Source organism: Corallococcus carmarthensis (assembly GCF_003611695.1).
In the GTDB taxonomy this organism is placed as follows: Bacteria; Myxococcota; Myxococcia; order Myxococcales; family Myxococcaceae; genus Corallococcus; species Corallococcus carmarthensis.
Map to the genome: position 1 here is coordinate 1 of NZ_RAWE01000034.1, position 56,343 is coordinate 56,343.

A 56,343-nucleotide genomic window follows, 5' to 3' on the forward strand; every position below is an offset into this window, starting at 1 on the left:
CTCGGCGGCTGGATGGTGAACTCGACGCGGCGGTTGAGGGCCATGCCTTCCTCCGTGGCGTTGTCGGCCACGGGCATGCTGCGCCCGAAGCCCTGCGAGCACACGCGCTCCGCGGCGACGCCGGTCTCGATGAGGAAGCGCTTCACGCTGGCGGCGCGGCGCTTGGACAGCTCCAGGTTGTACTGGTCGCTGGCGCGCGAGTCGGTGTGACCCTCGATGAGGATGCGGTCCATCTTCGGGTTCTCCTCCATCACCCGCGCGACCTCCTCCAGCACGGGATAGGACTCGGAGAGGATGACGTCCTGGTCGGTGGCGAAGTTCACCTGCTCCAGGATGACGATCTTGTTGCCCGACGTGCGCGCGAGCGGACAGCCGTCGCGGCCGCGCTTGCCCTGCGGGACGTCCGGGCACTTGTCGATGCGGTCCACCACTCCGTCGGAGTCCGCGTCGGTGTCCGGGCAGCCGCTGTTCTCCACCGGGCCCTCGAGGTTGGGGCAGCGGTCGCGCTCGCCGATGACGCCGTCGTTGTCGGGATCCACGGGCGGCGGAGGCGGCGGGGGCGGCTCCTTGAAGCGCTCGATGGCCTCCCATTCGCGAGTCTTGGCGGGCACCCAGATGATGGACGTGAAGAAGCTCAGGTTCGGCGACGCCAGCGAGCAGCCGCAGCCCAGGCCGCCGCCGAAGGTGAAGGTGACGCCCAGCGAGCTGTACCAGCGCAGGCCGATGAGCAGCTCCGCGGGAATCTGCCGCTCCTGGCCGGGAGCCTTCTTGAGGCCGAAGGCGCCGTTCACCATGCCGAGCGCGGTGATGCCGCTGCCGCGCAACAGGGGCACCTCCGTGCCCAGGCCGAACGGGGCCATGTCCCCCAGTTGCGTGCCGCTGAAGATGACGTCCGGCCGCTTCCAGAAGCCGCCGTTGAAGGCGAGGAGGATGCCGGACTCGAAGCGGTAGTCGAGCACCAGGCCTGGCGCCCAGGTGAGCTCGCCGTCACCCGCGAAGGCCTCCTGCACGCCGGTGGGGAAGCTGACGTTGAGCGTGAGCGCGGCGCCCCAGCCGTGGCCTTCCGCGGGGCGGCGCAGGCCTGGGATGGCCACCTTGCCCACGAGGCGCAGGTCGCCCAGGGCGAAGCTCTCCACGGGCCCTTCGGTGCCGATGACCTCCAGGTTCTGGCCGCCCTGCAGGAGCACGAGCGGCATGTCCACGCCGACCTCGGCCCAGTCGAAGAGGCCGACGGTGGCCATGACATCCAGCTGGAGCCGGTTGCCGACGAGGCTGATGGAGCCCAGGTCTCCGTCCTTGGGGACGAGGGAGAGCGGGTTGATGGAGTAGCTGAAGTAGGGCCCGGCGGAGACGGACAGGTGGGACAGGGGCCGGGACTGGGTGACCATCACCAGGTCCTGCGGCGCGCCGGACGGGCGGAAGACCTGGATGTTGAAGCGCGGATCCGGCGCGGCGTGGGCGGCGGTGGACAGCGCGAGGGCCAGCAGCAGCGGGAGGAGCGGCGTGCGGGAGGGCTTCATCGGACGCGGCGGGCGGAGCGCAGGAAGAGGAAGCCCAGGGCGAGGGTGACCAGCATGGCGGTGCTGCCGGTGGGGGTGTCCTCGGCGGTGGTGCCGCAGCAGAAGGCGCCGCCCTGGGGTTCGGTGCCGGGCTTGCGGCGGCCGCGTTCGCACTGCTGGGTTTCGGCGGAGCAGAACTCGACGCCCAGGCAGTCGCCGCTGTCGGCGCAGGTTTCGAGGCAGGTGCTGGTGGTGAGGTCGCAGGTGCCGCCGCAGGGGCAGTGGGCATCGGCGAAGCACTCGACGCACGCGGAGCCGTCGCACACGAGGCCCTCCGAGCACGTCACGGCGCAGGCGCCGGTGTTGGAGCAGGTGCGGGTGGCGGGGTCGCAGGTGCCGCTGCCGCAGTCGGAGTCGTTGACGCAGCCCACGCACACGCTGTTCTGCACGGTGCCATCGGAGAGGCAGAACGGCGTGTCCTCGCCGCAGGCGTCGCAGCGCGGGCCGCAGCGCTTGTCGGTGGTGCAGGAACTGCACTCACCGCTGAGGCAGAACTGGCCATCGCCGCATTCCAGGTCGTTGCGGCACTGAACGCAGACCTCGCCGTCGAGACAGTAGGGTCGTTCGCCGGGGCACTTGGAGCAGCCGGGGCCGCAGCGGTCGGACGTGTTGCACTCCGGGACGGCGTCGACGCAGGTGCCGTTCAGGGGGTCGCAGCGCTGGCCGTTGGAGCACTGGCTGTCGGTGGTGCACTCGACGCAGGAGGGAGGGGCCCCGGGGGTGGGCGCGGCGCACTGGGTGCCATTGGGGCAGCAGTTGCAGGAGTTGCCGGCGCAGGCGTCGTTGGTGTTGCAGGGCGTGCAGACGTGGTTGGAGCACGACTCGCCGCGGTCGCATTGGGTGTCTTCGTTGCACTCGACGCAGGAGTTCGCGGTGAGGTCGCAGACCTGGCTGTCGGGGCACTCCGCGTCGGAGGTGCACTGGACGCAGGTGAAGTTCGGCTCGTCGCAGACCTGTCCGGATCCGCAGTCGGAGTCGCGGACACAGCCCGTGCAAACGTTGGTGGCGGTGTCACAGCGGCCCGTGGCGCAGTCGCTGTTCTGGGTGCACGCGACGCAGGTGAACTGACCGTTGACCTGCGCGCAGATGGGCGCGGTCGGTCCGCATGGCGAGCACGTGTCGCCGCAAAGGAGGTTCGTGTCACAGGGCGCGCAGAGCGCAGCGGAGTTGCAGTAGTAGGACGGACCGCAACTGCCGTTGCCGGGCTGGTTCGCGAACTGGCGGTTGCACTGGACGCACTGGTCCAGGTTGTCCGGGAAGGACGGCCGGCCGGTTTCGGTCTGGAAGAACTGGGCGGGTTGAACCAGCGTGAACCCAGAAGAGTTGAGCGGGATGACCGGAGATTGGCCTGCTGGGCGGTCGAAGTCTGTGAATGCTCCGTCCAGAACCGAGAACTCCAGTGCGGAGTGTTCCACGATCTGCACGTAGAGCAGCTCCAGCGGATAGAGCCCGGACTGGTTGAACGTGACGGAGTTGGTGGTGCGCCGTGTCGGCGCCCCGATTTCCGGTGGGCGGATGATGACGTCGTAGCGCTTGCTGGCCTTGTCGAACAGAACGAAGCTGATGGCGTCGTCGGCGTAGAAGCCGAAGTGCAGGGCGCGCCCGACCATGGCCGGGGTGACATTCAGGTAACCGCGGAAGCGCGAGACGAAGCGCGTGCTTGAATCGTTGTAGTGGAAGGGGCAACCACCCTGGGAGCAGCCCGAGACCACGTTGATGAAATCTCCATAACTCAGGATTCGACCATCGTTCAGGTTGTTCGACAGGTCGAACGCGGAGCGCAGTACGGAGGTCATGCGGGTCCCGCTGTTCTCCTCCATGTATGCGTTCAGGCTTTCCGTGTAGAGCGACTGGCTCTGCGGAAACTCGTTCGCGGTGCGCGTCCACACGCTGGACGCCATGCAGAGCCCCGTGCCGATATCGTTGACCGGAGAGGGCACTGCCGGTGCCCCCGTCACCACCACGGCCGGCAGCTTCTGCGCCACGGCGGGCGCGCTCGCGAGGCACACAGCGAGCAGGGACAGCGCGGCATAGGCGCGGAGGGGGAGGGGAGCGGTGCGCAAGGCGCCGCGCAGCCTCCCAGATTTGGTTGACGTTCTCAACCTTCCGACCACGTCCCGAGTCCCCATGCACGAATGCGACCTCCAGGGTCCTCCACCCCTCGGAGCCGCAATCAATCCGGACAGCGTGCAAAACAGGAAACCGTCACCGTGCCGGAAGCGTCACACGCGACGGCAGGCAACATCCCCATCCTGCGAACGGATGAACGCCGCGGCCAGCTCGTTGCCCAGGGCCGCGCACAGCACCTCGTACGTCCGCCGCCGCGCCCCGCCGAAGAAGCCCGGCTGCCGGGTCAGCGTCTCCGGGTGACGCACGAAGACGTTGTACCCGAGGATGCATCCGTCCGCGCGCAGCACGGTGATGCCGTCGGTGGCCATCATGCCGCGCAGGAGCTGCGCGGTGGCCCGCACCGCCGACGCCGCACTGCCGTCCTGGGTCGTGTGGTGCCGGTCCAGCAGCGCCACCACGTCCATGGGCCGGGGCAACAGGATGCCGTCCACGAACAGCGCCGAACCCGCGCGCTCTCGCGGCAGCACCGCCACCAGCGTGCCGTGCGAGGACTGCATCACCTCGAACAGCACCCGCCGGAAGAAGCCGCGTGCGTACTCGCGGCTGGAGGGCAGGACCTGTTCGGTCACCGCGCTCGCCAGCGCATCCAGCACCACCGAGGGCGGCTCCAGGTCGATGCGCGCACCGGACAGGTATACGTGCCGGCACAACCCGCCGCTTCCGCGCAGCTCGATGATGTTGTCCGCGAGCTGCAACACCCCCACCACGTGCACGCCGCGATCCGGTGCGTGCCGCAGGCGCTCCAGCGGCGTCTCCGCCAGGGGGAACGGGTCGGTCCGGAAGATGCCGTAGGTGAGGCCCGCCGGCTCGCGCAGCAGGTAGAGCGCCCACCAGCGCCCCTGTCCCAGTGGCGCGCACTGCTTGAGCGCCCGCTGGATGGTGGCGCGGGTGCGCGGCCCCGAACCGAGCGGAATCGGGTCGTGCCCGCCCAGCAGCTCCATCATCGCGCCCAGGTCATCGCCCAGGAACGCGGTGGGGAACAGCAGCGCGCCCTCCTCGCGGTAGCGCGACAGCGTCACCAGCAACTCGCTGAGCGCGTCCGCCGTCTGCGGACACGTCATGTCCGCCTCGTCGAGGAACGCACTGACGGACTCGGTCAGCAGGTGACGGAACGAAAGGATGAGAGGTGAACCCGCCTCCGGGCCCGGACCGGTCATGGCGGATCCAGCATGACGCATCAATGGCGACGAGGCACGAAGTCTTGCCTCCATCCCGAAGGAGGCGGCCTGTCGGGAACCGGCCGCCTACTCCGCCGCTCGCCGCGCCGCCTCCAGGGTGGCCGCGGTGCGCAGCCAGCCCTCCGCCTGGGCGTCCAGGTGGGACAGGAGGTCCGCGAAGAAGCGCGTCTCCATCGCCTGCGCCAGCGTGGCCCCGTGCGCGTCCGCCCACTTGCGCGTCACCGTCGCGCGCACCTGGGCACCCAGGAGGTCCACGAAGCGCTCCAGGAGCGGCGTGGACAGGAGCGTCCCCGCCCACACCACCGCGTCATGGCCCAGGCCGCCGGTGGCCACCGTCACCACCGCCGCCGCCCCGGACGGCACCGAGTACACCAGCGTGGTGAGCGTCTGGAGCATCTCCTCGCGCATGCCGCCCTGCAGCTCGCTGCCCACCAGCTGACGGCAGAAGTCATACAGCGTCGCCCGGTCCGCCGCGTGCGCGTGCAGCGCGTCCAGGTCCAGCGGTGCATCCAGCCGGCCCAGCATCGCGGGCCCCAGGGCCTGCATCAGCTTCTCCCGCGTCTCCGCGTCCCCGCGCCAGGCGGCCACCTCCGGCGCGAAGGCATCCACCAGCCTGCGAAGCCCGTCCTTCAGCGATTCATCCACCGCCTGCGTGGGCAGGGCTTCATGGGGCTGGGGTCCGGTGAATGACTCGCGCACCTTGCGGCTCACGAACGTGAGCGCCGTGGCGAGCCCCCGGAACGGCAGGCGCACGAACCGGTGGAAGGTGCTGCGCGCATCCAGTTCGTCGCGGAACGCATCCACCAGCACGTCCGCGGGCACGGCCTTGAGCGCCGCCTGCGCGCCAATGCCTTGCAGGTCATGCCTCAGCCGCTGTCTCAGCCGCTCCGGCTCGCGAGCCGCACGGGTCGCAGCCCGCGCCACCGCGTCCAGCTCCGAGCGCGCATCCGACAGCGATGCCTCCAGCGCCCGTGCCTTCAACTCGCGCGCATGTTCCGCCTTTCCCAGCAGCGCGGCGAGCGGCGGCCGTCCATCCAGCGCCTCCGTGGCCAGCGGCTTCAGCCCCGCCTCCACGTCCGGCTGGTGCGGCGCCAGGTAGCGCGCGAGCGGCGGGTGGCCCACGTCCTGGGCCAGCTTGTCCAGGTGACCGCGCGCCACCTCCTCGCGCGTGGCCTCGTTGTAGATGAGCAGGTACGGCTTGCCGTGGCCCACCGCCGCACGCAGGAAGTCCACCAGCGCCGCGTTCTGGTACGTCTGGCGGCTCACCACGAACACCAGCACGTCCACCGTGACGAGCAGCGCTTCGGCCCGCTCGCGGTTGTCGCGGTACACGCTGTCGAAGTCCGGCGTGTCCATCACCAGCAGCCCGCGCGGCACCGCGTCCGACAGCACCAGGTACAGCCGGCCCGGCGGTCCCGGTTCGTCCACGGGCGCCACCGTGCCGTCGGCCACCGGGACGATGTCGTAGCGCTGGGTGAGCACGTCCTTCAGCGCGCCGGTCCACGTCTCCGGGTTCGCCGCGGCCAGGCACTGCTTGGTGAGTCCTCCCTCGGGGCGCGCGGGGGACAGGGACGCCTTCGCCAGCGCGTTGAAGAGCGTGGACTTGCCGACGTTGTTGGGCCCGGCGATGGCCACGAGGAGCAGCGGGGCGTCGTCGGCGCCGGAGGCCAGGCGGGGCAGCAGGTCGCGGCGCAGGCGTTCGGCCAGGCGGCGGGCCATGTCGGCGTCAGCGCCATCGGGGAAGCGCTCGGAGGCGGGCAGGGCGTCCAGGGCGGACGCGAGGGCGGTGCGCAGGGCGCGAGGGTCCTTCATGGGCATAGGGGCCACACGCAAGACATCACGCACGGCGCAGGGTGCCCAGACAAGTGTGCGCGCACTGTCCACCGGGGACACCCCTGGAGAGGCGCGCTAGGGTGCGCCGCATGCGCTCCCTCCTCGCCTGTCTGCTCCTGTCGGGGTCCATCGCCTGCACGGCCACGCACACCAACGCGCCCGCGCCCGCCGAGGCCCATTCCGAAGGCCCGCTGCCCTTCATCCCGGATGACTACGCCCGCGCGCTCGCGGACGCGAAGGCGAAGGGCGTGCCCCTGTTCGTCGACACCTGGGCGCCTTGGTGTCACACCTGCCGCTCCATGCGCGCGTACGTCTTCACGGACAAGGCGCTGGCGAAGCACGCGGACCGCTTCGTGTGGCTGGAGCTCAACACCGACCTGACCCAGAACGCGACGTTCCAGGAGAAGTACCCGGTGGAGTTCTGGCCCACCTTCTTCATCATCGACCCGCGCGAGGAGAAGGCCTTGCTGCGCTTCGCCGGCAGCGCGACGGTGCCGCAGCTGGAGCGCCTCTTTGAAGACGGCGAGCGTGCCTACCAGGGCGGTGCCACCGGCGCGGACGCGCTGCTCGCCCGCGGCGATGCCCTCTACGGGGAGCGCAAGCCCGCGGAGGCCGCCGAGGCCCTGTCGCTCGCGCTCGCCGAAGCCCCCGCCGGCTGGTCCCGCCGGGGCCGCGCGCTGGAGTCGCTGCTGATGGCGCAGTACGGAGCGAAGCAGTACGTGCCCTGCGCGCAGAAGGCGGTGGCGGAGCTGCCCAGGGTGCCGCGCTCGCTCAACCTGGCCAACGGCGTCCTCAACGGCCTCACCTGTGCGCTGGCCATTCCCGAAGGCACCCCCGAGGCCGCGGACCTGCGCCACACGTTGGAGGCGAAGGCGCGCGAGGTGCTCGCTCCGCCCGCCATCGACATGGAGGCGGATGACCGCTCCGGCCTGTACGAGGTGCTGGTGGAGGCGCGCAAGCAGGACAAGGACACGGCGGGCGCGAAGCAGGTGGCCCAGGAGTGGCTGACGTTCCTGGAGGGCGAGGCCGCGAAGGCGCCCAACCCCGAGGCTCGCACGGTGTTCGACTCGCACCGCATGCTCGCGGCGATGACGCTGGAGCAGCCGCAGCGGGCCATCCCCGCGCTGGAGCAGAGCGAGAAGGACCTGCCGCAGGACTACAACCCGCCCGCGCGGCTCGCGACGCTGTACCGGCTGTCGGGCCGGCTCGACGACGCGCTCGCCGCGAACGACCGGGCGCTGGCGCGGGTGCAGGGCGCGCGGCGGTTGTCCGTCCTCTCCGGCCGCGCGGACATCCAGGTCGCGCGCAAGGACACGGCGGGCGCGGTGAAGACGCTGGAGGAGGCGCTGACCTTCGCGAAGACGCTGCCCGCCGCGCAGGTGTCTCCGCGTCAGGTGGAGGCGCTGGAAAAGAAGCTCGCAGGGCTCAAGACCCCGGCCGCCGTTCCGGGTGCGGCGCCGTAACACAGGCCTCCGTGTCGTCCACCCTCGCGTGCGCCCCTCATGAGGCACACGCGAGGAGATGCCGCTATCGAACAGCCTCCACCTTCGCGCGTGCTGGAGAGAAGGCGCGGCACCGCGTGTGTCATCGCTGCGCGCGAGCAGGAGCGCTCACCCTGCGGAAGCGGCGCGCGAACCCATCACGGAACCAACGGCACCGCGCGACGCGCATCCAGGTCGAACAGCTCGAAGTCCTCCGCGCGGCCTTCGCGCATGGCGCCGTCGGTGAAGACCATCACGCCTTCACCCGGGCCCGTCGTGGGTGGCGGACCGTGCGCGTAGTCCACTCGCGTCCCGTCCGTCACCAGATGTCGCAGCACCCCGTCGCGCGCGGGACCCGGTGACACCAATTCACGCACCCGCTTGTCTCGCGTGTGGCCCACCACCTGGCTCAGACTCAGCGGCAGCCGCCGGGGATCGAACCTGCGCCGGGGTGTCCCCCGCACGCGCTCCGCATCCTCGGCCGCGAGGCTGGGCCGCTGGTAGAAGATGCCCAGTCCCTCGCCATCCTTCGCATTGCCCGGATGGTGCAGCCCCGGCAGCACGAGCGGCCCGCCCTTCCAAGCGTCCACCGCCCGGTCCATCACACCGTTGAGCGCCTCCGCCACCGCGCGCGCATCCGCCCACCGCTCAGGCTCGAGCCCCACGAGCTGAAGGTCCTCACGAGTCACGCCCGCGTGCAGCACCAGCAGCGAATCCCCGGCCGCATGCGCCACGCGGAACCTCCGTGCACGCAGCAGGTGCTCCACCCACGTGCGCTGCTCATCGGTCCACGTGCTGAAGTCGCGCGCCGCCAGCTCCGCGGTCGGCAACCCGGGCCAGCGCTGGAGGAAGGCCCGCTCCGCCGCCGCGTCGGTGGCATCTGCCGCGTAGACCCGGTCCGCATCCACCTGCGCGGCGCGGAAGGTCGCATCGGTGAAGTCCGCCAGCTCCCCCACGCGTCCCAGGTCGTGGTTGCCCAGGAGCATCACCGCTTGATCCGCCGGATGGGACGCGAGCCACGCCACCAGCCGGAGCGCACTCCGGGCCACGCGCTCCCGGTCGGCCGCCGGGCCCCAGTCGAAGTAGTCACCCACGGACACCAGGCACACGTCCGGCCGCAGCCCTCCGTCCCCGTCCAGCAGCCCGTGCAGCGAGAGGATGGACAACACCCGGTCGAAGTCCGCCTGCGGGTCTCCCATCGCCACGTGCAGCGTGCGGCGCTGGCCATCCGCCGCGATCGCATGCGGCCCCTTCGCCACCGCCGCGTCGGCGCGAGCCAACGCCTTCCTCAAGAGCGCCTCGTCCATCCTTCCATCCTAGTCATGCCCGGGCGGTGCCCACCGGCGCATCAGGACTGGAAGAAGCGCGAGATGAGCGCGGACCGGCTCTCCACCTGCGCCTTGTTCAGCAGGTGCGTGACGTGCACCTCCACCGTGCGCTCCGCGCAGCCCAGGTGCAGGGCGATGGCCTTGTTCGTCTCTCCCTGCACCACGTGCTCCAGCACCTGCGCCTCGCGAGCGGTGAGCCCCCAGCGCTGGGTCAGCACCGGCAGGCGCGACGTCGGCTCCATCGGCGGTCCGGGGTCCAGCACCAGGTAGTGGTCCGGCAGCCCCTGCGTGCGCAGCGGACCGGAGGAGAACAGCGGCCCCGTGCCCGGCGGGCTCCGCAGACACTCACGCACCTGCGCCGCCAACGACTGGGAGTCCTGGTCCCACCGCGCCTGTCCCGCCTTGTTCGCGTGCATCACCCGGCCGCTGAAGGTGACGACCCACGCGGGCCGCCCCAGCACCTCCAGCGCCGCACCCAGGGCCGGACCCAACAGACCCGCCTCGCGCAGCCGCCGGTCCATGGCCATCCGCCGCTGGATGGCGGGCGTCAGCGCCTGGAGCAGCCGCTGCTCCCGCTCCGTGAAGGGCTCGGCCCGGAAGGCGCCCACCCAACCCAGCATCATGTCGCCTTCGCACACCAGCACCCGCATCTGTGCCAGGTGCTCCAATCCCAGTTGCCGGTACAGATTGGAGACGGACCCGGCCAGCTGTGTCCGCGCGTGCTCCCACTCCACTTCGGTCAATCCCAGCCGTTCCCAAAGCGGCCCCTCGCCTTCGCCGGTGATGGGCAGGGCCCGCAGGGGCTCCGTCATGCCCAGTGGCGAGAAGCGCATCGCCCGGTTGCGCTGGGCCAGCGGCGGCCGCGCGGGATCGAAATAGCCGAAGCGGCTCCCCGCCGGCGGCAGGGAGGCGTCGAAGGCCTCCGCCAGGACCGAGGACGGCTGGGGGAAACCCACGCCGTGCACGAAGGCCGTGTGATAGCGGTCCGGGCCTACATCCACGCCGTAGGCTGCCGCCCGCTCCGCGCGCAGGGCACCGCGGAGCGTGGTGAGGACCGTCGGCAGGGCCTCGGAGCCGGGCTCCAACCCCTCCAGCAGGCCCTCCATCTCCTGCAACAGGCGTTGGTCCTCGGAAATCAAATCAATCACGATTTGCTTACTATATCCGCTGGGGCCAATTGGAAGACTTGTGAGGTCGGGAGTGGAATCAGTGCTTCTTCCGCCTGTCCAGGTGGGAAGTGATTCCCAGCCCCCCGAGTCGTTTAGGACTCGCGTGATTTCCTCAATAGAAATGACTTTCGGCTGACGGCACCATGGCTTTCCGTGCCCTTCCGGGGGGGTGGGCCGACCCAGGAGTCGAAGAATCCGTGTGTGCGCGCGCCGGGCGTTCCCCCAGGAATGTCCGGCGCGCTGCCCCTTTTCTGACTCCTCCCGCCCGCCTGTCCACCACCCCACGCGCCCGGTGCCATCCAACACCCGAACGTGACGGAGCGCGGCGATGATGACCGCTCCCATCGACCGCGCCCGGAGGCCCTGACATGCCGCGTGACTACGCCTGGTACGCCCGGGCCCTGGAGGGGCGGCGGTTGCCGCTGGCCTTCGCGGACGTGGACCTCCTGGACGAGAACGCGGCGGCGTTGCTGCGGCGCGCCGGGGGCATGCCGGTGCGGATAGCCACCAAGTCGGTGCGGTGCGTCGCATTGCTGCGGCGCGTGCTCGACAAGCATCCCGGCTTCCAGGGCCTCATGTGCTTCAGCGCCGACGAGGCCGTGCGCCTGCGCGAGCGCGGCTTTACCGACCTGCTCATGGGCTACCCCGTCGTGGATGCCGAGGCACTGGCGGAGCTGTGCCGGCCACCAGCGCCCGTGACGCTGATGGTGGACTCGGCCGAGCACGTGGCGCTCGCCGCCCGGGCGGCCCGGCGGCAGGGGACACGTGCGCCACTGTGCCTGGACGTGGACCTGTCCGTGGACCTGCCGGGCCTGCGCTTCGGTGTGCACCGCTCGCCGGTGCGCTCGCCGGAGGACGCGCTGGCGGTGGCCCGGAGCATCGCGGCGGACGGGGATGCCGTCTTCCTCGCGGGCGTCATGGGCTACGAGGCGCAGCTCGCGGGCGTGCCCGACGCCGCTCCGCACGCGGGGCCCAAGAACGTGGTCATCCGCGCGCTCAAGCGGGGCTCGGTGGGCCGGGTGCACGCGCGCAGGCAGGCGGTGGTGGCCGCGCTGAAGGACGCGGGCTTCGCACCGCGCTTCGTGAACGGAGGAGGCACCGGCAGCCTGGAGTCCACGCGCGAGGACTCGAGCGTCACCGAGCTCACCGCGGGCAGTGGCCTGTACTCGCCCGCGCTCTTCGACGGCTATCGCGGCTTCCACCACCAGCCCGCCGTGGCGTTCGCCATCCCCGTCACGCGGCGTCCAGGGCCGGGCCTCTTCACGTTGCAGGGCGGAGGCTATGTGGCCTCCGGCTCGGCGGGCGTGGACAAGCTGCCCGTGCCCTACCTGCCCGAGGGCGCGAAGCTGCTCCCGCTGGAAGGCGCGGGCGAGGTGCAGACGCCCATCGCATACACGGGCCCGGTGCCGCTGCCCCTGGGCGCACCGGTGTTCTTCCGGCACGCGAAGGCGGGCGAGGTGTGCGAGCACTTCCGCACGCTGCTGCTCATCTCCGATGGCCGCGTCGTGGAGGAAGTTCCGACCTACCGGGGTGATTGGGGGTGACGGCATGACGACCGATGCGGCGAAGGTGAAGACGTGGCGCAACTGGTCCGGCGCGGTGGTGGCCCATCCGTCCGGCTTCCTCCAACCGGATTCCGTGGACGCGCTGAAGGCCGCGCTCCGCGACGCCAGTGCCCAGGCGCGGACCGTGCGCGTGGTGGGCAGCGGCCACTCGTTCCCGCCGCTGTGCGCGACGGACGAGACGATGGTGTCGCTCGAAGCGCTGCGGGGCCTGGAGTCCGTGGACGAGCGCACGCGCGAGGCCGTGGTGTGGGCGGGCACGAGCCTGCGCGAGCTGGGGACGCTGCTCGCGTCGCACGGGCTCGCGATGGAGAACCTGGGCGACATCAACAAGCAGTCGCTGGGCGGCGCGCTGGGCACGGGCACGCACGGGACGGGCGTGGGGCTGGGCATCCTCTCCACGCAGGCAGCGGCGATGACGCTCGTCACGGCGGGCGGGGACGAGGTGTCGTGCTCGGAGGACGCGTCTCCAGAACTGCTCCAGGCCGCGCGTGTGTCATTGGGCGCGCTGGGCGTGGTGACGCGGGTGCGGCTGCGGCTCCTGCCCGCGTACCGGCTGCGGCTGACGCGGCGGAACCTGGGGCTGGAGGAATGCCTCGCGGGGTTGGATGAGGCGAGGGCGCGCCACCGGCACTACGAGTTCTTCTGGTTCCCGCACTCCGACCGGGTGATGACGAAGGCGATGGACCTCACGGACGAGACCCCGCACGGGGTGGGCGTGGGGCGCTGGCTCAACGAGATGGTGATGGAGAACGCGGTCTTCGGCGCGGTGAGCCGCGCGTGCCGGATGCGGCCCGCGTGGTGCGCGCCAGTGAGCCGGCTGTCCGCGAAGCTGGCGTCGGAGGGAGTGCTGGCGGGACAGAGCCACACGCTGTTCGCCACGCCGCGCCTCGTGCGCTTCCAGGAGATGGAATACGCCGTGCCGGTGGAGCGGGGGCCGGACTGCCTGCGTGAGCTGTCTGAATACATCACGCGCGAGCAATTGCCCGTGCACTTCCCGGTGGAGTACCGCTTCGTGCGCGGCGACGACGTGTTCCTCAGCCCGGCGCACGGCGGGGACCGCGCCTTCATCGCGGTGCATCAATACCGGGGCATGCCGCTGGAGCCCTACTTCTCGGGCGCGGAGGCCATCTTCCGCAACCACGGCGGCCGGCCGCACTGGGGCAAGCTGCATACGCAGACGGCGGCGACGCTGAAACACCTGTATCCCCGCTGGGACGACTTCCAGCGCGTGCGCGAGCAACTGGACCCGGAGGGACGTTTCCTCAATCCCTATCTGAAACGTCTCTTCCTGGAGGAGCGGGTCAGCCACCCTCGGAGTGAACCCGGCAGCGCACGGCTCGCGTAGCCAAGGCCGCGGTGGAGGCGGGGGGCGCGAAGTCCGCGACGCACCCCGGGGCTGTATTTTCGCGCCGTGTCGCGTCAGACGATCCACCAACCTCTCGATAATGCACAATCCAGGGCCCGGCATGCGGTTGGCTAGGGCACTGGCTGGCGCCAGGCCCGGTGGCGCCCTTTCGAGGGGGATGGATGCGGACGAAGTCTTCGTGGAAGCGCGTGGTGACGGCGTCGATGTTGGTGCTCGCCGTGGGTTGTCGCACGCCCTCCGCGGGTCTGCGGGCCGCGGATGCCTCGGACTCGGGCAACTCTTCGGAGTCGGGCGCCTCCAGCCAGGGCGACTCCAGCCAGTCCGACTCGGGCAACTCCAGCCAGGGAGACTCCAGCCAGGGCGATTCCAGCAAGTCGGACTCGGGCAACTCCAGCGGTGGGGACTCGAGCCAGTCGGGCTCCAACGGCTCCAGCGACGAGGGCTCCAGCGAGTCGGGCTCGGGTGAATCCAGCGACTCGGACTCGGGCAACTCCAGCCAGGGGGATTCGAGCAAGTCGGACTCGGGCAACTCCTCCGGCTCCAGTGACCACAGCTCGGAAGAGGGCTCCAGCCACTCCGGTTCCAGCGAACACAGCTCCGAGTCCAGCGAGCACAGCAACGCGGGCACCAGCGAGTCGAACCAGGTGGATCAGGGCGACGACTCGCGCACGCGCAGCGAGAGCAGCAATGGCCGGGAGAATCAGCTCCTGTCGACGGCCACGGTGGCGCTGACGGTGATGGGCCTGGGCATCGTCATCTGGCAGTCGTACGAGCGGTCAGCGCGGCGCAAGGGCAAGCGGCCCTCGCCGAAGGAGGTGGGGCACGTGGCCCAGGTGTACCTGCGGGCCCGTACGCACCAGCTGCGAGAGGACCTGGCGCTGGGCGCGGGCCCGACGGTGGACGACCTGGCGCAGGCGGCGCGCATCCGCCGCGAGAACCTGGATGTCTTCGGCAAGCTTTTGCGGACGCACCGCAAGGAGCTGTTGATGATGGCGGAGGCGAAGACGCTGACGCCCGAGCGGGCCCGCGCATGGCTGGAGCGCGTGGGAGCGCTGGCGCGCACCGAGCCGCGGCTCGAAGAGGACCGGCAGGCCTTCCTCCTGGAGCAGGAAGGAGCGACCCAAGCGGCCGAGGCCCTCCAGTGAGGCCTCGAATAGCGCGGATGGGATGGCTCACGGTGCTGCTGTGGGCCGTGAGTGCGCAGGGACAGGACACCTCGTCCGAAGAACCCCTGGGCCACCTCGCGGTGCCTGCGTTCTTGAACGAGGCGTCCATGGAAACCGTCCTGGCCTCGCGGGTCGCGGCACTGGAGGCCACGGCGGGCATCGTCCTGCGCGGCGCCGCGGCGCGGGATGCCGCACTGGTCTCGGACGTGGAAGCGGGGCTCGCCGCCCTGCCTCCCGCGATGCGCCGTTCGCCCGGAGGCCGGTTGGAGTTCGTGCTCCACGCGGAGCCCGCGCCCCTGGGGCTGGGTGACGGCACGCAGGCCCGTCCCGACTGGTCGGAGCAGCGCGAGCAGTTCCACCTCTACCGCTACGCCCCCTCCGAGGAACGCCGCGCCACGCTGCGCCTGTCACGGCTCACCGACACGGAGGCCGAACACCTGTGGCGCCGCCGCGCCGTGGTGCATGCCGTGATGCAGCGCTGGGACGACGCGCGCGGCTGGAGCAAGCGTCCCCAGTGGCGCAGGCTGGACGGATGGCTGCTCCCCTTCGAGCGCCCCCTCACGTGGAAGGAGTCCGCGAGCATCACCTACGCGGGCGCCTTCAGCCGCGCCCGGGGCCAGGTCAGCGCGTCACTGGACCTCGTCACGTTCGCGGAGGAGCTGTTCGTCCCCGTGGAGTCCCTGCGCCCGGACGCCTTGCCCGAGGATGATCAGGTGCGCTGTCAGGAGCTGTCCAAGACGCGCGCCGTATCGGAGTTCCTCACGGAAGCGCGCCTGGGCACCTTGCCCGCGAAGGGTGACTGCCCGGCCTTCGACGCCTGGGCGGAAGCCGACGCGCTCTCCCACCTGGAGGTCCTGCTCGTCGCGGCCACGGGCCGGCAGCCTCAGTCCCTCTTCGGGCACCTCCTCCTGCGCCCGGTCTGGCGCGAAGGCGCCACGGTGCAGGGCCCCGGCTTCGAGCGGGTCGTGCAACTGGTGGCCCTCACCGGCATGGAGGAGAAGGGCCTGAACTATTTGATGAAGGGAATGACGGGCGGCTACAGCACCGTCTTCCTCACGGGCACCCTGGGTGACGTCACCCATGAATCGCTGGAACTGGAGCAGCGCACCATCCGCCGCTTCCGGCTGAACCTCACGCCCGGCGAATCCCAGCGCATGCTGGAGCGCATCTGGGAACTCGAGCGCCGCGGCTACCTGGGCTACTACTTCTTCACCGACAACTGCGCCGCCGCGCTCCTCTTCCTCCTCAATGGCTCGCTGGAGAACGGCCGTCACGTGAGCGCTCCCGGCATGCTGTGGGTCCTGCCCACCGCCACGCTGGACACCCTGGCGAAGACGAACGTCGTGGACGCGAACGGGCGCACGGTGCCGCTCCTGGAGCACCTCCCGGACGCCTTTGAATCCACGGGAGACCGCGCCCGCCGCGCGCTCGTCGAACAGGAGCGGCTGCTCACGAAGCTGGCCTCACTGCTTCCGCCCAACGCTCTCGCGCCCCTGCACCACGTGCACGGCCGCCTCCAGTCTCCCGAACCCGACGTGCGCCGGAAGGCCTACGGACACCTGCCGCACGCCGTGACGACGGCACTCGCTGCCGCGCCGCCCACCGCGCGCGCTGAAGCCCGCGATGCCCTGCACGCCTACGTGGCGCACGCGGTGCGCGTGGAGCGCGCGGCCGTGGATCAATCCGAAGCGGAGAAGCTCGCCATCGAACGCGAGCGCCTCATCTCCCTTGACCTGAAGGGAGAGGGCGGCGCCGCCCAGGGCGTCAATGAGAGGCAGCGCCTCTTCGAGCAGGAGGACGCCATGCAGCGGAAGCTCGCGGTGCTCGACCGCACGGCCCTGCTCCAGCAGGCCCTGGACACCGCCACCAAGCGCCTGCCCACGCCGGACGAACTCAAGACCCTGGTCCGCGCCGAGCACACCGAAGCCGCCTTCGCCGCCGCCACCGAAGCGCAGGGCGCGCTCAACGACGGACCGCTCGCGGACGTGGATCCGCGCGCCTTCCTCTCGCGAGACCACCAACAGAAGATGGAAGCGGAGGCCACCTGGGCCCGGGGCGCGCTGCGCGAATCCGGTGCGGCCCGCACGGTGGTGAGCGGCGGTGTGGACTTCCCGGAAGTGGGCGCCGCGCGGCCCGTGGTGAGCCTGCGCACCTCCGCGATGAACGAGGCCCTGGGCGACGCGCGCCTGCACGGCTTCCAGTCCAGCAGCGAGCTGCGCGTGTTGGACGGAGAGCTGTCGGTCGAGCCTCGCTGGGGCGTGCCGCGCATCCTCGGTTCGCGCCTGACGCTGGTGGGCTACCGCACGCTGATGCCCGAACTGCCCCAGCAGCAACGGACGTTCTCCGACTCGCTGGGCTGGGGCGCCGAGGCGAAGATGTCCACGGACATCGACCGCCCGTTGCCCTACCGCGCGACGGTGGAGGCGGAGGCGCTGGGCGTGGTGGCGGCCTCGGAGCGCTTCGACACCTTCCTGGCGGTGGGGTTGGGCGCCCAGGCCACGATGGCCTGGAACCAAGGGGAGACGGTCCCCACGGTGGGGCCCCGTCTGTCATTGGCCCATCGGCTGGGCCTGCCCGGTCCGGGCAACAGCGCGCTGCGATTGGAGGCCACGTACGTGCCGGCGTGGCGCACGGGCATCACGCCGGGCTTCACGCACGAGGCGGACGCGACGCTCCAGGTGGAGTGGTACCTGGGGCGCATCGCCCGCTGGAGCGTGCTGCTCACTCCCCGCGCACAGGTCCACTGGGAGGGGACACTTGCGTCGTGGGCAGGTCCTGGGAGAAGTCTCGCGAGCCTTCCGGAAGGACTGGCGCGACATCGCCTTGCGCTAGGAGTGGAGCTCCGCTGACGCGCGGCGAGAGGACGATGGGCAGCTCACCGCTGAACATCGGGCGGCTGGCCGCTCCGCAGAGGGCTCCGATGAACAGGCCGATGACGTGCAGCATCGTCCAGTTCGTCCAGCCCAGGCCGTAGAAGACGCGCACGGAGCCCACGCTGAAGACGTTGAAGGCCACGTAGAACGCGACGGGCACCACCACCGAGGCGACGAGCGCGGCGGCCATCGCCCGGCGGGGACGTCCCGCGTGGAAGCCGCCGAACGCGCCGGCCAGCAAGCCGTTGAACAACGGGATGAAGAACGTGACGGCGCTGATGAGCACCATCGTCAACACGCTCACGTCGAACCGGTTGTGCTTCCAGACGACGCTGCTCTCCTCCACGCGCATGTCGGGCGGGTTCTCCGCGTAGTCGACCCGCTTGCTCTCCAGCGGGGAGCGGCGGCTCGGACGCGCGGCGCGTTTGGATTTCTCCGGATAGGTCTCATCCATGGCGCATTGGCCTCCGTGCGGGCGGGGGAAGGACGGTGCCCGGACCCTTTGGAGATGGTGCTGGAAGCGGGCGGGTGGAAGGGCTGACGGCTCCACCGGTCCTCGAGGAGGAGGGCGCACGCCCTGCCTGCCCGCCGGGAATTTCCGCGACCCGGTGTGGGAGCGGATGCCGTACGCGGGGGCCGTAACGCATCGGAGACTTGGCGTCCGGTCGTTGGCGGCTATGCTGCCGCGCCTCCGCCGTACCGCTTCCCAGCCTGGATGGATTCCATGAGCCTTCGCCGCAACCTGCTGACCGTCGCCGTCCTCTCTTCCGCGCTGCTGTCCGGCTGCGCGCTGCGCCCGCGCTACAACGACGTCGTGCAGGCGAACGGCGCCTCCGCGCTCCAGGAGAACCAGCTCGTGGTGCTGCGCGTGACGGACGCCGCGACGGGCAAGCCGGTGAAGGGCGCCAAGGTGTTGGGCGGCGAGTACCGCAACCACCTGAACGCCGTCAGCGACGAGAACGGCGAGGTCTCCCTCAAGCTCGACCCGGGGCTGGTGAAGGAGAACCCGCTGGTGGAGGTCGTGCTGCCCAAGGGAGTGAGCGGCTACAAGCTCCAGGTGTTGCCCTCCGGTGAGGCCCCCGCGCCCGAAGGCGCCCCCATCACCACCCCGGCCCAGCCGTCCCAGGAGCCGTCCACCACGCCCGCGACGCCCGCGACGCCCGCGACGCCCGGTGCTCCGTCGGAGACCGCGGTACCGGCGAACCCCAGCACGGCCAGGTAGTTCCGGCCGTCAGGTGAACCAGCGGATCAGGCGCCTGCCCTGCAAGCGCCTGAACGCCCCCAGCCGCCGCTGGAAGTCCCCGCCGATGGTGACGAAGCGCACGCCACAGCGTCCCCGCGTGCGCTCCCCGGCGGAGCGGCGGGCCCACATGACCTGGGCCTGGAAGGGGACCTCCTCGTCCCCCAGCAGCAACGCGCCCTCCAGGAGATCGCCCGCCTTCATCGGCTGGAGCATCTCCGCGCAGAAGCCGCCCTCCGACACATCTCGCGTGTAGAGCGGCAGCATGCCGCGCAGACGGACGGCCAGGCGATGCTCGAAGCGAGGCATGGCTCGGGGGAGGTGCATGGTCGGGATTCTGACGGATTCCGTCCAAGCAGTAAAATTGCACCAATGGAAAGCGGGCGGGCGGGCAGACCCGGCGTGCAAATCCCGGGAAACGTTGAGAAATCTCCTGGGAGGAGGGAGCGGCCCATGTCGAAGGCATTCACCAAGGAAGACGGAGGCGGCGACGAGGGGCTCACCCCCGCGCGCCCACGGTCGGCGTCGGCGGAGCAGCGCTACATCACCCCGGAGGGCTACCGCGCGCTCCAGGAGGAGCTGCTGGAGGTGCAGGGGCCTGCACCCCGGGACTGGCCGGAGCTGGAAGCGGGCGTGCGCAAGCGCGAGCGGGAACGCCGGGCGCGTGAGCTCACCGCCATCCTGGAGGACGTGCGCGTGGTGGAGCCGGATCCGTTGCAGGCGGGCCGCGTCTTCTTCGGTGCGTGGGTGGTGCTGGAGGACGAGGACGGCGCGCGCATGCGCTATCGCATCGTCGGCCCGGATGAGGCGGACGTGAAGGCAGGGCGGCTGAGCGTGGAGTCCCCGCTGGCGCGCGCGCTCCTGGGCAAGGAGGCCGGCGAGTCCGTGCTGGTGGAGCGGCCCCGCGGCCCGGTGGAGTACGAAATCCTCGCGGTGGAGTACGCGGAGTCCGAAGGCGCGACGGCCGCGCCCTAATGCTTCTTCAGCGCTTCGTGGCGATGACGGTGACGAGCCGGCCGAAGGGCTCCGGCATGTCGCCCTCGCGCACCTCCACGTCGAACCCCGCCGCCTCCAGCAGGACGCGGGCGCGGGGCACGAGGAACGTCAGGTAGTACATGACGAACGGCGGCTTCCAGAGCGCGTTGCGCACGCGCATGGCGGCGTTGAAGCCCTTCGCCACCCAGTAGCCGGGGTTCAGCGCGGACGGCGGCCGGGCGGTGACGAAGACGAAACGGCCTCGCGGCTTCAGCGCCCGCGCGATGCCCGCGACGAGACGCGGCTCGTCCTCCTCCAGGATGTGCCCGAAGGCGCCGAAGCTGGTGACCAGGTCGAACGCCGCGTCGAAGGGCAGCGCCAACGCGTCCCCCCTCACGAAGTCGAGCGCCGCGATGCCCGGCGCATCCGCGAGCCTTTTCCGCGCTTCATCCAGCATGCCCTGGCTCAGGTCGAACCCGGCGACGCGCTCGCGGCACAGCGGGCGCAGCACGCGCATCGCGGCGCCGGTGCCGCAGCACACGTCCAGCGCGCTTCCCACGCTGCCGGGCGATCCCACGTGCGCGAGCGCGGCCTTGAGCACCGGATCCGGCGTGCGGAACGGCGTGTGGTCGAACTTGGGGGCGAGCAGGTCGTAGCCGTGCTCGACGGAGGTGAGGGCCTGCCGTGCAAGCTCGCGGAAGGTGGGGCCGTCGCGGTGGAACATGGGAAGAGGTGTACCCACATCCCCCCGGCCCCGCCACGGGGGTTCGAGGAGACCCGACCGGATTTGAATGTTCCGGCGGGGGCCCCGTCAGTCAGGACAAGCAACTCGGACGGAGGATGGAAGACATGGCTTTCAAGCTCGGACTCGCGACCCTGACCTTCGGTGCACTGCTGCTCGGTTCCTCCACGTCGTTCGCGGCGGACTGGCGCGGCCCGACTCAGGCGGATGCGCGCTGGGGCGGCCAGGAGCAGCACCGCGGTGGCTGGGAAGCGCCGCGGGACCAGGCGTTCCGCTACGTCGATGACGACGCGAAGACGCGCCGCTTCATGGGCTGCCGCGGCCCGAACTGCAACTACGGCCCCATGCCGCGCCCGGTGGACTCGCGCGGCCGCTACGAGCTGCAGACGGTGGAGCGCTGGGTGCCGGAGCGCTACGAGCAGGTCTGGGTCCCCGAGCAGTGCGTGTCCCGTGGCCGCCGCGGCCGCCACGTGCGCTGCACGCCGGGCTACTACGACCAGCGCTATGTGCCGGGCGGCTACCAGGCGGTGACGGAGTGGGTCTGGGTGCCGCACGCCGGGCGCCGCTGGCAGACGGTGGTCTACTACCCGTAGCGAGGATTCGGAGGATTCGAGGGACGGACGACGCAAGGGGAAGCAGGGGACGCGGGGCGGTGCCTGGAGAGGGGTCTCCAGGTGCCGCCCCGCGGTGTTTGGTGGGTGAAGGCGCCGGGTGCCTTTCGGGGGCGGGCCTGTTAGGCAGGGCCCGCATATGGGGACCGCATTCATCACGGGCGCGGGCGTGCGCATTGGAAGCGCGGTGGCTCGCGCGCTCGGCCGCGCCGGCTACGACCTGGCGCTTCACGCGAACCGCTCCATGGAACCGCTGGAGGCGCTGGCGGACGAACTGCGCGCGCTGGGCCGGAACGTCACGCTGTACAGCGGCGACCTCTCCGACACGGAGGCCGTGGACGCGCTGGGCGCTCGGGTCCAGAAGGCGCACCCCGCGCTGGACGTGGTCGTCCACAACGCGGGGCTCTACGAACGCGTGGACTTCGCCTCCGTGACGCGCGAGCAGTACCGCCGCATGCTCGCCGTGAACGTGGACGCGCCCTTCTTCCTCACGCAGGCCCTGTTGCCGTCGCTGCGCGCGGGCAGGGACCCGCTGGTGGTGCACCTCACCGACATCGGTGGGGAGCGGGCGGTGAGCCACTACGCGCACTACTCGGTGAGCAAGGCGGGGCTCGTGATGCTGACGCGAGCGTTGGCGGTGGAGCTGGCGCCGCACGTGCGAGTCAACGCCATCTCCCCGGGCGTGGTGGCCTTCCCGGAGCACTACGACGAAGCCGCGCGCCAGGACGTGCTCCAGCGCGTGCCCATGGGCCGCGAGGGCAGCGTGGAGGACGTGGCGCGCACGGTGGTGTTCCTCGCGCGCGAGGCGCCGTATCTCACCGGACAGGTCATCGCCCTGGACGGCGGAAGGAGCGCGCAGCTGTGAGCCATGAACCGGTGTGGATCCACCCCCTGGTGACCGACGCGCAGGGCCGCCCGCTGGACGTGATGGAGCTGCGCGGGCTCACGGTGGATGTCATCGTGGGCCTCTACAACCGCGAGCGTGTGACGCCTCAGCCGCTGCGCCTGGACGTGGCGCTCTTCCTGGACGCGCGGCAGGCGGCGGTGGGCGGGAGGCTGGCGAACACGGTGCATTACGGACGGCTGGCTGGAGAGCTGCGCTTCCTCCTGGATGCGTGCCGCTTCGAGCTGTTGGAGTCCGCGGCGGAGGCGGTGTGCCGCTACCTGCTGGCGCCGCCCACGGATGCCGCGCCGCACGCGCATCTGCACGCGGCCACGGTGCGGGTCACCAAGCCGGAGGCGCTGACAGGGTGGGCCATCCCGTCGCTCCAGGTGCATCGGACTTCGGAGGAGATGGTGTACCGGACGGAGGCGAAGCCCTTCGGCCACGTGGACGTCATCCACGAGGGCGCCACCTACGGCGTGTACCGGCTGCGGGTGGATCCGGGCGGAAGCATTCCGCCGCGTGTGGACGGGCACACGGAGGGCATGGAGCTGGTGATGGGCGCGGGGTTGCTGATGCAGGGGCAGCCGGTGGGGCGGGGGATGGCGTTCCACGGACCGGGCGTCTTCGGGCACGGCTACGGCAACCCAACGGCGACCGAGCAGACGGTACTGGGCGTGTACCGGCCGCGCCTGGTGCTGTCTGAAGGGAGCGCCCCCGGGGCCAGCGCGCCGGTGGGGCCGGGCACGCTGTACTACCTGCCCGAGTAGACCCCGGGCGGCCAAGCGACGAGGGCGGAGGGTGTGCTAGCTCTAGGGGCGCCTCGCTCTTGAAGGACGCAACGGATGACCCTGGACCGGCGGATTCAGCTTTTCTTGGTGCTCGCGGGGCTGTTCATCACCTCGCTGGTGGTGGGCGACATCATCGGGGTGAAGCTGTTCGAGGTTCACCTGGGGCCCATCCCGGCGGTGATGTCGGTGGGGATGTTGCCGTTCCCGGTGACGTTCCTGCTGACGGACATCCTCAACGAGTTCTACGGCAAGAAGGTCGCGCGGTTCGTGACGTGGGTGGGCTTCTTCATGGCCATCTTCACGTTCGTGATCATCGCGCTGGCGGGCCAGATTCCGTGGGCGCCGATGACGGAGGCGAAGGGCTACAGCGGGACGGTGGCGTCGTCGTTCAACAACGTGTTTGGCGGCTCGCAGCGCATCCTGATGGCGTCGATGGTGGCGTACCTGGTGGCCCAGTTCCTGGACATCGCGGTCTTCAACCTGCTCAAGCGCGCGACGAACAACCGGATGTTGTGGCTGCGGGCCACGGGCTCCACGGTGGTGTCGCAGCTCATCGACACGGTGGTGGTGCAGTTCATCGCCTGGACGGGCGTGCTGCCGCGGGAGGTCATCTTCCGGATCATCTTCACCTCGTACGCGGTGAAGTTGCTGGTGGCCATTGGCCTGACGCCGCTCGTCTACCTGGGGCACGCGCTGGTGGAGCGCAAGCTGGGCATCGCCCCGGTGGTGCTGGGAGAGAACGGTGAGCCGGTGAACCTCGAGTCCACCAAGACCGAGCCCCCATCCGCCGCCGTGGCCTGAGCGCGAGATCGCCTGAATGAAAAGAGGGGCAGGGCTCGAAGCAGAGCCCGGCCCCCCATGGCGTCAGCCGTTTCCTACGGAACTGCGCACTGGTTGTAGTTGCTCACGCAGGTGCCAGTGTTCAGGCAGCAGATCTGCGTCGCGGTGCAATACGTGGTGTTGGACATCTCGCCCGTGGCAGGGTCCATCTTCCCGCAGGCACGGCCACCCGGCGGCGTGGGCCGGCACGCCGAGTTGATGCAGCTCTGACCGGACGGACAGCCGCTGTTGTCCTGGCAGTACAGCAGGTCCTGCTCGACGGAAGCCATGTCCGGCGCGGCGCTCTCCTCCACGCCGCCACAGCCCGCGAGCGCGCCGAAGCCCAGCGCCGCGAACATCACCAGTCCACGCAGCTTGTTCATGCTCATCCCGATTGTCCTTGTAAGGGGGGACATCGAGTCTAGGAGTCCGGGCATCGCACGGACAATGCGACCCCGGCGCACACCGTGTCTCAGCGCGCGTTCGCGGCCGGGTGCTTGAGCACCTGCATCGTGCCGCGCGTGACGCCGAACTGTTCGTGCACCGCCGCGCGCTTCACCGCCTCCGCGGGCGACAGCCGGCCCGTGAGCAGCTCCTGATACGCGGTCAGCACGCGCGTGGCCTCCTCGCGCGTCTCGCGCACGAACTCCACGCGGAACCTGCGCACTCCGCGCTCCAGCAGCCGGGGCACCAGCGACGCCGCGCTCTGCGCCTGCGCGTTGAACACCGTGTTGCGGCACCCCACGTCCACGATGACCGGGTGCTCCAATCCCAACCGGTCCTTCAGCGCGATGGCGTGCTTCTCACACGGCCGCCCGCAGGCCTTGTAGTCGCGCCCATTGGACAGCGTGTGTGAATACACGCAGTGCTCCGTATGGAACGTCGCGATGTGGTGATGCAGCGCCACCGCGAACCGGTGCGCCGGCGCCTGCTCCAGCAGCGCGAAGAGCTGGTCCGAATCCAGGTCGTGAGACACCGTCAGCATGTCCAGCCCCAACCCCAGCAGGTGCGCCGCCGTCAGCGAGTTCGTCACGTTGAGCGAGAAGTCCCCGTGCAGCACCGGCCGCGAAGCCCCCGCCGGCTGCTCCAGGAAGTGCATCATCGCGCCCCAGTGGCGCACCAGCACCGCGTCCGGCCGCAGCCGGTCCAGGCGCGTGTCGTAGCCCTCCTCGCCCGGCTTCTGCACGCGCACCGTGGCGATGGTGACGCGCAGCCCCGCCGCGCGCGCCCGCTCCACCGCCTTCTGGAGCCCCACCATCTCCATCCAATCCAGCTCCACCTCGCCCAGCCCCGCCGCGATGACGGCCTCCAACTGCGCTTCATCGCGGCACAGCGGCAGCAGCCGGGGCGCCTCCTCCGCCGGCCGCGAAGCCGCCCGCGCCAGCAATCCCTGACGCACGCCGGCCTCCACCGCCTCCGTGCTCACGGTCCGCGCGGGGCCGCGCTCCACGTCCGCCGTCAGCTCCGCCACCAGCTGCCGCCGCAGCGCCTTCAGCTCCGACACCGGCAGGTGCAGCCCCGGCGCCAGCCCGGACGCGTCCAGCTCCGCCAGGTGGAATGACGTGCCGCCCAGCGCGGCCAGCTTGTCCTTGAGCAGCGCCGCGTCCACGCCCGCGCCTCGCGACGGCGCGAGCAGCGTCGTGCCCACGGCCTCACGCGTGAACCGCCCGGTGCTCATCCGCACGCGCAGCGGCGAGCCCTCCACGCCGGACACCCACAGCGACAGCGGGATGCGGCCCTCGGGCTCACCCTCCGCGAGCAGCTCCCCCGTGCGCCGCGCGAGCGCTGGGTCGCTGTTCAGCCACACGCGCTGCCCCGGCGCCACGCGCCCCAGGTCCGGCCCGGGATGCCCGAAGCCCAGCACCCACGCGTCGCCCTCGCGTTCCACGCGGAAGATGGGGCCGCCCGGCTCGTGCTTGTCCTCCGGTGCGCCCGCGTCGAACACCACGCCCATGCCCGGACGCGGATCCACGTCCGCGGGATCCGGCTCGCCCGTCAGTGGCGCGGACACGTTGCCCGCAGGGGCCTCCGGGCGCTCGTCGCCCAGGCCCAGCGCGCCCGTCCACGGCCGGTCGTCCGGCACCACGAGCACGTCCTTGCCGGACACCGCATGCACCCGGCCCAGGTACAGCCCGCGGTGCTTCGGGAACCGTCCCTCCACCAGCGTCTGGTGGTCGGAGCCCGCCAGGAACCCGTGCGAGAAGCCCCGGCTGTACGACAGCGACATCTCCGCCAGGTCCTTCGCCAGCCGCGCTCCGTCGGGCTTCCCCGCCATCACCCCGTCCAGCCAGCGGCGGTAGCCCTGCACCGTGCTGGAGACGTACTGCGGCCCCTTGAGCCGGCCTTCAATCTTCAGGCTGTGCACGCCGATGTCCGCCAGCTCCGGCACCGCGCGCACGCCCGCCAGGTCCTTGGGGCTGAGCAGGTACTTCACCTCACCCAGGTCGAGCGTCTCGCCGTCCACCACCAGGTCGTACGGCAACCGGCAGGACTGCGCGCACTGACCCCGGTTGGCGGACCGGCCGCCCCAGGCCTCGCTCGTGAGGCACTGGCCGCTCCACGACATGCAGAGCGCGCCGTGGATGAAGACCTCCAGCTCGATGTCCGTCTGCGACGCCAGCCGGCGGATCTCCGCCACCGACAGCTCGCGCGGCACCACCATGCGCGTGAAGCCCAGGCCCGTGGCGAACCGCGCGCCCTCCGCGCTGGACAGCGTCATCTGCGTGGATGCGTGCAGCTCCAACTGGGGACACACCGCCCGCGCCAGCAGCGCCACCGCCGGGTCCTGCACGATGAGCGCGTCCACCCCTGCCCTGGCCACGCCGCGCAGCAGGTGCTCCACCACGGGCAGCTCCGGCTCGAACACCAGCGTGTTCAGCGTCACGTAGGCGCGCGCGCCCGCCCGGTGGATGAGCCCCACGGTCTCCGGCAGCCGTTCGAGCGAGAAGTTCTCCGCGCGAGCCCGCGCGTTGAAGCCTTCGTCGAGCCCGAAGTAGACGGCGTCTGCGCCACTGGCGAGGGCGGCACGCAACGACTCCAGGTCACCAGCAGGGGCGAGGATTTCGGGGCGTCGGACAGACATGCCTCCTTACCTAGCACGGCCTCCCCGGCCACTTCCGCCTTGATGCCTGTCCACCCGCCGGGAGGGCATCCGGCCCACCTGCCACCCAGCCCCGCCCGAGCCGATTCCAGGCCCGGTGTTTGGCGTGACAAGGATTCCAGTGACAAAGGTTTATCTGCTGAATGTTTGTCTTTGATTCGGCCGGTGGTATCACTTGAGGCAGGTGCGCAGGGCAGGCACCCGCCGGGGGCGGGTGGGGGATGCCATTCAGACCGCGCGCCTTCTTCCGAAAGGACTTCCCGATGCAGCGCGAGCAGGTGCCGGGGGCGGGATCCGCCTCGGGGCGGCTGGAAGCGGTGGATGCCATGCGGGGCACGGTGATGCTGCTCGTGTTCCTGTCGCACTTCGCGGATGCGTATCTCTATCCGTTGGGCGGCGAGGCCGCGCACCTGCGCGAGCGGATGAACCTGCTGACGATGATGGCCACGCCCGGCTTCATGGTCATCAGCGGCCTGATGCTGGGACTGCTGCATGCGCGCAGCCGCGACTTCGGTCCGCTGCGCACGCGGCTCCAGCGCCGGGGTCTGTTCCTGCTCACCGCGGGCCACCTGCTCATCGTGCCCACCTGCCGCTTCTGGGCGAACGAGCCGCTGTACCTGCTGCGCATCCTGCCGGTGACGGACACCCTCGGGCTGGCGCTGCTCCTGGGGCCGTGGGTTGTGACGCGGCTGAACGGACGCGCCCGCGCGGCGCTGGGCCTGGGGCTGTTCGCGCTGAGCTGGACGGTGAGCCTGTTCTGGTGGCCGGAGTCGGCCGTGGCGCGCACGCTCAAGGAGGCCTTCTTCGGCCAGCGCGAGCTGTCCGTGCTGCTCTCCAGCTTCCCGGTCGTGCCGTGGCTGGGCGTGTACCTGGTGGGCAGCATGTTCGGTGAATGGCTGGGCACGTGGGGCCGCGCGGACGTGAAGGGCGTGGGTCGGCGCTTCGAGTTCGTGGGCCTGGGCATCGCCACCTTCGGCGGTGGACTGATGGTCATCCACATCGCGGTGCACCACCTGTGGCACGGTGCGGGCCTCAACACGCTGATGGCGCTCACGTCGCAGGCGCAGAAGTACCCGCCGGGGCCCGCCTACGTCGCGCTCTATGGCGGCACGGTGCTCGCGCTGATGGGGCTCTTGATGCGCGCCGAGCAGGCCGGATACCTGTCGCGCTACCTGAAGGCGGCGAGCGTCATCGGCCGGCACTCGCTGCTCGCGTTCGTGCTCCAGTTCTACGTGTACTACGTGGGCCTCTACCTCCTGCGCCTGCACTACACGTCGCTGTGGCCGCTGCTGTTCGTGCTCACCGCCGTGCTCCAGTGGTGCGCCCTCTACGCGTGGGACCTTCGCGGCCGTGCCCGGGAGGCCAGCGCGCGCCTGCCCGCGGGCGTGCCCGTTTCCGGCGCTCGCTGAGGTAAGCGAGCAGGGGAGCGAGCGCCCTCGCGCCGGGTGGCGGACCACGGTCGGCGTCCCCACCCTTCGACGCAGGAGGTCGTGATGCTCGAGGTCGTCATCTACATGAAGCGCACCTGCCCCTATTCGAGGCAGGCCATGGACCTTCTCAACGAGAAGGGCTGCGAGTTCCAGAAGGTGGATATCGCCGCGGACGAAAGGCGGCGCGAGGAGATGCAACAGCGCTGCGGCCGTCACACGGTGCCGCAGATCTTCATCGCGGGCCGCCACATCGGCGGTTGCGATGACCTGTACGCATTGGATGAACGCGGGGAGTTGGATGCGCTCCTTGGCCGCAAGGCCCAGGACTCCACCGCTCCCTGACGCCGTCATCCGCCGTCGCGCTCGGGCCGTGTTCCTCATGCCGGGGGACACGGCCTGGGTGTCTCCAGGGCATCCGCGTCGTCCCTCCGGGCAGTGGCCGTGACCGGCCCCGCGGCGGAACTTGTCGCGCCCTGGGATGGGGCCTCCCGGTGGGAGCCTTGAAGCCCGTCCTGCGAGCGGCGCCCACCCTCCGGCACATGCGCGGGCCGCTGTCGCCAGGCCCAACCGCGCGGATTCACATTCCTGCCTGACCGCCCGGCGACCAGGCGGCGGCGATGTCCACGGCTGACGGGGAATGCCCGGCCCGCGTGGTCCCGTTGCCCGCCGACCCCGCGAGCGCACCCCCGCGCCGTGAACCCTCACAAGGAGTCCACATGCGCTTCCGCCTGACACTGACGACCATCGTCTGCGCCACCGGGATGCTCGCGGGCATCGTCGGCTGTACCGGCAAGGTCGAACCCGCGCCCGCGACAGCCACGCCTCCAGGCACGTCCAGTCCACCCATCGTCACGCCGCCCGGGCGGCCCCAGACGCCGGCCGACGCGGGGACGAGCACGGGTGCCGACGGAGGTGTCGCCACGGATGGCGGCGGCACCCCCACGGATCCGGTGGATCCACCGCCCACGGAGCCGCAGGAGCCCGAACCGCCGCCTCCCGCCGAATCGCAGTACACGCGCGTGCTCTGGGTGTCCCCCAGCGGCAACGACTCCGCGGCGGGCACGGAAGGCCTGCCCCTGCGCACGGTGGCGCGAGCCCTGTCATTGGTGAAGCCCGGTGAGGCGGTGTTCCTCCTGTCCGGCACATGGCGCGAACACGTGCAGCTGACGGAGCGGCAGGGCACGGCGGCCAAACCGCTGACGCTGAGGGCCGCGCCGGGCGCCACGGCCATCCTCAAGGGCGGCTCCATTGGTGAGACGGCGCTGGTGGACGTGAGCGGCGCGTACTGGAACATCCAGGGGCTCACGGTGGACGTGGGCGGCGAGTCCACCTTCGCGGTGATGTGGCGCGGCGCGGGCGCGCACCACGGCGTGCTCAAGGACAGCATCCTGAAGAACGGCACGGAGGGCGCGGGCGCCTACGTGACGGACAAGGCGCACGACGTCCTCATCGAGAACAACGACATCTCCCACTTCGACCAGGGTGACGTGGACAGCCACGGCGTCGCGGTGCAGACCTCCGCGAGCAACGTGGTGGTGCGCGGCAATGACATCCATCACAACTCCGGCGACGGCGTGCAGTGTCTGGGGCCGGAGGGCGGCGCCACCAACCCGGGCACGCCGTTCGACAACCTGCTCGTGGAGAACAACCAGCTCCACGACAACCGGGAGAACGGCGCGGACATCAAGACGTGCACCCGCGTCACGCTGCGCGGCAACACCGTCTACAACCACCGCGCCGTGTCCACCTCCGCGGGCGAGGGCATCCTCGTCCACATGTCCCCGTCCGACGTCACGCTGGAGGACAACGTCTTCTACGCCAACGCGCGCGCCATCCAGATTGGTGGCAACCGCGAGGGCGCGCCCCCCACGCGCGTCATCCTGCGCCGCAACGTCATCCATGACGGCCTGGGTGCGGCGGATGGGGAAGAAGGCACCGGCATCCGCATCGACGCGTCCGTGGACGTGAAGGTGCAGCACAACACCGTGTGGAACCTGAGCGGCGCGTGCCTCATCTTCGGCGCGGGCTCCAACGGCTCGAGCCAGGGCCTGGACGTGCGCAACAACATCTTCGCCGGCTGTGGCATCGCCGCGCGCGGTGGCTCGGGCCGGAGCGGCGCGGTGGTGGACGGCAACCTGTACTACCGGAGCGGCGGCGCGGTGGCCTTCAACCTGGATGGCGCCGCCGTGAGCCTGGCGGACTGGCGCTCGGAGGCAGGCCTGGACAAGCGCTCCCAGGAGCGCGCCCCCGCCTTCGTCGACACGGGCGCGGACGACTACCAGCTGGCGGCGCAGTCCCCCGCGCGCGAGGCGGGCCTGTCGCTGGGGCTGCCCTTCTGCGGCTCGGCGCCGGACCAGGGGGCCTTCGAGTCAGGCTGCCCCTGACCCCCCGGGTTGTGTAGACTCCGGGGCCCCTCGCTCCGGAGTCCTGCGCCCCGTGTCGGCCCCGTCGGAACCCGCCTTCGGCATCGTCCTGGTCCCCCCGGGGTCGGTGGCCCGCGAACCCTTGAACGCCGCCGCCGAGCGCGCGGGTCTGCGCGTGGTGGACAACCCGGACGACGCCTCGCTGGCGCTGGTGGACCTCACCGCGCCCGGCTGCGGCCCCGCGGTGGTGGAGCTGCTCACGTCCCTCAACGGGCCGCACCTCACGCTCATCGCGGTGGTGTCCCCGGAGCCGCGCGGCTTCGCAGCCGTGGACACGCTGCGCCCCGCGGACATCGTCACCCACCAGGGGCTGCCGCACGAGCTCACCTGGCGCCTGCAGCGCGCCGCGGAACGCCACCGCGAGCGCGAGGAGCAGGCCCGCAGCCAGACGGACCTGGCGCTGCTGCTGGAGCTCACCGCGGACTACGCGGAGAGCTCCGACGTGGAAGCGCTCCTGCACGGCGTGACGCGGCGCCTCGCGGAGCAGCTGGACATCGCGCGCGCCACGCTGGTGATGGTGGGCGGCGGCGTGGACGAGGGCGTCATCGTCGCCGCCAGCGACGACCCGGGCATGAAGGACCTGCGCATCGACCTGGCGCGCTACCCCGAAATCCGCGAGGTGGTGCGCACCGGCAAGCCCGTCGTGATGCAGGAGGCCGCCACGCACCCGCTGCTGGGCGACCTGGAGCGCCGGGCCGTGGCCGCGCGAGGCATCCACGCCATCGCCGCGCTGCCCCTGCCCATCCGGGGTCAGGTCCGGGGCGTGTTGCTGCTCCGCGCGGCCGGCCGCAGGCGGGCCTTCAGCACGCGCGAAATCGACTTCCTCACCACGGTGGCCCACGCGACGGCGGTGGCACTCCGGAGCGCGTCGGTGCTCCAGTCCGTGCAGACGGCGCGCCTGGCCGCGGAGGAGAAGGCCGCTTCGTTCAAGCCCTACCAGCTCTTCTTCGCCCACGTGAGCGAGGGCGTGGCCATCCTCGACGACGAGGCCGCCGTGCTGTCGCTCAACCCCTCTGGCGCGACGATGCTGGACACGACCGCCAGCGAGGCGCGCGGCAAGCACCTGAATCAAATCACCCAGCCGGTGGACGACGGCGTGCTGATGGAGCTGGTGACGTCCGCGTCGCGCGGCGAGGCGCGCATGGGCGTGGACGTGGTGGTGCGCACGCCCGCGGGCCGCTGCCTCACGCTGTCCATGTCCGCCGCGCCGCTGCGCGACGAGGACGCGGCCACCATCCTGTCCTTCCGCGACGTGACGCACGCGCGCAAGCTGGAGGACGAGCTGCGCAACACGAAGGACTTCCTGGAGCGGCTCATCGACTCGTCGGTGGACGCCATCATCGCGGCCGACCTGAAGGGGCGCATCATCCTCTTCAACAAGGGCGCGGAGGCCATGTGCGGCTACACCGCGCAGGAGGCCCAGGAGAAGCTCAACGCGCTCCAGCTCTACCCGCCCGGCGTCGCCCAGCGCATCATGGCCCAGCTGCGCGGGCCGGACATGGGCGGCAAGGGCCGGCTGTCGCTCACGCGCCAGGAGCTGATGCACCGCTCCGGTGAGCGCGTGCCCGTGAACATGACGGCCTCCATCGTCTACGAGGGCGGCCGCGAGTCCTTCAGCGTGGGCATCTTCACGGACCTCCGGGACCGGGTGCAGCTGGAGCGCAAGCTGTCGGACGTGGAGAACCGGCTGGAGGAGAGCGAGAAGAACGCCGTCATCGTCGCGCTCGCCGGCACCGCGGCGCATGAGCTCAACCAGCCCCTTACCTCCGTGATGGGCTACGCGGAGCTGCTCAAGCGCAAGCTCAAGGAGGAGGACTTCGCCTGGAGGCCGGTGGACATCATCTACCGCGAGGCGGAGCGCATGGCGGAGATCGTCCGGAAGATTGGGAAGATCACCCGCTACGAGACGAAGTCGTACGTGGGAGCGCAGCAGATCCTCGACCTCGACAAGGCCAGCTCCCATGAAGAGTGAGGTCCGCGCCGTGCGTCCGTCCGGAACCCTGGCCCCCGACGCCTTCCAGGCCTTCTTCGACGCGCTGGACGAGCCCGCCGCCGTCTGCGACGTGTCCCTGCGCATCGCGGCCGTGAACCCCGCGCTGCGCCGCTTCTGCGCGGCGCACGACATCTCCGTGGAAGTGGTGGCGGAGGCCCTGGCGAGCGCCATCGCGCCGGAGGACGGGCAGTCCCACGAGGTCGACCTCGTGCTCCAGAGCGGCACCTCGCTGGTGCTCACCCTGTCGCGCCGCGCGGACACCGTGGCGGTGCGCGCCCGCGTGGACACGGAGATCATCAGCGGCCGGCTCGTGGTCGCGGAGCGGGCCCTGCTGGAGCAGGCGCGCACCGAAGGCGTGCTCCTGGACCTGGGCCGCAGCGTCGCGGAAGCAGGCGGCGAGGAAGAGCTGGTGGCCGCGGTGGCGCGCGGCGTGAAGGAGCTCTTCCCCGGCCGCGCCTTCTGCATCCGCATCGTGGACGCGCGCACCGGCGGCCTCACGTCGCTCTACGCCGAAGGCCGCCTCAAGGAAGGCGCGCACGAACCGCTGGTCCTCTTCCAGCGCTCCGTGGAGAAGACGAACCTGACCGTGACGGCGCTGCCGCAGGGACGGGTGTCCATTTCGGAAGAGGTGCCGCTGCTCTTCCACGGCAGCACCCGCGCGGTGAGCGCGCCCCTGGTCGCGAGCGGCCAGCTCTTCGGCGCCATCAACATGGAGTACCCGGAGGGGCTGGACGCGGACCCCGCGCACGACGAGCGCGTGCTGCTCCAGCTGGCCAGCCAGGTCGCCGTGGCGGTGAAGAACGCGAAGCTCATCGACGAGCTGACGTTCGTTCGCAAGTACCTGGAGGAGCTGCTGGAGAAGGCCAACGCGCTCATCCTGGTGGTGAACCGGGACAAGCAGGTCGTGGTCTTCAACCAGGCCCTGAGCGCGCTCACCGGCCTCTCCAAGGAGCAGGTGTTGGGGAGGGACTTGTCCTCGCTGGTGGCGGACAGCGAACAGCTGCGGCTGGCGCCCGTGCTGGCGGCGGCCATGCGCGGCGAGTCCGTGAACAACCTCGAGACGCGCCTGATCACCCGCGACGGCGGCGAGGTGCGCGTGTCCTTCGCCACCTCCTCCATGCTCACCCAGCCCGGCGAGGTGGAGGGCGTCATCGCCATTGGCCAGGACGTCACGGTGGTGAAGGAGCTGGAGAAGCGCATCATCCACGCGGAGAAGCTGGCCTCCATCGGGCAGCTCGCGGCCAGCGTGGTGCATGAAATCAACAACCCCATGACCGCGGTGGCCACCTACGCGGACGCGCTGCTCCAGCGCTCGCGGATGACGCCGGGCGCGAACCCCGCGGACCAGGAGAAGCTGAAGAAGATATTGGAGAGCAGCCACCGCATCCTGCGCTTCACCCGCGACCTGGTCAGCTACGCGCGGCCCGCGCAGGACCGGCCGGAGCGCGTGTCGCTCAACGCCGTCGTGGACATGGCCGTGGGCTTCTGCGAACACGTCGTGTCCCAGGCCCGCGTCAGCGTGCAGCGCGAGTACGCGAGCGACGTGCCGCCCCTGGCCGCCGTGCGCGCCAACCTGGTGCAGGTGTTCGTCAACCTCATCACCAACGCCTGCCACGCCATGCAGCCCGGCGGACAGGTGCACCTGAGCACCGTGCAGGACGGCACGGAGGCGGTGGTGCGCGTGCGCGACACCGGCACCGGCATCGAGCCGCGCAACCTGTCGCGCATCTTCGAGCCCTTCTTCACCACCAAGCCGGAAGGGCGCGGCACGGGCCTGGGCCTGTCCATCTGCCAGGGCATCGTGGAGAACCACGGCGGGCGCCTCACCGTGGAGAGCACGCTGGGGCAGGGCACCACCTTCACGGTGCGGCTGCCCCTGGCCGCGGACTGACGGGACGTCGGGGTGCCGCGCTTCAGCCCTCGCCGCCCTCGTCGTCCAGCTCGCGCCGGAACTCCTCGTTCGTGAGCAGGCCCTTGCGCGCCATGATGCGCATCAGCGCCCAGAAGCGGCGCTCCAGCTCCTCCAGCCGGTCCGGCTCCTCGCGCGCCGCCTGGCCGAAGAGGTAGTCCAGGTCGTCCAGCACGCCGCCCCCGGACGACGGCGCCCGCGCCTTGCCCTTGTCCGCCGTGCCCGCCGCCGCCGCGCCGCCGCTGCGCTTGCGCTTCGCCTGCTCCTCGCGCTCGCGGATGAGGTCCGCCAGCGACGTGCGCTGCGTCTTCTCCGCCGCCGGCAGCTCCTCGCCGACGATGACCTCCTCGTCGTCGTCCGCCACGGCCGGGCGCGCGGGAGGCGGAGCGGCTCTTGCAGGCGGACGCGCCGGGGTGGGGCGGGGGCCCGTCGCCACGGGGACCTTGTGGTAGTAGCGCAGGATGGCGCCGCGCACGGCGGACAGCGCCGTCACCCGGCCGCTGACCTTCATGCCGCTGGTGAACTCGATCTCCTCGATGGCGGTGATGTTCAGCGGATCCGCCATGGCCACCACCAGCTGGCGCCGGCCGGCCACGGTCTCCAGCGCGTAGGGGAACAGGTCGTGCTGTTCGCAGAAGCGCGCGCGCAGGAAGTGCACCGCCGCCCAGTCCGGCGTGATCGCCGCCAGGTCCACCTGCGGCATCTCCAGGGCCTCACTGAGCGCCTGGGCGAGCGTGGCCTCCGTGATGGCGCCCTGACCGATGAGCGTCACGCCCAGCCGCTGCCGCGTCTGTCGCTGCGCCGCGAGCCCCGCCTCCAACTGGGCAGGGGTGATCGCACCGCGTTCCACCAGCAGCTCACCAATGCGCTTCCGGGCCATGGTTTCCCCGCCTAGCACGGCACTCGAAGGTGCCCAAATCGCTGGCACGCCCGTTGCGCAAGCCGCTGGAAAGGGCCTGTCATGTGCCCTGTGGAGCGACTTGGCAAGCCGCGAGCCAACGCAAAATTCCTGTGAGATTTCAGTAACTAACGCTGAGGGTGCCTGCCTTGACACGCCTGGGAGCGGTTCCTAGACTCGGCGCCACCGTGATCCAAAATTCCTGCCGCTGACCTGGGTGGATGTCCACCCGGCCGGTAGCAGTGCGAAGTGGCCCGCAAGCGCGTGTCGCTCCGCCCATCTGGAGGCATTCCGTGATGAACCTGGGGTTCGCAGCCAATCTGTCCGTCCTCGCCAACGCCGCCGGCGGCAATGAGACCTTCTTGCAGGAACTGGGGCGCCGCTGGGAGTCCGGTCAGGCCGGTATGTACCCCATCGCGGTCTGTCTGGTGGTCGCGCTCTCCATCATCATCGAGCGCAGCATCGTCCTGTTCGGCAAGGCCTCCATCAACAAGGAAGGCTTCCTGCGCGGGCTGAAGAAGCACATCTACGCGGGCGACCTGGACAAGGCCATCAACTACGTGGCCGGCCAGAAGAACACGCCGCTGACCAACGTCATCAAGGCCGGCCTGATGAACGTGCCCAAGGGCCAGGAAGAGGTCCAGGCGGCGCTCGACGAGGCCAGCCTGCGTGAGACGCCCCGCCTGGAGGCGCGCACGGGCTACCTGGCGATGCTCGGCAACGCGGCGATGCTCGCGGGCCTCCTGGGCACGGTGAACGGTCTCATCACCTGCTTCGAGGCGGTGGCGAACGTGAACCCGGCCGACAAGGCGACCATTCTGGCGAACGGCATCTCGGAAGCCATGAACTGCACGGGCTTCGGTCTGCTCACGGCCATCCCGGCGCTGATCGCCTTCTCCGTGCTGATGGGCCGCACCCAGGGCCTCATCAACGACATCAACGAGACCAGCGTCTCCGTGCTGAACCTCATCGTGGCCAACCGCGACAAGTTCAAGAACCTGAACATCCCGGCCTCCGCCCACGCGCACGCCGAGGAGTAGTCCTCCTCACTGCGGCGCCGGGTTGGAACCGGATGTACCGGCGCGTTGTCTGGACGCCCCGAGGCATGGGGAGCACCGGCAGGCGCGCCTTTCCTTCGCAGTCTTCTTGAAACGTCGTTCGTGCGCGAAGAGCGCGGTAGAGCAGGGAGGTAGGCGCCATGGCCGGCGGAATGGATCTGGGCACCGGTGGGAAGGGCGGCAAGAAGCCGCTCGATACCGCCATCAACATGGTGCCCTTCATCGACCTGATGGCAGTGACCATCAGCTTCCTCATCATGACGGCGGTCTGGACCCAGATTGGCCGTCTCCAGGTGTCGCAGGCCGGCGGGGCCTCCACGGACGAGCAGCAGGAGGAGGAGAAGACCAAGACGGTCCAGCTCACCCTCCTGGTGTCGCCCACGGAGATGCGCCTCACCGCCGACCAGAGCGCCTTCGACCCCATTCCCCTCACCCGGGATGACAAGGGCCGGCCGGACCTGACCAAGCTGGTGGCGCGCTTCAAGGAGTTGAAGGCGCAGCTGCCGGACCAGTCCGCCATCACCCTTCAGACCGAAGACCTGGTCCGCTACGAGGACCTGGTCCGCATCATCGACGAGTGCATCGGCTCCGGGTTGCCCCAGGTGTCGGTCTCCGCGGCGATGGGCTAACAGGAGAGCACCCAAGCCATGGGCATCAAGGTTCCCGGTAAGCGGTACGGCAAGCGGCTGGAGCACTCCAAGGTCTTCGGCCACGGCGGTCACGGCAAGAAGAACGGCAACGCGGACCTGCTCATCACCCCGCTCGTCGACATGTTCGTCATCATCGTGCTCTTCCTCATCGCGAACTTCTCCGCGACGGGCGAGGTGCTGATGATGACCAAGGACATCGTCCTTCCCGAAGCGGTCAACGTGAAGGAAGTGGAGATGCACCCGGTGGTGATGGTGTCCAACGACCAGGTCAGCGTGTCGGGCACCATCGTGGGCCGGGTGGAAGACCTCACCAAGGACGAGTACCTCAACATCCCCGCGCTGGAAGAGAAGCTGCGGGACATGAAGAAGCAGTTCGAGGACCTGCACTCCATGGCCGGTGGTGGCGAAGCCTTCAAGGGCGACGTGAACATCCAGGCCAACAAGGACGTCCAGTTCAAGGTCATCAAGCGGGTGATGTTCAGCTGCGCCACGGCCGGCTACAACAACATCAACTTCGCCGTCATCCAGGCCGGTGGCGCCGCGGCCGGTGAGAAGACCGCCGCAGCCACCCCGTAAGGAACAGCTTCGCGGCGGATCCCGGCCGGTTCCGGGATCCGCGCTTTACAAAAGACGCCCTGACCCTGCATGGGTCGGGGCGTTCGCGTTTTTGAAAGAAAGGCTCTTCGCCGTCATGCGCCTGCGCGCCGTGCTCTTCGACCTGGATGGGACGCTGGTGGACTCGCTGGGGGACATCGCCACGGCGATGAACCACGCGCTCGGGCAGCACGGCCTGCCGCCGCACCCGGAGGCCGCCTACCTGCGCTTCGTGGGGGAGGGCGTGGCGAAGCTCGCGGAGCGGGCCACGGGCGGCGCGGCGCCTTCGCTCCAGGGGCAGGTGCTGTCCACCTACCACGCCTACTACGACACCCATCTCTTCGACCGGACGCGTGCCTACCCGGGCGTGGAGGACGCGCTCGTGGAGCTGGCGGCGGAAGGCGTGCGGCTGGGCGTGCTCAGCAACAAGTCCGACGACTTCGTGAAGCGGCTGGCGGCGCGGCTCCTGCCGGGCGTGCGCTTCACGGCTGTGTACGGCGAGCGGCCGGGCATCCCGCGCAAGCCGGACCCCACCGCGGCGCTGGCCCTGGCGGCGGAGCTGGGCGTGGCGCCGGACGCGTGCGGCTTCGTGGGGGACACCTCCGTGGACATGGACACGGCGAAGGCCGCGGGCATGTACGGCGTGGGCGTCACCTGGGGCTTCCGCACGGCGGCGGAGCTGCATGCGCACGAGGCGCGCGCGGTGGTCTCCTCGGCGGGCGAGCTGCTGGCCGCGCTGCGCACCGCGGCCCCCTGAAAGCAGCAAGGGCCGCCTCCTCAAGTGAGGAGGACGGCCCCTGTTTCACCGCGCGGTGGCTTCGTTTCTCAGGCCGCCACGGCGAGCTTCGACTGCTCGGCGACGGCGTCCGCCGCGGGCTGACGGCCCAGCAGCTTGAGCATCCGGTAGTGCGACGCCACGGCGCCCCGGAAGGTCACCGCCTCGATGTAGGGCAGGCCGTGCTCCTGGGCGGTGGCCTTCACGATTTCGCTCAGGGCGGGGTAGTGGATGCTGCACACCTTGGGGAACAGGTGGTGCTCCACCTGGAAGTTGAGGCCGCCCACGTACCAGCTCAGCAGGCGGTTCTTGCGGGCGAAGTTCGCGGTGGTGCGCAGCTGGTGCACCATCCACGCGTCCTCCACCTTGCCGTCCGTGTCCGGCACGGGGAACTCCGCGTTCTCCACCACGTGGGCCAGCTGGAAGACGATGCCCAGGATGAAGCCCGCCGTCATGTGCATGGCCAGCTGCCCCACCACGAACTGCCACCAGGTCACGTCCAGCACCAGCCACGGAATCACCAGCGTCCAGCCGTAGTACACGGCCTTCATCGCCAGCAGGCGGGCCCACTCGGCCGGCGCGTGCTTCTTGTCCTTGTAGGGGCCCAGGTCCTTCTGGAAGAAGTACTTGTAGTCCTTGGCGAACACCCAGAAGACGGTGGTCAGCGAGTAGGCCACGAACGCGTACAGGTGCTGGAAGCGGTGGTACGCCTTCCACTCGCTGTGCGGCGACAGCCGCAGCTGCGGGCTCACCGTCAGGTCCTCGTCCATGTTCTGGATGTTGGTGTAGGTGTGGTGCAGGACGTTGTGGGTGATGCGCCACATGTAGCTGTTCGCGCCAATCAGGTCGAACGCCAGGCCCACCACCCCGTTCACCCGCGCGTTGTCGCTGTAGGAGCCGTGCACGCCGTCATGGCCGATGCAGAAGCCGATGCCCGCGATGGCCACGCCCATCAGCACCGCCAGTCCCAGCATGCCCCAGGCGTTGAAGTGGCCGCTGAGCAGCAGGCCGTAGACGCCCGCCGTGAAGCCCAGGATGGACAGGGCCTTCACGTACATGGCCTTGTTCGCCCGCTGCGAGAGGTTCCGGGTCTCGAAGTATTCAGAGACGCGGCGCTTCAGGTCCTCCGCGAAGGAGGCATCTCGCTGGCCAAAGGTCACACGGGTTGGGTTTGTCACTGGGAGGGACGCCTCGCGGGAGGGGAACGGCGGGAGGTGCTGCGGGACCGGGCGCCTACGATAGGACACGTCCGGGTGGAAGTGTTCAGGGCTGGAAACTATTCCGGAACACCGCGGGCCCCTGGAGGTGTCACCCCTGGCCGCCTGGAGCGTCAGCCAGCAGGAAATGCACCGCCCCGCGAAGGCGTTTCACCGCCAGATCGAGGTTGTTACCTTCGACGACGTGAGGTGGACCGGGAGTGGTTCCCGGCTCGACTTCATGGCTGTTCAGGGCTAAGGCGCGGTCTTCGCCCCAAAATTCGGGGGCGGGCAGTCCGGCGATTTCGCAGGGTTGCCAGTGGGACAAGGAAGCAGATCATGGCAAGTGGTACGGTGAAGTGGTTTAATGATGCGAAGGGTTTCGGGTTCATCACGCAGGACAGCGGTGGTCCGGACGTGTTCTGCCACCACACGGCCATCGTTGCGGATGGGTTCCGCACCCTGGCTGAAGGCCAGAAGGTGGAGTTCGACGTGAAGAAGGGCCCCAAGGGGCTCCAGGCGGAGAACGTCCGCCCGGTCGGCTGAGCCTTCCGGCTCGGCTGCTTTTCACGCATCCACGAGGTCCGGCCTTGAAGGGGCCGGGCCTCTTTTTCGGTCAATGTTTCCCAGGAGGTTCCATGCAGGGAAGGTCCACGAAGCGGCAGAAGGAGATGGCGCGCCAGCAGAAGCAGCGCGAGAAGGACGCCAAGAAGGCCGAACGCAAGACCGAGAAGGATCAGCGTCCGGCCCGCGGGCCGGGCGAAGAGGATCCCGACATCGCCGGCATCGTCCCGGGCCCGCAACCGCTGCCCGACGCGTTCAACACCTGAGTTTGATGAAGCAACACCGCCCCGGCCCATGAGGGCACCGGGGCGGCGGTGGGCGAGGGGCCGGTGGGCCCCTTTTTCATGTCCGCGCTCCAAGGGCGCGCGGGACTAACCCACGCCGTATCTCATCCGCTCCTTGTCCTCCGCGCGGTTGTACGCGGTGGCCGCGGCGATGACGTGGCACACCCAACCGAGGAGGCCGCCCGTGCCCAGCCAGAAGCCGGGCGTGATGATGAGCCAGAAGACCCCGCGCAGGATGTCACCGTTGTAGATCTGCCCCACGCCGGGGATGAAGAACGACAGCAGCGCAGCAAGACCGGGACGCGACATGAGATTCGTTCCTCCTTGTCCCTCATACGGTCCCGAAGGGTGTCCATTGCATCGCCCGCCGGACACCGCCTGCCTGCCGGGCGGGCCTCCCTGCGGATGGGGTGCAACGTCCTGCTGTCCCCGCTAGCATGACGCATGTTCCTCCGGCCCTGGCATCACGGCCCTGAAGGGACGGGGGGGGAGTCATCATCCAAGGTCGTTCCCAGGCCCGTGTGGCGGCGTTCCCGGTCCGGGGCCTCGTGGAGGTCCTTGCGCTGGCGGCGGTGTATCTGCTGGCCGCGCGGGTGGCGCTGTCGCTGGCCGCGGAGCAGAGCCACATCTGTCCCGTGTGGTTGCCCTCGGGCGTGGCGCTGGGCGGGCTCCTGCTGCTGGGCGTGTCGCGCTGGCCCGCGGTGGCGCTGGGCGCGGGGGCGGTGGCGTACGCCATGGGCGTGACCCCGGGCGTGGGGCTGGCCGTGGTGCTGGGCTCCACGCTGGAGGCGGTGCTGCCCGCGCTGCTGTTCCGGCGGATGGAGGGCGCGCGGGAGCTGCACCGCGTGCGCGACGTCGTGTGGCTGGGCGCGGGCGCGGGGCTGGGGGCGCTGCTGGGTTCGGGGCTGGGCACGCTGGGGCTGGTGCTGGGCGGGATGGTGTCCACCACGCAGTGGGGCCCCTCCGGCTGGCTGTGGTGGATGGCGGACCTGCTGGGCATGCTGCTGGTGACGCCCGTGCTGCTGCTGCGCAGGCCCCGGCGCGCGGAGCGCTCGTGGGAAGCGCTGCTGATCCTGGCGCTGACGGCGGCGGTGTGCGTGGGCGTCTTCGCCTTCCCGCGGCCGGGCTCCGGGGCGGCGCACGCGCTGACGTTCCTGCTCTTCCCGCTGATGGCCTGGGCGGCGCTGGGCTTCGGGTTGCGGGGCGCGGCGCTGTCCTCGCTCTCCATCGCGCTGGCGGCCATCGCCGGCACCTCACGGGAATTGGGGCCGTTCTTCACGGCGGACCTGCCGCACCGGGGGCTGGTGGTGCTGCAGCTCTTCATCGGCATCACCACGCTGACGGGCCTGCTGCTCGCGGCGGCGCGCGCGGAGCGCCGTCAGGCCGTGGAGCTGCTGGAGCTCTTGGCCACCACCGTGCGCGCGGTGCACGAGGGCGTGCTCATCTGCGAGGTGCGCGAGTCGGGCGAGCTCCACACCGTCTTCGCCAACGAGGCCCTGTGCGCGCTGGTGGGCCGGCGGCGCGAGGAGCTCGTCGGCGCGGCGCCCGGAGACCTGCTGGTGTCCGGCGACGGCGGAGACCGGCAGCGGCTGGCGGAGGCGCTGCGCGAGGAGCGCTCGCTGCGCGCGGAGGTGGCGCTGACGCGGCCGGATGGCACGCGGGTGTGGAGCGAGATGCAGCTGTCCCCGGTGCGCGCCAACGGCCAGGCCGTGACGCACTTCGTGGCCACCCACCGCGACGTCACCGCGACGAAGGAATTGCAGGCGCGGCTGGTGGCCGCCGAGCGCGTGGCGGCGGTGGGCACGCTGGCCGCGGGCGTGGGCCATGAAATCAACAACCCGCTGGCCTACCTGGCGCTGAACCTGGAGGCCGCCCGGCGCGGGCTCGCGGCGCAGGGCGCGGCGGCTCCGGAGGCCGTGCGCGACGCGCTCTCCAGCGTGCGCGGGGCCCAGGAGGGCGCGGAGCGCATCCGCCTCATCGTGAGGGACCTGCAGGTGTTCAGCCGCGAGGGCGCGCCGGAGCGCGGACTGGTGGACCTGAACGCGCTGGTGCCGCCCGCGGTGCGCGTGGTGCTGCATACCCTGCGCTCGCGCGCGCGGCTGGTGGAGGACTTCGGCCCGGTGCCCCGCGTGCTGGGCAGCGAGGCGCGGCTGGGCCAGGTGCTGCTCAACCTGCTGGTGAACGCCATGCAGGCCATCCCGGAAGGGGACCCCGGCCGCCACGAGGTGCGCGTGCGCACCGGCACGGACGCGTCCGGCCACGCGCGCGTGGAGGTGGAGGACACCGGCGGCGGCATCGCCCCGGACGTGCTGCCGCGCATCTTCGACCCGTTCTTCACCACCAAGGGCAACGACGAGGGCACCGGCCTGGGGCTCGCCATCTGTCAGCAGATCGTCCGCACGCACGGGGGCGAACTGCGCGTGCACAGCGTGCCGGGCCAGGGCACCACCTTCACGCTGCTCCTGCCGCCCGCGCCCGTGCAGAGCGCGGGGAGTCCGCCGCTGCATGCCGTGGCGCGCGGCGCGGGGGATTCAGGGCCGGGGACGGCGGCCTCCGGGCGGAAGGGCCGCGTGCTCATCGTGGACGACGAGCCCCGGCTGGCGCAGTCCATGCGCCTCTTGCTGGAGCCTGGCCACGAGGTCGTCACCGTCACGCGCGGCGAGGACGCGCTGGCGAGGTTGGCCGCGGGCGAGTCCTTCGACGTGGTGCTGTGTGATTTGCAGATGCCGGGCATGGACGGCATCGCGGTGTACCGCCGGCTCCAGCAGGAGGCGCCCGCGATGGTGCAGCGGGTGGTGTTCATCTCCGGCGGAGCGTCGTCGCCCGAGGCGCGAGCGTTCGTGGAGACGGTGGCCCACCGGGTGCTGGAGAAGCCGGTGCGCCCGGACGTGCTGCTGGCCACCGTGGAGGCGGTGCTGGAGGGCAGCCCCCCGGAGGTGACGCCGCGCGGCGCGGTGGGCGGTACGCGCCGCGGCTAGGCGCGCGTCAGACGCGCAGCCACTTGCGGGCGGTGGGGCCGAAGAAGCGCACCACGCTGCCCACCAGGAAGAAGCGCACCGAGCGGCCGATGACGGACGCCAGCAGGAAGCGCTCCAGGGGCACCGACACCAGGCCGCTGCCAATGGCGACGATCTTGAACGGCGTGGGCAGGATGGAGCACAGCAGCGCCAGCACCCAGAAGTTGCGCCCCAGGAGCTCGCCCACCGTGCCGGACACGCCGAAGCGGTCCACGCGCACGTCCAGGTCGATGTGCAGCAGCTGGGTGATGCCCTCGCCCAGGCCCGCCCCCAGCCCATAGCCGATGAGGCCGCCCACGAGGCTCGCCAGGGTGCCCAGGAGGCAGTAGCGCACCCACTTCTTCGGCTGGGCGAGCACCATGGGCACCAGCACGGCGAAGGGCGGGATGGGGAAGATGGAACCATCCACCACCGACACCGCCATCATCGTGGCGAGCGCATGCGGGGTGGAGGCGGCGGCCTCCACGCGCAGGTACAGCCGGCGGTACCAGGACAGCTTCGGGGCGTCAGCGGCCGGGGAGGCCGGGGCGGGAGGCGAGGAAGGCTCTGTAGGAGACATGCGGGGGCGCACCCTAGCGGAACCGGGAGCCCTTGCCACCGGGCCCCCGGGCCCGGATGCCTGCCTGATTGGAATGCGCCCCATGCCCCGGGGGCTTACACACGGGGGAAGGGTGACCATGACCGCACAAGAAACCGTGGAACGCGCCGCCATCGCGCTGAAGGTGTTTCCCCTGCCGTCGGCGGTCCTGTTTCCGCACACCGTGATTCCCCTGCACATCTTCGAGCCGCGCTACCGGGCGCTGGTGAAGGACGCGCTCGCCACGGACCGGGTGCTGGCGCTGGGCCAGCTGGAGCCGGGCTGGGAGGGGAACTACGAGGGCCGTCCGCCGCTGCAGTCCCTGATGTGCGCGGGCGTCATCGTCTGGGACGAACAGGTGGAGGACGGGCGCTACAACATCCTCCTGCAGGGCGTCAGCCGGGTGCGGATGGTGGAGGAGCTGACCCCGGGCACGCTCTACCGCCAGGTGCGCGCCCAGGTGCTGGTGGATCCGCACTACACGGGGCCGGAGGAGGAGCAGCTGCGCCAGGCCGTCTTTGAACTGGCCGGCCGGGTGCCGCCCTCGTTCGCGGAGAGCCTGCTGCCGGTGGCCGCGCGCGCCGGTGGCGGCATGCTGGCGGACGTGGTGGCGTCCGCGCTGGTGCCGGAGCCCGGACGGCGGCAGGAGCTCTTGGGAGAGCTGGACGTCCGGCGCCGCCTGGAAGAGGTGCTGGGGGACGTGAGCGACCTGCTCGGCCAGCTGCAGCCGATGCGCCCCAGCGGGCCGCTGAACTAGCGGCGGAGCTCGGAGCCTGGGGCCCTGGGGAACTGAACGGCCAGGGCCCCAAGGCCGCATCATCCGCTTGCCCTGGCCCCCCCAGGCGCGCATTGCTCGGGGGCCTCACGCCTTCTCAGGGAGAGCGACGCACCATGCGGCTCGTGAAGATTGGCATCGCCAGCGTCAACACCACCGTGGGCGCCTTCCAGGCGAACACCGACAGGGTGCTGGACCTGGCGAGGAAGATGGCGGCGGACGACGTCACGCTGGGCGTCTTCCCCGAACAGGTCATCGCCGGCTACCCCGCGGAAGACCTGGTCCAGTGGCAGGGCTTCATCGACCACCAGTGGCCGGAGCTGGAGCGCTTCGCGAAGGAGACCGCGTCGCTGCCGCTGGTGAGCATCCTGGGCGTGGCCGTGGCCCTCCAGGGCGTGCGGCTCAACTGCGCGGCGGTGGTGGCGGGCGGCAAGGTGCTGGGCCTGGTGCCGAAGGAGAAGCTGCCCACGTACAACGTCTTCTACGAGGGCCGCACGTTCGGCCACGGCCAGCCGGGCATGGCGGAGAGCCACCGGGGCGTGCCGCTGGGGGACTACCTCTTCCAGTTCGACTTCGGCACGCTGGCGCCGGAGGTGTGCGAGGACATCTGGAGCGCGGATGGCCCCATGCGCCGGCGCGCGTACTCCGGCGGCGAGCTGGTGGTGAACCTGTCCGCGTCCCCCTTCCGGCTGGGCTTCTGGGAGACGCGCCGCGAGCTCATCGCCACGCGCGCGTCCGACCACCAGGTGACCATCGCGTACGCGAACGCGGTGGGCAGCAACGACGGCCTCATCTTCGACGGCGGTGGCTTCGTCAACCAGAACGGCCGCCACGTGCTGGAGACGCCGCGCTTCCAGCAGGGCTTCAGCTCCGCCGTGGTGGACCTGGACCGCACGCTGCGCCTGCGCACGGAGAACACCACCTGGCGCGTGGACCGCGAGGACTGGGTGACGGCCGGCGGCAGGAAGGTGCCCACCCTGGACTGCACGCAGGCGGTGAAGACGCAGCGCCAGAAGCTGACCTATCCCGTGCCCGCGCACCGCAGCTTCTTCCTGCCCGCGCCGGACACCCGCCGCACCGCGCGCGTGGCGCTGTGCGAGGACATCCTGGACGCGCTGTCGCTGGGCGTGGGCGACTACTTCGAGAAGACGCGCGCCTTCAAGCTGTTCGGCATCGCGCTGTCGGGCGGGCGGGACTCGCTGCTCACGCTGCTCATCGCGCACCGGTACGCGAAGCGCGCGCGGCCGGACAACCCGGGCTCGCTCATCCAGGCGTTCTACATGCCCAGCCCGTACTCCAGCCAGCAGACGCGCGACGCGGCGGAGACCATCGCGCGGGAGCTGGGCGTGCCCTTCCAGGTGGTCTCCATCGAGGAGGCCTTCGAGCGGGAGAAGGCCGCCGCCCAGACGATGCTGGGCGAAGCGAAGCTCACCCCCATCACCGAGCAGAACATCCAGGCCCGCATCCGCGCCCAGCGCATGTGGAACTGGAGCAACTCCTGCGGCGGCCTGTTCCTGCAGACGGGCAACATGAGCGAGAAGTCCGTGGGCTACACCACCATTGGTGGCGACCTGATGGGCGCGCTCGCGGTCATCGCCAACGTGCCCAAGACGGTGGTGATGTACCTCTTGGACTACCTGCAGGAGACCACCGGCTACGAGGGCATCCGCAAGGTGCTGGCCAAGCCCGCGGGGCCGGAGCTGGCGCATGATCAGGTGGGCGAAGAGGAGCTGATGCCCTTCCCCATCCTGGACGCGTGCTTCTACCTGCACGCGGGCGAGAAGCTCACCCCGTCGGAGATGCGCACCGCGCTCACCGCCATGTTCCCGGAGGTGGACGCGGACAGGCTGGGCGGGTACGTGGACCGCTTCGTGCGCCTGTTCCATCAGTCCATCTACAAGTGGGTGCAGGCGCCGCTGTCGCTGCACATCGGCAACCTGGACCTGGACCGCGAACGCGCACTGCAATTGCCTGTCGTCACGGGTGCCGCGTGGCTGCGCGGCGCGTGACGAATGGCTTTTCAGCGTCTGTCTTTGACGGTGGACAGGGGGGCGTACAAGCCCTCCGCCTCCGTGAAGTGGCTCTGAAACCACGCCTTCCCCCCTGGAGGGCGGGCGGGCAGGTCAGCTGTCCGTGATGACTTGAGCAAGGCTTGCCGGATGTCCCTCGCACGACAACCTTCATGTCAGTCAGTCGACGATGGAGGGTTGGATGAAAGCGAAGATTCTGGCGGGCGCCATCGCGGCGCTCATGTATGGGACGGGCGCGGGTGCGGCGGAGAAGGATTGCCCTCCAGGGCAGGCCGCAGTCCCCAAGGACACGCAACACAAGGACAAGACGGCACAGGCGCCGGTGGGGGAGGTCCAGGAAGAGGACCTCACCATCGAGGAGGCGCCGGTGGATGAATCGCTTCAGGGCACGGGCGGCAGCGGCCAGTCCGGGTCGATGGATGAGTCCTCCAAGAGCAAGGACCTGAGCACCACCAGCCAGGGCGTGAGCAGCCCCAGCGTCAGTGGCACCGGAGGCAGCGGCGCGGTCTACCTGAACATGCCGCTGCGCTGCGAGCCGGTGGATCAGTCAGGAATGGGTGGCAGCGGCGCCAGTGGCATCACGCCGCAGAGCCAGCCCCCCGCGCCGCCGCCGCCTCCCGCGGCGGAGCCTCCCGCGCCTCCGCCTCCGCCTCCGGCCGGCGGGAACAGCGGCGGCATGAGCCAGAGCGACAGCTCGATGTCCAGTGAGCCGGCCACGGGTGGCAGCGGCGTCGCCGCGCCGTCCTCGGCCACGGACTTCCGGCCTGCCGCGACGTCTGAGGACATCCAGCCGTTGGAGGTGGAGAAGAAGAGCAAGAACAAGAACAAGGGCCTGACGCTCCTCATCGGTGGCGGTGTGGAAGGCTACACCGGCGCCCTGGCTCCGCAGATTGCCCCCGGTCCCTCCGCGGCCGTGACGGCGTCGCTCAAGCCGACGTCCGTGCTGGGTGTCGAAGTCGGCTACTCCGGTGCCTTGAACAACATCAAGGACGCGGGCGCCTTTGGTGCTGACAGCGGCCCGGACCTGGTGCGCAACGGTGGCCAGGCGGCCCTGACGCTCGCCATCGCGCCGTCGGCGGTGCAGCCGTACCTGCTGGGCGGCATCGGCATCAGCAACTACCACTTCCGCGGCGGTGAGGCGCTCGGCTACAGCGACGACACCGTGGGCAACGTGCCGGCGGGCGTGGGCGTGCGCGGCCACTTCGGCCACTTCACCGCGGACCTGCGTGGCTACTACAACTTCCTGTTCGACAAGCAGTTCGCCCCGGACATCCAGCCGGGTGGGAGCGACCCGTCGGGCGGTGGCAGCTACACGACCACGCTGAACGTGGGTGGCACGTTCTGACCTGAAGCTTGAAGTCACGGCCTCCATGGCAGGAGCTGGCGGCGGGGTGTCCGGAATCATCCGGAGCCCCGCCGTCACTTTTTTATTCCGGCCGGGGGATGGGCTTTCAGGGAGGCGGGAGGCTGCGCCCGGCGTTAGAGTGCGCATTTTTCCATGGCGGATTCCCGCCAAGGAGCCTGGCATGAGCTTGAAGACGGAAGACGTGAAGGTGGGAACCGGCGCGGAAGCGGTCGCGGGCAAGCGGGTCACGGTGCACTACGTGGGCACGCTCACCGACGGCAAGAAGTTCGACAGCAGCCGGGACCGGGGCCAGGGCTTCACCTTCGGGCTGGGCGCGGGCCAGGTCATCCAGGGCTGGGACCAGGGCGTCGCGGGCATGAAGGTGGGCGGCATCCGCAAGCTCACCATCCCGCCCGAGCTGGGCTACGGCGCGCGCGGCGCGGCCGGTGTGATTCCCCCCAATGCCACCCTCCTTTTCGAGGTGGAGCTGCTGGAAGTTCGTTAGGAGGACCTCATGGCGACGGTCGAAATCACGAAGGACAACTTCAAGGAGACGGTGGGCAAGGGCGGCATTGTCGTCCTGGACTGGTGGGCGACCTGGTGTGGTCCGTGCCGCTCGTTCGCGCCCATCTTCGAGAGCACCTCCACCAAGCACGCGGACATCGTGTTCGGGAAGATCGACACCGACGCGCAGCCGGAGCTGTCGGGTGCTTTCGAGATCCGGTCCATTCCCACGCTGATGGTGTTCCGGGATGGCATCCTCCTGTTCGACCAGCCGGGCGCGATGCCGGCGGCGGCACTGGAGGACCTCTTGCGGCAGGTCCGCGCGCTGAACATGGACGACGTGAAGCGCGAGGTCGAAGCGCAGCGCGCCGCCAAGGAAGCGCCCAAGGCCTGACGTCCCGCCGGGGCCTTCCCATGAATGGGGAAGGCCCTACGGCGCGGCGACGGTGCAGACGCCGCCGCCGTTGAGGTGCGCCTGATCCACGATGCTCTGGGTGATGAACTCCTGGAGCGTGCGCAGGGCGTAGGCGCCGGGCTGGTAGACGACGGGCTGGCCCTGGGCGTCGCGCAGCTCGCCGCCGTCCAGGCCGCGCAGGTCGAGCAGGTCCTGGGACGCCAGCCCCTCCGGGGTGATGGCGTGGTTCGCGTCCGCGGTGGCGGCGATGGCCTCGAAGCGCAGCTGCACGCCGCGGTGGGTGCCCAGCCGGTCGTAGAACATGTGCTCGGCGTGGATGGTGACCTCCGCCTCCGCCACGGAGCTCTCCGGCACGACGAGGCCCTGGGTCCCGTCCACGCCGTTGATGCAGTCCACCATCCGCGCGTTGACGGGGAAGCCCATGCGGAAGGTGTAGAGGCCCAGGGTGGGGTCCCGGTTCTGCGCGCGACCCTCCACGAAGTAGCTGAAGCCGCGCTCGCGCATCATCGCCAGGTCGTCCGCGGACACGCCCGTGCCCGCCACGGTGCGCGCCTCCGGCGGGCTCACGCGGAAGGCCACGCCGTAGCGCCCCGCCTCCAGGCCGGTCAGGCCGGTGAGGGGCACGTCGCCCTTCTGCACGTCCACCAGCAGGTGCTCCGTCGTCGCCTGCACGTCGCCGGCCGCGGAGGTGAGGGTGAAGTCGCCCAGGGACACCAGGTACCTGGTGAACTGCACGGACCAACCGTCCTGGAAGAGGTGGTCCGCGTAGCCGCGCTGCGTGCCGTCCCCGCCGCTCAGCGTCACCCGCACGTCGCCCCGCGCCACGGCGTCGCCGCAGCCGGAGGCCGCGAGGCCCAGCGCGCCTATGAGCAGGCCCCGGGTCCACTTGCTTCGTTGGTTCATGCATCCGGTTGGTATTTGTAACTATGTTGCAAGTCAAGTCTGGGTTGCGATATCCACGGACCGCCGTTGGGAGGACCGCCTGTGCCGGGTGGGTCCCGCCGGCCGAGGTCGTTGCCCGTGTTCATCCCGACGCTGGTGCTCTGGCTGTTGAGCGCGTCGCCCGAAATGCCCGTGACGCCGCCCGTGCCGGTGGAGGCGCCGCCGCCCGTGATGCCGGCGGACGTCCCGCCGTTGACGGAGGCCGTGCGCGTGCTGCTGCGGCTGACCATCGATGCCGGGGGCGAGGTGTCCCAGGTGGAGGTGCGGGAGTCCGGGGGCGAGGCGTTCGACCGGGCCGCGATGGCGGCGGCCCTGCGGTGGCGCTTCGAGCCCGCGCGGCGGGGTGAGGAACCGCTGGAGGTGCGGGTGGACGTGCCGGTGATGTTCGAACCGGTGGCGGACGCAGGGGCGCTTGCCGCGAATGAAGCCGCCCCAGCGGAGCGCTCCTCGTCCATGCCCCCGGCGTCCATGGGCGCGGAGCCGCCAGCGCCCGCGAAGCCGGAGCTGCCCGTGTTCTCCACCACGGTGCGTGGGCAGTCCGCCGCTCCGCCTCCTGTCGCCGTGGGGGACTTCCACATCACGGTGGGGCAGCTCGCGGACGTGCCTCGCAACTCGGCCACGGACCTGATGCTGCTGGCACCGGGCGTGATGCTCGCCAATCACGGTGGGGAGGGACACGCGGAGACCGTGTACCTGCGCGGCTTCGACGCGGGCGAGGGCAAGGACGTGGAGATCCGCCTGGACGGCGTGCCCCTCAACGAGGTCTCCCAGGCCCACGGCCACGGCTACGCGGACACGTACTTCATCATCCCGGAGCTGGTGCAGTTCCTGCGCGTGACGGAGGGCCCGTATGATCCGTCCCAGGGCGACTTCGGCGTCGCGGGCACCGTGGAGTACCAGCTGGGGCTGGAGCGGCGGGGCATCACCGCGTCCGCCAGCTACGGCAGCTTCGCGTCGCGCCGTCTGTCGTTGGTGTGGGGGCCGCCAGAGTCCACCGCCGCCACCTTTGTTGGCGTGCTGCTGCGCCAGGGGCACGGCTTCGGCCCCAACCGCGCGTATGCGAACGCGGGCCTGATGGCGCAGACGGAGCTGCGCCTGGGGCCGGAGACGAAGCTGCGCCTGTTCGGCGCGAGCTACGGCGCGCGCTACGGCTCCGCGGGCGTGGTGCGGGAGACGGACGTCGTGGACTCGCGGCTGCCGTGCGACGCGGACGCGGACTCGCAGTTCTTCTGCCTCTACGACCCGAACCAGGGCGGCGCGAGCCAGCGCCACATCGCCTCCGTGGAGCTGACGTCCCGGCTGGAGCGCGGCGGCCGCTTCGTGCAGCAGGCCTTCGTCATCGCCCGGCAGATGCGCAGCCGCGAGAACTTCACCGGCTTCCTCCAGGACACGCCCCCCATTGGCGAGGCCCAGCGCGGCGACAACACGGAGCAGTCCTACCAGGGCACCACCGTGGGCTTGCGCGGCCGCTATACGCCGGGCCTCACCTGGTGGGGACAACCGCAGCCGGTGGAGCTGGGCTACGTGGCCCGCTACGACAACGTGCACACCCGCGCGCGGCGCCTGCGCGACAAGGGCGGTGCTCCGTACGCCACCGTCTTCGACAACCAGGTGCGCGTGACGAACCTGGGCGCGTACCTGTCCCTGCGGGGCGCGCCGCTGGAATGGCTCACGCTCCGGGGCGGCGTGCGCGTGGACACGTTCCTGTTCGGAGTGGAGGACCTGAACCGGCCGGCCGAGGACCGGCAGGGGGCTCGCATCCCGGAGGAGTCCGTGGAGGCCTACGGCTTCTTCGCCAGTCCCCGGGCCAGCGCGGAGGTGCGCCTGACGCCGCGCCTCACGTGGCTGACCAGCGTGGGCCTGGGCGCGCGCTCCAGTGACGCGGCCGGGCTGTCCGACGCGGAGTTCGCGCCGTACGCGCGGGTGACGTCGGGAGAGACGGGCCTGGGGTGGCGGTGGGGGGATGGCCCCTCCATGCTGGAGCTGAGGGGCGCCGTGTTCGCCACGCGCGTGTCGCAGGACCTGGTGTTCAGCGAGACGACGGGACGCAACCAGCCCATTGGCCCGTCGCAGCGGCTGGGCGCGTTCGGCAGCGCGCGCTTCCAGTGGGACCAACGCCTGGACGTGCAGGCGAGCCTCGCGTGGGCCCGCGCGACGCAACCGTTGCCCGGGGCCTCACCGTGGAAGCCGTGGGACGGCACGGTGCTGCCGTACATCCCGCAGGTGCTGGGCCGCGTGGACGCGTCGTGGCGGGGCAGCGCCGCCGTGGCCCGGCAGCCGGTGGGGTGGAGCGTGGCGCTGGGGCACAGCGCCATCGGGCCCAAGCCCCTGCCGCTGGACCGCTACAGCGAGTCCATCTTCCTCTTCGACGTGGCGGCCCGCGCGCGCTGGCGCTCCGTGGAGCTGGGCGTGTCGGTGGAGAACGTGTTGGACGCGCGCTGGCGCGAGTCCGAGTTCAACTACGTGTCCAACTTCCGCGGCCCCGACGCGCCCGCGTCCCTGCTGGCCACGCGTCACTTCTCCGCCGGTGCCCCCCGCACCGTGCGCGGCACCCTCACCGTGTACCTGGACCTCCAGGAGGAACGGCCATGATGCGTCCCACCCGTCGTGCCTTCACGTGGATGCTGGGCGGAGCGCTCGCGGCTGGCTGCGGCCTGTCCGGCACCGGAGGCCGGAGCATCACCTTCCGCATGGGGCTGCGCACGGCGCTCGCGCCCGGTGAGTCCACCGCCGGCACCTTCACCACCGACACCGGCTGGCGCGTGGCGCTCACCACCGCGCGCATGGTGCTGGGGCCCATCTACCTGTTCGAGAAGGCGTCCCCGCTCCAGCCGCGGGCCCTGCTGCGCCGCCTGGGAGACGTGCTGCTGCCCACCGCGCACGCGCACGAAGGGGACTTCTTCTCCGGCGGCCGCGTGCTGGGCGAGTGGGACCGCGAGGTGGTCTTCGACCTGCTCGCGGACGCGGGACAGGCGCGCGTGCTGGGGCGCTCTCCAGGCATCGCGGGCGTGGCGCGGTCGCTGTCGCTGCTGCTCCAGCCGCCTTCGAATGCCCTGGGCGCGGAGGCGGACGTGATGGAGGGGCGCTCGCTGTTCCTGGAGGGCATCGCGACCCAGGCGGCGGCACGCGTGCCCTTCCGCGTCGCGATGGACTTCCCGCCCCCCGTGGAGCTTCAGCGCGTGGACTTCGTGCCCATCGAGGTGGACCTGGACGACGAGGGCCTCTTCGTCCTGGAGCCGCAACCGCATCGCTGGTTCACCGGCACGCGGTTCGACCGGCTGACGTTGCCCGCGGATGAAACTCCCGTGGACGTGGGGACGGACACGCAGGTGTACCGGGCGCTGAGCGTCAACGTGCGCCGCTTCGACGCGTTCACGGGCGCGTGGGAGCCCGCGGCGTGAAGCCGTCGACGTGGGGGTGTTCCTCGCGCGCTGAGCCCTTCAGCCCTGGATCCAGAACGGCGCCAGCATCAGGTCCGCCTTGCCGAAGGGCTCCGCGCTGATGTGATCCTCCGCGACGAAGGTGTTCATCAGCACCCAGCGCTCGTGGTCCTGGCGGAACACCTCCACCACGCGGTGCACGGGGTTGATGACCCAGGCGTTGCGGATGCCCGCGCGGGCGTAGCGCGGCAGCTTGATGGCCAGGTCCAGCTTCGCGGTAGCGGGCGCCAACACCTCGCAGACCCAATCCGGCACGCGGTCGATGAAGGAGCCGTCGGGCAGCGTCGGAGGCCGTCCGCCCACCCAGCCCGCGAGGTCCGGCACGAGCACGTCCTGTCCCAGCAGCAGCCGGGGCTCGGCGGTCCACCACCAGCCCTCCGGCGCGCGGCCCAGCAACGGCGTCAGGCCCTGCTTGCGCGCGACGGGTGGCGACGAGACGTAGAGGATGCCATCGAGCGCCTCGCCCACCAGGTAGTGGGGCAATGTCTGCACTTCCTCGTAAGGGGCGAGCGTCCTGCGGGTGGCGGCGGCGTTGCGCATGCGGTGGGCCTCCGAGTCCGAGAGAGACCGTCACCGTAGCGAGCAGCGTTCCACGCGGCATTGGACCGCCAGGGTGGCCCATCTTGTCCTGGTGGACGCACGCACTTCCCACGGGTCGTGTGGGGCTTGCTATTCGCGCTCCAGCACGAACTGGAGGTGCTCCGAGGCCACGGGGCCGAACTGGAACAGGTAGATCTGATCCCCCGGTTCCGACGTGAACGTCACCGTGTGCGTGATGCCGGCGCAGATGAACCGCGCGGGCGCGAGCACCGACACCACGTCCGTCCCCGCCGTGTCGTTGGTGACCTTCGTGGGCACTTCCTGGTTCAGGTAGAGCGTGACGTGTTCGGCGTTCTCCGGGTCGGAGATGAAGCCCGTGTAGCCGCCGAAGCCCGCCTCACTGGAGCGCAGGGTGACGTCGTAGCGCGCGTGGCCGGTGTTCGTGTCGGGCGGGAAGTCGAAGGGCGTGCGGCCCGCGGTGACGGCCTCCGGCGTATTGATCAGCGTGTGCGTGCACGCGTGCTCCAGCGCCGGATCGCGCTCGCCGGTGGTGAAGTCCAGTGCGGTGTCACCCCCCAGTCCCACGGTGGCCGGTGACAGCGCGCGTCCGGCCGCGTCCCTCAGTGCATCCAGCGACAGGGCGTGGTGCGTGGAGACCTCCAGCGGCCGGGTGCTCTCCTCGGTGCGTGGCACGGTGACGGTGAGCGTGCGGGTGTCCCCGGACCAGGCGCCGGTGAGGACGCGCGCGGGGGCGGTGGTGTCCGTGCGGTCGTGCAGCGTGACCTGGGCGGCGGACGGGTCCATGGGTTCGCTGAACGTGAGCGTCAGCACCTTGCGGAAGGCGATGACCGGCGTCTGCCCGGAGGCGTCCAGGTACATCTCCAGCGGATAGACGTCTGTCTCGCCTTCGGAGGGACGTGCGGCTTTGACGGTGGCGGTGGACGCAATCGTGCCCGCGTCGCTGCCGGTGCCGGCATCGGAGCCCGCGTCCGTTGAGACGCCTGCGTCCGGCGTGTCGATGGGATCGTCGTCATCGCAGCCGGTCAGCGCGAGGGCGGCACAGGTGGCGAACAGGAAGGTGGCGGAGGAGAGACGCATCTGGGGGAGTCCTTCATGCAGGCTGGGAAGAGCCCACGCCGGAGCACCCTTCCGAGGTGAGGTGCTCCGGCGCGGGAGCGGACCGGCTCAGGCCCGCGTCAGGGGACAGCGGTCAGCACTGCGACCCGTCGCAGTTGTCATCGACGCCGTTGCCACAGATCTCCGTGGCGCCCGGGTTGATGCTGGCGCCGGAGCCCGGCGTGTCATTGCAGTCGAAGCGCTGCGTCGTGTAGCCGGAGGGCGGCGTGCACGCGGTGAGGACGGACGTGGCGTTGTTGCCGTACCCGTCGCCGTCCGCGTCCTGGTAGTAGCGCGTGCGCGTGTCGTTGAGGAACTCCGGCACCACGGTGAGCGCGTTGCCGGACGCAGGGCCCGTAGCGACGATGTACGTCGTGCCCGCCGTCAGGTCGTAGACGGACACGTACGTGAGCGAGCAGCCAGCGGACGACACGGTGTGCGTCAGCGCGGCCGGCACCGTGGCGCTGGTGCTGCCATTGACCACGGTGAAGGCCACGTTCTGCGTCCGGTAGAACGCATACGAACCGGTGGTGGCCGGAACGTACGTCACGGAGCCCTCGGCGCCGGACGGCAGCGCCAGGTCATAGGCCTTGTGCTGCGTGCTGATGGCGGGCGCGCTGGTGACGCGCGTGGCGCTCGCCGTGATGGACACGTGGTCCGTGGGGTTGCCTGCGTGGGTGCACGCGTGCGTGGTGATGCCCGTGCCCAGCGACGTGCAACCGGCCTCCAGCGCCTGCGAGTCCTGCGCCTCGAAGGAGGCCTCCGGCGCCTCCTCCATCGGTCCGCAGGCCGTCAGGCCAAGCGACAACAACGCGCCCAGCGCGATGCGCTTCATCTTCAACATGGGTGTTTCCTTTCGGGATGCCGGGCGCGAACGGGGTGCCAGGCGGCCAGAAGCCGCCGGTGCGCCCGGTGGCTCACTCATGCCGTAAACGCAACTTGGTTGCAATAAAGCTTCGGGCGATTCAGTCCGTCACTGGAGGTGTTCGATGACGAGCCCCAGGCCGGTGCGCGCGGTGGGGCCGAAGGTGACCGTGTACTGGACCTTGTCCGTCAGCT

At 70.5% G+C, this 56,343-nt stretch carries 49 protein-coding genes (1 of these 49 only partly in view); 30 read left to right on the forward strand and 19 right to left on the reverse strand.

What is annotated here, in order from left to right:
* The 4 genes from traB to D7X32_RS12390 form a co-directional block, all read right to left on the reverse strand.
* The coding region (gene traB / locus D7X32_RS12375) for an outer membrane exchange protein TraB (RefSeq protein ID WP_147450122.1) at positions 1-1,520 on the reverse strand (1,520 nt) is incomplete at its 3' end.
* Complete coding sequence (traA, locus tag D7X32_RS12380) at positions 1,517-3,688, reverse strand: outer membrane exchange protein TraA (RefSeq protein WP_120602739.1); 2,172 nt, start codon at positions 3,686-3,688, stop codon at positions 1,517-1,519. The genes traA and traB, both read right to left, overlap by 4 nt.
* Before the next feature lie 93 nt (positions 3,689-3,781).
* Complete coding sequence (locus tag D7X32_RS12385) at positions 3,782-4,846, reverse strand: hypothetical protein (protein WP_120602740.1); 1,065 nt, start codon at positions 4,844-4,846, stop codon at positions 3,782-3,784.
* 87 nt (positions 4,847-4,933) lie between these two features.
* Positions 4,934-6,679, reverse strand: a complete 1,746-nt coding sequence (locus tag D7X32_RS12390; protein ID WP_120602786.1) for a GTPase — start codon at positions 6,677-6,679, stop codon at positions 4,934-4,936.
* Positions 6,680-6,789: 110 nt separating this feature from the next.
* Here D7X32_RS12390 and D7X32_RS12395 point away from each other — a divergent pair, with 110 nt between their 5' ends.
* A complete protein-coding gene (locus D7X32_RS12395) occupies positions 6,790-8,163 on the forward strand; it encodes a thioredoxin family protein (protein WP_120602741.1) in 1,374 nt (457 codons plus the stop codon).
* A 176-nt stretch (positions 8,164-8,339) separates the two neighbouring features.
* On the opposite strand, the gene D7X32_RS12400 is transcribed toward D7X32_RS12395, so the two are convergent.
* Together D7X32_RS12400 and D7X32_RS12405 are read right to left on the reverse strand one after the other, a co-directional pair.
* On the reverse strand, positions 8,340-9,488 hold the full coding sequence (locus tag D7X32_RS12400) for a metallophosphoesterase (RefSeq protein WP_120602742.1): 1,149 nt from the start codon (positions 9,486-9,488) through the stop codon (positions 8,340-8,342).
* Between the two features lie 41 nt (positions 9,489-9,529).
* On the reverse strand, positions 9,530-10,657 hold the full coding sequence (locus D7X32_RS12405) for a helix-turn-helix transcriptional regulator (RefSeq protein WP_167506469.1): 1,128 nt from the start codon (positions 10,655-10,657) through the stop codon (positions 9,530-9,532).
* Positions 10,658-11,046: 389 nt separating this feature from the next.
* Between D7X32_RS12405 and D7X32_RS12410 the strand changes: the two genes are divergently transcribed.
* The 5 genes from D7X32_RS12410 to D7X32_RS12430 all read left to right on the forward strand — a co-directional run bounded on the left by D7X32_RS12410 (position 11,047) and on the right by D7X32_RS12430 (position 18,870).
* On the forward strand, positions 11,047-12,222 hold the full coding sequence (locus D7X32_RS12410; RefSeq protein ID WP_120602744.1) for an alanine racemase: 1,176 nt from the start codon (positions 11,047-11,049) through the stop codon (positions 12,220-12,222).
* Between the two features lie 4 nt (positions 12,223-12,226).
* On the forward strand, positions 12,227-13,588 hold the full coding sequence (locus D7X32_RS12415; RefSeq protein WP_120602745.1) for a D-arabinono-1,4-lactone oxidase: 1,362 nt from the start codon (positions 12,227-12,229) through the stop codon (positions 13,586-13,588).
* Between the two features lie 182 nt (positions 13,589-13,770).
* Positions 13,771-14,754, forward strand: coding sequence for a hypothetical protein (locus D7X32_RS46685; protein ID WP_244238977.1), 984 nt, complete (start codon positions 13,771-13,773; stop codon positions 14,752-14,754).
* Between the two features lie 128 nt (positions 14,755-14,882).
* Positions 14,883-17,624, forward strand: coding sequence for an Lnb N-terminal periplasmic domain-containing protein (locus tag D7X32_RS12425; protein ID WP_244238978.1), 2,742 nt, complete (start codon positions 14,883-14,885; stop codon positions 17,622-17,624).
* 748 nt (positions 17,625-18,372) lie between these two features.
* Positions 18,373-18,870 (forward strand): hypothetical protein, encoded by a 498-nt coding sequence (locus D7X32_RS12430; RefSeq protein WP_120602747.1) that lies wholly within the window; start codon positions 18,373-18,375, stop codon positions 18,868-18,870.
* 9 nt (positions 18,871-18,879) lie between these two features.
* On the opposite strand, the gene D7X32_RS12435 is transcribed toward D7X32_RS12430, so the two are convergent.
* The gene (locus D7X32_RS12435) at positions 18,880-19,215 is read right to left on the reverse strand and encodes a PilZ domain-containing protein (protein ID WP_120602748.1); all 336 of its coding nucleotides are present in this window, start codon (positions 19,213-19,215) and stop codon (positions 18,880-18,882) included.
* A 126-nt stretch (positions 19,216-19,341) separates the two neighbouring features.
* Between D7X32_RS12435 and D7X32_RS12440 the strand changes: the two genes are divergently transcribed.
* Complete coding sequence (locus tag D7X32_RS12440) at positions 19,342-19,863, forward strand: GreA/GreB family elongation factor (RefSeq protein ID WP_120602749.1); 522 nt, start codon at positions 19,342-19,344, stop codon at positions 19,861-19,863.
* A gap of 7 nt (positions 19,864-19,870) precedes the next feature.
* Here D7X32_RS12440 and D7X32_RS12445 read toward each other — a convergent pair whose 3' ends face one another.
* The gene (locus tag D7X32_RS12445) at positions 19,871-20,587 is read right to left on the reverse strand and encodes a class I SAM-dependent methyltransferase (protein ID WP_120602750.1); all 717 of its coding nucleotides are present in this window, start codon (positions 20,585-20,587) and stop codon (positions 19,871-19,873) included.
* A 125-nt stretch (positions 20,588-20,712) separates the two neighbouring features.
* Here D7X32_RS12445 and D7X32_RS12450 point away from each other — a divergent pair, with 125 nt between their 5' ends.
* From D7X32_RS12450 to D7X32_RS12465, 4 genes are all read left to right on the forward strand, one after another.
* Positions 20,713-21,198, forward strand: coding sequence for a hypothetical protein (locus D7X32_RS12450; RefSeq protein WP_167506470.1), 486 nt, complete (start codon positions 20,713-20,715; stop codon positions 21,196-21,198).
* 157 nt (positions 21,199-21,355) lie between these two features.
* Positions 21,356-22,081, forward strand: coding sequence for an SDR family oxidoreductase (locus D7X32_RS12455; protein ID WP_120602751.1), 726 nt, complete (start codon positions 21,356-21,358; stop codon positions 22,079-22,081).
* Positions 22,078-22,869 (forward strand): dihydroneopterin aldolase, encoded by a 792-nt coding sequence (locus D7X32_RS12460; protein WP_120602752.1) that lies wholly within the window; start codon positions 22,078-22,080, stop codon positions 22,867-22,869. The genes D7X32_RS12455 and D7X32_RS12460 overlap by 4 nt, the downstream gene beginning before the upstream one ends.
* Positions 22,870-22,944: 75 nt before the next feature.
* The gene (locus tag D7X32_RS12465) at positions 22,945-23,691 is read left to right on the forward strand and encodes a queuosine precursor transporter (RefSeq protein ID WP_120602753.1); all 747 of its coding nucleotides are present in this window, start codon (positions 22,945-22,947) and stop codon (positions 23,689-23,691) included.
* Positions 23,692-23,765: 74 nt separating this feature from the next.
* On the opposite strand, the gene D7X32_RS12470 is transcribed toward D7X32_RS12465, so the two are convergent.
* Both D7X32_RS12470 and D7X32_RS12475 read right to left on the reverse strand, forming a co-directional pair.
* The gene (locus D7X32_RS12470; protein WP_120602754.1) at positions 23,766-24,098 is read right to left on the reverse strand and encodes a hypothetical protein; all 333 of its coding nucleotides are present in this window, start codon (positions 24,096-24,098) and stop codon (positions 23,766-23,768) included.
* A gap of 83 nt (positions 24,099-24,181) precedes the next feature.
* Positions 24,182-26,791: a U32 family peptidase gene (locus D7X32_RS12475; RefSeq protein WP_120602755.1), complete on the reverse strand. Its 2,610-nt coding sequence runs from the start codon at positions 26,789-26,791 to the stop codon at positions 24,182-24,184.
* A 239-nt stretch (positions 26,792-27,030) separates the two neighbouring features.
* Between D7X32_RS12475 and D7X32_RS12480 the strand changes: the two genes are divergently transcribed.
* The 5 genes from D7X32_RS12480 to D7X32_RS12500 all read left to right on the forward strand — a co-directional run bounded on the left by D7X32_RS12480 (position 27,031) and on the right by D7X32_RS12500 (position 34,546).
* Positions 27,031-28,218: a heparan-alpha-glucosaminide N-acetyltransferase domain-containing protein gene (locus D7X32_RS12480; RefSeq protein WP_120602756.1), complete on the forward strand. Its 1,188-nt coding sequence runs from the start codon at positions 27,031-27,033 to the stop codon at positions 28,216-28,218.
* A gap of 84 nt (positions 28,219-28,302) precedes the next feature.
* A complete protein-coding gene (gene grxC / locus D7X32_RS12485) occupies positions 28,303-28,581 on the forward strand; it encodes a glutaredoxin 3 (RefSeq protein WP_120602757.1) in 279 nt (92 codons plus the stop codon).
* A 374-nt stretch (positions 28,582-28,955) separates the two neighbouring features.
* The gene (locus D7X32_RS12490; protein ID WP_120602758.1) at positions 28,956-30,623 is read left to right on the forward strand and encodes a right-handed parallel beta-helix repeat-containing protein; all 1,668 of its coding nucleotides are present in this window, start codon (positions 28,956-28,958) and stop codon (positions 30,621-30,623) included.
* Between the two features lie 52 nt (positions 30,624-30,675).
* Positions 30,676-32,634, forward strand: coding sequence for a PAS domain S-box protein (locus D7X32_RS12495; protein WP_171447264.1), 1,959 nt, complete (start codon positions 30,676-30,678; stop codon positions 32,632-32,634).
* Positions 32,624-34,546 carry a GAF domain-containing sensor histidine kinase gene (locus D7X32_RS12500; RefSeq protein ID WP_120602759.1) on the forward strand — a complete coding sequence of 641 codons (1,923 nt, stop codon included), beginning with the start codon at positions 32,624-32,626 and terminating at the stop codon, positions 34,544-34,546. Before D7X32_RS12495 ends, D7X32_RS12500 begins: the two co-directional genes overlap by 11 nt.
* Positions 34,547-34,568: 22 nt before the next feature.
* Here the strand turns inward: D7X32_RS12500 and D7X32_RS12505 are convergent, their stop codons facing one another.
* Positions 34,569-35,444 carry a cyclic di-GMP-binding domain-containing protein, MshE-related gene (locus tag D7X32_RS12505; RefSeq protein WP_120602760.1) on the reverse strand — a complete coding sequence of 292 codons (876 nt, stop codon included), beginning with the start codon at positions 35,442-35,444 and terminating at the stop codon, positions 34,569-34,571.
* A gap of 314 nt (positions 35,445-35,758) precedes the next feature.
* Between D7X32_RS12505 and D7X32_RS12510 the strand changes: the two genes are divergently transcribed.
* From D7X32_RS12510 to D7X32_RS12525, 4 genes are all read left to right on the forward strand, one after another.
* Positions 35,759-36,502, forward strand: a complete 744-nt coding sequence (locus D7X32_RS12510) for a MotA/TolQ/ExbB proton channel family protein (protein WP_120602761.1) — start codon at positions 35,759-35,761, stop codon at positions 36,500-36,502.
* A gap of 158 nt (positions 36,503-36,660) precedes the next feature.
* Entirely contained in the window at positions 36,661-37,149 is a 489-nt protein-coding gene (locus D7X32_RS12515; RefSeq protein WP_120529975.1) for an ExbD/TolR family protein, read from the forward strand.
* An 18-nt stretch (positions 37,150-37,167) separates the two neighbouring features.
* Positions 37,168-37,746 carry an ExbD/TolR family protein gene (locus D7X32_RS12520; protein WP_120602762.1) on the forward strand — a complete coding sequence of 193 codons (579 nt, stop codon included), beginning with the start codon at positions 37,168-37,170 and terminating at the stop codon, positions 37,744-37,746.
* A 115-nt stretch (positions 37,747-37,861) separates the two neighbouring features.
* Positions 37,862-38,521: an HAD family hydrolase gene (locus D7X32_RS12525; RefSeq protein ID WP_120602763.1), complete on the forward strand. Its 660-nt coding sequence runs from the start codon at positions 37,862-37,864 to the stop codon at positions 38,519-38,521.
* Positions 38,522-38,589: 68 nt separating this feature from the next.
* Here the strand turns inward: D7X32_RS12525 and D7X32_RS12530 are convergent, their stop codons facing one another.
* Positions 38,590-39,717, reverse strand: coding sequence for a fatty acid desaturase family protein (locus D7X32_RS12530; protein ID WP_120602764.1), 1,128 nt, complete (start codon positions 39,715-39,717; stop codon positions 38,590-38,592).
* 357 nt (positions 39,718-40,074) lie between these two features.
* Between D7X32_RS12530 and D7X32_RS12535 the strand changes: the two genes are divergently transcribed.
* Positions 40,075-40,281 (forward strand): cold-shock protein, encoded by a 207-nt coding sequence (locus D7X32_RS12535; protein WP_120529979.1) that lies wholly within the window; start codon positions 40,075-40,077, stop codon positions 40,279-40,281.
* Between the two features lie 92 nt (positions 40,282-40,373).
* Positions 40,374-40,565, forward strand: coding sequence for a hypothetical protein (locus D7X32_RS12540; RefSeq protein ID WP_120602765.1), 192 nt, complete (start codon positions 40,374-40,376; stop codon positions 40,563-40,565).
* Positions 40,566-40,670: 105 nt separating this feature from the next.
* Here the strand turns inward: D7X32_RS12540 and D7X32_RS12545 are convergent, their stop codons facing one another.
* Positions 40,671-40,892: a hypothetical protein gene (locus D7X32_RS12545; protein ID WP_120602766.1), complete on the reverse strand. Its 222-nt coding sequence runs from the start codon at positions 40,890-40,892 to the stop codon at positions 40,671-40,673.
* A gap of 212 nt (positions 40,893-41,104) precedes the next feature.
* On the opposite strand from D7X32_RS12545, the gene espC reads away from it, so the two are divergent.
* Positions 41,105-43,561 (forward strand): serine histidine kinase EspC, encoded by a 2,457-nt coding sequence (gene espC, locus D7X32_RS12550; RefSeq protein WP_167506471.1) that lies wholly within the window; start codon positions 41,105-41,107, stop codon positions 43,559-43,561.
* Positions 43,562-43,568: 7 nt separating this feature from the next.
* Here the strand turns inward: espC and D7X32_RS12555 are convergent, their stop codons facing one another.
* Positions 43,569-44,159: a YqaA family protein gene (locus tag D7X32_RS12555; protein ID WP_120602768.1), complete on the reverse strand. Its 591-nt coding sequence runs from the start codon at positions 44,157-44,159 to the stop codon at positions 43,569-43,571.
* Between the two features lie 118 nt (positions 44,160-44,277).
* Here D7X32_RS12555 and D7X32_RS12560 point away from each other — a divergent pair, with 118 nt between their 5' ends.
* The 5 genes from D7X32_RS12560 (at position 44,278) to trxA (ending at position 49,225) form a co-directional block, all read left to right on the forward strand.
* Positions 44,278-44,934, forward strand: a complete 657-nt coding sequence (locus D7X32_RS12560; protein WP_120602769.1) for an LON peptidase substrate-binding domain-containing protein — start codon at positions 44,278-44,280, stop codon at positions 44,932-44,934.
* Positions 44,935-45,068: 134 nt separating this feature from the next.
* Positions 45,069-46,961 carry an NAD(+) synthase gene (gene nadE / locus D7X32_RS12565; protein ID WP_120602770.1) on the forward strand — a complete coding sequence of 631 codons (1,893 nt, stop codon included), beginning with the start codon at positions 45,069-45,071 and terminating at the stop codon, positions 46,959-46,961.
* A gap of 202 nt (positions 46,962-47,163) precedes the next feature.
* Positions 47,164-48,327 (forward strand): hypothetical protein, encoded by a 1,164-nt coding sequence (locus D7X32_RS46225; protein WP_208752410.1) that lies wholly within the window; start codon positions 47,164-47,166, stop codon positions 48,325-48,327.
* A 181-nt stretch (positions 48,328-48,508) separates the two neighbouring features.
* Positions 48,509-48,832: an FKBP-type peptidyl-prolyl cis-trans isomerase gene (locus D7X32_RS12580; protein WP_120602772.1), complete on the forward strand. Its 324-nt coding sequence runs from the start codon at positions 48,509-48,511 to the stop codon at positions 48,830-48,832.
* Positions 48,833-48,841: 9 nt separating this feature from the next.
* A complete protein-coding gene (gene trxA / locus D7X32_RS12585; protein ID WP_120602773.1) occupies positions 48,842-49,225 on the forward strand; it encodes a thioredoxin in 384 nt (127 codons plus the stop codon).
* A 36-nt stretch (positions 49,226-49,261) separates the two neighbouring features.
* Here the strand turns inward: trxA and D7X32_RS12590 are convergent, their stop codons facing one another.
* Positions 49,262-50,149 carry a hypothetical protein gene (locus tag D7X32_RS12590; RefSeq protein WP_120602774.1) on the reverse strand — a complete coding sequence of 296 codons (888 nt, stop codon included), beginning with the start codon at positions 50,147-50,149 and terminating at the stop codon, positions 49,262-49,264.
* 165 nt (positions 50,150-50,314) lie between these two features.
* On the opposite strand from D7X32_RS12590, the gene D7X32_RS12595 reads away from it, so the two are divergent.
* Positions 50,315-52,780, forward strand: coding sequence for a TonB-dependent receptor domain-containing protein (locus D7X32_RS12595; protein WP_279635578.1), 2,466 nt, complete (start codon positions 50,315-50,317; stop codon positions 52,778-52,780).
* On the forward strand, positions 52,777-53,589 hold the full coding sequence (locus D7X32_RS12600; RefSeq protein ID WP_120602776.1) for a hypothetical protein: 813 nt from the start codon (positions 52,777-52,779) through the stop codon (positions 53,587-53,589). Before D7X32_RS12595 ends, D7X32_RS12600 begins: the two co-directional genes overlap by 4 nt.
* A 39-nt stretch (positions 53,590-53,628) precedes the next feature.
* Here D7X32_RS12600 and D7X32_RS12605 read toward each other — a convergent pair whose 3' ends face one another.
* The 4 genes from D7X32_RS12605 to D7X32_RS12620 all read right to left on the reverse strand — a co-directional run.
* Positions 53,629-54,168: a Uma2 family endonuclease gene (locus D7X32_RS12605; RefSeq protein WP_120602777.1), complete on the reverse strand. Its 540-nt coding sequence runs from the start codon at positions 54,166-54,168 to the stop codon at positions 53,629-53,631.
* 129 nt (positions 54,169-54,297) lie between these two features.
* Complete coding sequence (locus tag D7X32_RS12610; protein WP_120602778.1) at positions 54,298-55,266, reverse strand: hypothetical protein; 969 nt, start codon at positions 55,264-55,266, stop codon at positions 54,298-54,300.
* Between the two features lie 112 nt (positions 55,267-55,378).
* On the reverse strand, positions 55,379-56,128 hold the full coding sequence (locus D7X32_RS12615) for a putative metal-binding motif-containing protein (protein WP_120602779.1): 750 nt from the start codon (positions 56,126-56,128) through the stop codon (positions 55,379-55,381).
* A gap of 129 nt (positions 56,129-56,257) precedes the next feature.
* Positions 56,258-56,343, reverse strand: the end of a protein-coding gene (locus tag D7X32_RS12620; protein ID WP_120602780.1) for a hypothetical protein. 559 nt of this gene lie beyond the right edge of the window; 86 of the gene's 645 nt are visible here — the last part of the coding sequence; its start codon lies beyond the right edge, outside the window — the gene reads right to left on this strand; it ends in the stop codon at positions 56,258-56,260.

Bases quoted from the DNA above. Each gene is read 5' to 3' on its own strand.
- traA (WP_120602739.1), bottom strand. From the start codon at position 3,688: ATGGGGACTCGGGACGTGGTCGGAAGGTTGAGAACGTCAACCAAATCT.
- D7X32_RS12385 (WP_120602740.1), bottom strand. From the start codon at position 4,846: ATGACCGGTCCGGGCCCGGAGGCGGGTTCACCTCTCATCCTTTCGTTC.
- D7X32_RS12390 (WP_120602786.1), bottom strand. From the start codon at position 6,679: ATGAAGGACCCTCGCGCCCTGCGCACCGCCCTCGCGTCCGCCCTGGAC.
- D7X32_RS12395 (WP_120602741.1), top strand. From the start codon at position 6,790: ATGCGCTCCCTCCTCGCCTGTCTGCTCCTGTCGGGGTCCATCGCCTGC.
- D7X32_RS12400 (WP_120602742.1), bottom strand. From the start codon at position 9,488: ATGGACGAGGCGCTCTTGAGGAAGGCGTTGGCTCGCGCCGACGCGGCG.
- D7X32_RS12410 (WP_120602744.1), top strand. From the start codon at position 11,047: ATGCCGCGTGACTACGCCTGGTACGCCCGGGCCCTGGAGGGGCGGCGG.
- D7X32_RS12415 (WP_120602745.1), top strand. From the start codon at position 12,227: ATGACGACCGATGCGGCGAAGGTGAAGACGTGGCGCAACTGGTCCGGC.
- D7X32_RS46685 (WP_244238977.1), top strand. From the start codon at position 13,771: ATGCGGACGAAGTCTTCGTGGAAGCGCGTGGTGACGGCGTCGATGTTG.
- D7X32_RS12425 (WP_244238978.1), top strand. From the start codon at position 14,883: ATGGAAACCGTCCTGGCCTCGCGGGTCGCGGCACTGGAGGCCACGGCG.
- D7X32_RS12430 (WP_120602747.1), top strand. From the start codon at position 18,373: ATGAGCCTTCGCCGCAACCTGCTGACCGTCGCCGTCCTCTCTTCCGCG.
- D7X32_RS12435 (WP_120602748.1), bottom strand. From the start codon at position 19,215: ATGCACCTCCCCCGAGCCATGCCTCGCTTCGAGCATCGCCTGGCCGTC.
- D7X32_RS12440 (WP_120602749.1), top strand. From the start codon at position 19,342: ATGTCGAAGGCATTCACCAAGGAAGACGGAGGCGGCGACGAGGGGCTC.
- D7X32_RS12445 (WP_120602750.1), bottom strand. From the start codon at position 20,587: ATGTTCCACCGCGACGGCCCCACCTTCCGCGAGCTTGCACGGCAGGCC.
- D7X32_RS12450 (WP_167506470.1), top strand. From the start codon at position 20,713: ATGGCTTTCAAGCTCGGACTCGCGACCCTGACCTTCGGTGCACTGCTG.
- D7X32_RS12455 (WP_120602751.1), top strand. From the start codon at position 21,356: ATGGGGACCGCATTCATCACGGGCGCGGGCGTGCGCATTGGAAGCGCG.
- D7X32_RS12465 (WP_120602753.1), top strand. From the start codon at position 22,945: ATGACCCTGGACCGGCGGATTCAGCTTTTCTTGGTGCTCGCGGGGCTG.
- D7X32_RS12470 (WP_120602754.1), bottom strand. From the start codon at position 24,098: ATGAGCATGAACAAGCTGCGTGGACTGGTGATGTTCGCGGCGCTGGGC.
- D7X32_RS12475 (WP_120602755.1), bottom strand. From the start codon at position 26,791: ATGTCTGTCCGACGCCCCGAAATCCTCGCCCCTGCTGGTGACCTGGAG.
- D7X32_RS12480 (WP_120602756.1), top strand. From the start codon at position 27,031: ATGCCATTCAGACCGCGCGCCTTCTTCCGAAAGGACTTCCCGATGCAG.
- grxC (WP_120602757.1), top strand. From the start codon at position 28,303: ATGCTCGAGGTCGTCATCTACATGAAGCGCACCTGCCCCTATTCGAGG.
- D7X32_RS12490 (WP_120602758.1), top strand. From the start codon at position 28,956: ATGCGCTTCCGCCTGACACTGACGACCATCGTCTGCGCCACCGGGATG.
- D7X32_RS12500 (WP_120602759.1), top strand. From the start codon at position 32,624: ATGAAGAGTGAGGTCCGCGCCGTGCGTCCGTCCGGAACCCTGGCCCCC.
- D7X32_RS12505 (WP_120602760.1), bottom strand. From the start codon at position 35,444: ATGGCCCGGAAGCGCATTGGTGAGCTGCTGGTGGAACGCGGTGCGATC.
- D7X32_RS12510 (WP_120602761.1), top strand. From the start codon at position 35,759: ATGAACCTGGGGTTCGCAGCCAATCTGTCCGTCCTCGCCAACGCCGCC.
- D7X32_RS12515 (WP_120529975.1), top strand. From the start codon at position 36,661: ATGGCCGGCGGAATGGATCTGGGCACCGGTGGGAAGGGCGGCAAGAAG.
- D7X32_RS12520 (WP_120602762.1), top strand. From the start codon at position 37,168: ATGGGCATCAAGGTTCCCGGTAAGCGGTACGGCAAGCGGCTGGAGCAC.
- D7X32_RS12525 (WP_120602763.1), top strand. From the start codon at position 37,862: ATGCGCCTGCGCGCCGTGCTCTTCGACCTGGATGGGACGCTGGTGGAC.
- D7X32_RS12535 (WP_120529979.1), top strand. From the start codon at position 40,075: ATGGCAAGTGGTACGGTGAAGTGGTTTAATGATGCGAAGGGTTTCGGG.
- D7X32_RS12540 (WP_120602765.1), top strand. From the start codon at position 40,374: ATGCAGGGAAGGTCCACGAAGCGGCAGAAGGAGATGGCGCGCCAGCAG.
- D7X32_RS12545 (WP_120602766.1), bottom strand. From the start codon at position 40,892: ATGTCGCGTCCCGGTCTTGCTGCGCTGCTGTCGTTCTTCATCCCCGGC.
- D7X32_RS12555 (WP_120602768.1), bottom strand. From the start codon at position 44,159: ATGTCTCCTACAGAGCCTTCCTCGCCTCCCGCCCCGGCCTCCCCGGCC.
- D7X32_RS12560 (WP_120602769.1), top strand. From the start codon at position 44,278: ATGACCGCACAAGAAACCGTGGAACGCGCCGCCATCGCGCTGAAGGTG.
- nadE (WP_120602770.1), top strand. From the start codon at position 45,069: ATGCGGCTCGTGAAGATTGGCATCGCCAGCGTCAACACCACCGTGGGC.
- D7X32_RS46225 (WP_208752410.1), top strand. From the start codon at position 47,164: ATGAAAGCGAAGATTCTGGCGGGCGCCATCGCGGCGCTCATGTATGGG.
- D7X32_RS12580 (WP_120602772.1), top strand. From the start codon at position 48,509: ATGAGCTTGAAGACGGAAGACGTGAAGGTGGGAACCGGCGCGGAAGCG.
- trxA (WP_120602773.1), top strand. From the start codon at position 48,842: ATGGCGACGGTCGAAATCACGAAGGACAACTTCAAGGAGACGGTGGGC.
- D7X32_RS12590 (WP_120602774.1), bottom strand. From the start codon at position 50,149: ATGAACCAACGAAGCAAGTGGACCCGGGGCCTGCTCATAGGCGCGCTG.
- D7X32_RS12595 (WP_279635578.1), top strand. From the start codon at position 50,315: ATGCCCGTGACGCCGCCCGTGCCGGTGGAGGCGCCGCCGCCCGTGATG.
- D7X32_RS12600 (WP_120602776.1), top strand. From the start codon at position 52,777: ATGATGCGTCCCACCCGTCGTGCCTTCACGTGGATGCTGGGCGGAGCG.
- D7X32_RS12605 (WP_120602777.1), bottom strand. From the start codon at position 54,168: ATGCGCAACGCCGCCGCCACCCGCAGGACGCTCGCCCCTTACGAGGAA.
- D7X32_RS12610 (WP_120602778.1), bottom strand. From the start codon at position 55,266: ATGCGTCTCTCCTCCGCCACCTTCCTGTTCGCCACCTGTGCCGCCCTC.
- D7X32_RS12615 (WP_120602779.1), bottom strand. From the start codon at position 56,128: ATGTTGAAGATGAAGCGCATCGCGCTGGGCGCGTTGTTGTCGCTTGGC.